Below are 57,671 nucleotides of genomic sequence, written 5' to 3'. Positions count from 1 at the left end.
GACATATAACACCTGCCACAAGGAATAATTAAGCTGATGCGGCAATAACAGGGTATTGACTTCATCGCTGAACAGACGTGCGCAGCGTAATAAAGCGGTACGAAATTTTAAGGGAGAGCTTGGCATAAAAAAAATAGTTAACCAGGGTAACTAAAACAAAGTCAATGTACGCCTGTTCGGAATTTTTTTCAAGTAGGGAAGCCTGCGAAGGATTCAAAAAAACAGATGATAAAAGATGAGGGGGCAACGTGTATTGCTATAGATTTGTTAAGCAGTGTTAAGGTCAATCAACTGAACTACAAAAATTCCTCTCATCCAGTCCTGTCTATCCAGCTGATAAACCGCAAGAATAAAAAATCAGCGCTTCTATCTTCCAAAAAAACTCATCAGTTGCAGAAATTACTCGCTTAAAGATTCTTGATCAAAAGCCTACACAAGGCCTATACAACTTCGTCCTATGCTGAAGTGCGATGAGAAAAATTCAAAACGCTATATTTAAAACTCTACACCCTGAGCGCAGCTCGACCTTTTGAAAGGTGGCATGATGACCCTCGGTTTTACCGCGCTGGAACTGGCCCGGATTCAGTTTGCCTTTACAGTTTCATTTCATATCATTTTTCCGGCCATTTCCATTGGTCTGGCCAGTTTTCTGGCGATTCTGGAATGGCGCTGGTTACGCAGTCGTAATCCGATTTATCAGGACCTGTTTAAATTCTGGGTCAAGATTTTTGCGGTCGCCTTTGCCATGGGGGTGGTTTCTGGCATTGTCATGAGCTATCAGTTTGGCACCAACTGGAGTGAATTTTCCCGTATCGCCGGCAGTGTCACCGGACCATTATTGGCCTATGAAGTGCTCACCGCTTTCTTTTTGGAAGCGGGTTTTCTCGGCATCATGCTGTTTGGTTGGGGACGGGTAGGACCCAAAGCACATTTTTTCTCGACTTTAATGGTCGCAATTGGCACCTGTATTTCCATGTTCTGGATTTTATCAGCCAATAGCTGGATGCAAACTCCGCAAGGTTTCAGCATCGAAAATGGCATTCTGGTGCCACAGGACTGGTGGGCCATTGTCTTTAATCCGTCATTCCTGTATCGGCTGGCGCATATGGCCATTGCTGCCTTTTTGGTCTCTGCTTTGCTGGTGGCTGCCACGGCCGCTTGGCATTTACTTAAAGGCCGTCGGGATGCATTGGTAAAAACCTCGTTTTCAATGGCCTTGTGGCTGATGCTGATCTTAACTCCCTTACAGGTGCTGGTGGGCGATTTACATGGCTTGAATACCCTGCAACATCAACCAGCCAAACTGGCAGCGATGGAAGGGCATTGGGATACCAATCATGAGAAAGGCATGCCGCTGTATCTGTTTGGTATTCCCGATATGCAGGCCGAAGAAACCAAATATGCACTGGCGATTCCCAATTTAGGCAGCGTAATTCTGACCCATTCGCTAGATGGCACCGTCACTGGCTTAAAAGAATTTGCCCCGGAAGATCGGCCCAATTCGACCATTGTGTTCTGGAGTTTCCGGATTATGGTCGGCTTAGGCGTGTTGATGCTAATTTTGGCGCTGTGGGGATTGTGGCTACGTAAACGGCAGCGTTTATATGAACATCGTCGTTTTCAGCGTTTTGCCCTATGGATGGGACCCTCTGGTTTTATTGCCTTATTGGCCGGCTGGTTTACCACAGAAGTCGGCCGCCAGCCGTGGGTGGTCTATGGGGTGTTACGCACCGAAGATGCCTTATCGCCAGTATCTGCAGAGCAGGTTGGCCTGAGTTTGATGATTTTTGTACTGGTGTATTTTGTGGTGTTTGGGATGGGCATTTATTACATGCTCAGACTGATGCACAAAGGGCCGGAACTGATTCATTCAGCGCCATCATCAGCCTCTGATGCTGAGCTTACTCAAGCCTCCAGACGGCCGTTAAGCAGTGTCACCGAGCGGCTTAACCCGCCCGCCGAGCGCCCCAAACAGGAGCATGAGCCATGATAGATTTATCTTTGCTGTGGATCGGGATTATTGCCTTCGCGGTGCTGATGTATGTGGTGTTAGATGGCTTTGATTTGGGTATCGGGATTTTATTTCCATTTTTTCCCGAACAGGCAGAGCGGGATGTGATGATGAATACCGTCGCGCCAATTTGGGATGGCAATGAAACCTGGATGGTGCTGGGAGGCGCTAGCCTGTTTGCTGCTTTTCCCTTGGCCTATGCCACGGTGCTTTCAGCCCTGTATTTACCGGTCATTTTAATGGTGATTGCCTTAATTTTTCGCGGTGTTGCCTTTGAGTTCCGTTTTAAGGCCAACAGCAGCAAACATTGGTGGGATAAAGCCTTTATTGGTGGCTCTGTTTTGAGCAGCTTTTTACAAGGTGTGATTTTGGGCGCTTATATTCAGGGTATTCGTACCGAGCAGGGGGTATATGCGGGCCATGGCTTGGACTGGTTAACGCCGTTTAGCCTGTTTACCGGTGTAGGCGTGGTGATGCTATACGCCACTCTGGGCTGTGGCTGGCTCATTTTTAAAACCGATCAGGCACTACAGCAGCGCATGTACCGTTTAATGCCGAAGATGCTGATCGGCCTATTGATTGTTTTAGCAGCCGTCAGTATTTATACCCCGATAACCCAGCCGCACATTGCCGAGCGCTGGTTTAATCTGCCGCAGTTACTGTATTTCTCTCCGGTGCCAATACTGGTACTGACCTTTACTTATCTGGCTTTAAAAGCCTGCCGGCAGCGGCAACAGTTTCGGCCGTTTTTGTATACGCTGGCCTTGGTATTTCTGGCCTATAGCGGCTTTTTAATCAGTTTATGGCCTTATATTATTCCGCCCTCGGTCAGCTTCTGGCAGGCGGCTGCGCCGGAAAGCAGTCAGCGTTTTACCCTCATTGGCGCGCTAGTTTTAATTCCGATTATTCTAGGTTATAGCGCGATGTCCTATTGGATTTTTCGCCATAAAGTCCGGGTGGGGGATGATGGCTATCATTAAAGAAAATCGACATGAAGCACATCATTATAGGTCAGTTATTCCCTTAGTCATCAAGGAGCCGCAATGAAACGTACACAGCTGCTGTGGTTTATTGGTCTCTGGCTGGCCGGCTTTGTGGCTTTGGCGCTGATTGCCGGGGCTTTTCGTTTGCTGGTGCAATGGGCTTATTAAGCTGAATCATCTTCGGACTTTAAAAATCCGCCTGAGCATTTTATTTACGGTTCTGTTTGCGATAGACACTTGGCCGCACCGGGCGGCTACTTTTCCAGAGGCCTTTTTTCCGTGCTCTGGCCTGAGTCTGTAAGGCACGCATATGCGCCAGCTGCTTGCGATCACGAATATAATCTTCATAGACCCAGGCGGCGCCACGTTTGACCAGTTCTTCATTGACATTTTTACGGTAGCGATAAATCACCCCGACATGGCGGCCATAGCGATCAATATCGGTAATTTTGACTCGCACCACCTTCTGATGCAGCATGGTTTTCACCAGACGCCGGGTTTCCGGACCATAACTTTGACTCGATTCTGGCGCATCAATATAGGCAAAGCGGATGCGGGTTTCTGAACGTCTTAAATTAAAACGGTACAGGGTGAGGGTATCGCCATCGCTGACCGCAGTGACCCGCGCCCAATAGGTTTTGCCTTTTTTAAAAGGTCGAAACAGTTGCTGCACAAAGCGGGAAATCTTACCCAACAGCATAAACGCAACAAGACAGCATCCAGCGGCCAATGCCAGCAGCCAGAAAGGGGAGAGTTCAGTCAACATAGACGCTTTCAATTCAGCTGAACAGACCAGCCAGCTGTAAACCGTGAAAAATAAAAGTGCTAGTGTAAAAGAAATGGCGCAATTCGCCGGTCGATTAAATCGCCAATTAGCTAGTTTTTAACAAATCAGCTACGCTGCAACGCCTGATCTGGCAAGGGCTTGAGCGATGTTTGAAATTTAATGAAGATAAAGCGCCTTGAATTTGAGTGATCTAAATAGCCTAAGTAAATTTTCTGACCTCATTTAAAATAGCCTAAGCATAATTAAGATTAATCTACTGAAATAGCCTAAGCAAAAATTTTAGAAATCTCCGCTCTTAAAAATGCATGACGTGCATTCTCCTGCATCTCCTTATACCAGAACATCCCCAAATCAATTTGCGGCAGGTCGACAGGCGATTCAAAAATATGCAGCTTCGGGTCAATATGTAAATGTCGCAAAATACTTTCCGGAATAGTCAGTATCGCGGTGTCATGCTGCGCCAGAATTTGCAGGGCAGTGGAATAATGCTGACAGCGTAATAACAGGGTTCGAGACAGCTGATTGCGCTTTAAATAAATATCTTCCAGCAGCAGACCACTACGGCGTGAAGAAACACCAATATGCGGCGCAGACAAATATAATTCTTTATCTATGGATGAACGCTGGCTACAAACCACGAAACGGTCTTGGACCAGCGCCTGAAACTGGATTTTATCGCCCAGCTTGTGTTCCAGATCAATCACAAAATCAATTTGCTGGGTGGCCAGATCATTAATCATGGTTTTACGGTCCAGCTTGCTGCTTAAAAACTGAATCTCCAAGTTCAGCTGCTGAAAGTGCTGCACCAGTTTGGGAAAAATAATCGGTTCAATTTCATCATGTATGGCAATTTTCAGGGTATGTACCATCGCCGGTTCAAACTGCTGTTTTTGCCGGGCAATATGCTGAATAGACAGCAGCGCAGTTTTAATAGTCGGATAAATCTGCTCGGCAAACGGCGTTGGTAACATCTGATGGCCGGTGCGAATAAACAGATCATCCTGTAACTGTAACCTAAGCCTTTGTAAAGCGTGACTGGTCGCCGACTGGCTGATACATAAGAGCTGCGCCGCTTTGGAAATATTTTTTTGTTCAAAAATCGCAATAAACAGCGGGTATAAATTAATATCAATACGATGAAAAGTACCCAGATCCATTGGGCTATTATTATGAATATTGTGCATAGTGCTTAATTCAATAAAATCATTTCATGCATAATAATTTTTAGGTTAAGGTGTTGTAAAGCCAATATAACAACAGATTGAGGAAGCTACAGTCATGTTTGAATTGTCAGCACGCGCACAGGATTATCTCGAAAGAACCCAACAGTTTATTCAAACAGAAATTGAACCAATTGAAGCCGACTTTTGGCAGCAGGTGCATGAACTGAATCAGGGCGGTGACTGGACGCAATGGCAGTGGCCGGCTCAATTAGAAAGTTTAAAAGCCAAGGCCAAAGCCGCGGGACTGTGGAATATGTTTTTGCCTTGTCCTGAATTAGGACAGGGCCTGTCAGTGCAGGAATATGCACATATTGCCGAACTGTCTGGCCGTAGCCTGATTGCCCCGACCGTATTTAACTGTAACGCGCCAGATAGCGGCAACATGGAAGTGTTATGGCGTTATGGTTCAGAACAGCAAAAACAGCAATGGCTGATGCCGCTGCTTGAAGGCAAAATCCGCTCGGTGTTTTGTATGACTGAACCGGCAGTCGCCTCTTCTGATGCGACCAATATGCAGGCCACGGCGGTGGTAGATGGTAATGAGATTGTCCTGAACGGGCGTAAATGGTGGTCATCGGGTCTGGGCGATCCGAATGCCAAAATCATTATTTTTATGGCGCATACCCCGGACGAAAGCAAAGACCGTCATCATCAACATTCGATGGTGCTGGTCCCGGTCGATACTGCAGGGGTGAAAATTGAACGTATGTTACCGGTGTTTGGCGATTATGATGCGCCGCATGGCCATGGTGAAGTCAGCTTTGACAATGTCCGCGTGCCAGTGGCCAATTTTATTGGCGGTGCCGGCCAAGGTTTTGAAATTGCCCAGGGCCGTTTAGGACCCGGCCGTATTCATCACTGTATGCGTTGTATCGGTGCGGCAGAAAAATCACTGGAACTGATGATTGACCGCGGCATGAACCGGACTGCCTTTGGCAAGGAAATCCTGAAACTCGGTGGCAATTTGGAGCGTGTGGCCGAAGCGCGTGTGGCAATTGATCAGGCACGCCTGTTAACACTTTATGCTGCCTATAAAATGGATACTTTAGGCAATATGGCCGCCTTAACAGAAATTTCTGCCATTAAAGTAGTGGCGCCAAGCGTGCTGGAAAAAGTGGTGGATATGGCCATGCAAATCCACGGCGGTGCCGGGCTGTCCCGCGATACGCCATTGACCGGTTTCTTTGCCCAGGCACGTGCCTTACGTTTGGCCGATGGTCCCGATGAAGTGCATAAAGGCATGATTGCCAAACTGGAACTGGCCAAACGCGGTTACAGTACCCGTCGTAAAAAATAAGTGGCAAAACACCAGAAACAGTGTGGGTCTTTACAGCTGAAAATGCTCTAATAGGGCAAGACCTAAAAAAGTGAAAAATCAGGAAAATAACATGTCAGTGATTGATGTTGGCGGTCAGGTTCGTGAAGGCGAGGAACTGGATATTCAGGCAGTAAGCCAATGGTTAAAGGCACAAGGGGTTGATGTTCAGGAACCCGTGGAAGTGACCCAATATTCAGGTGGTGCCTCTAACTGGACCTATCGTCTGAACTATCGTAATGCCGATTTAATTTTACGTCGCCCACCCAAAGGCACCAAAGCCAAATCTGCGCATGACATGGCGCGTGAATATCATGTACAAAAAAATCTGGCGCCGTTTTATCCGGTGTTACCACAGATGGTGGCGCTGTGTCAGGATGAATCGGTGATTGGCTGTGATTTTTATATCATGCAGCGCGTGGAAGGCATTATCCCGCGGGCCAAACTGCCGCCAGAACTGAACTTTGATGAAAACCAGGTTCAGGAACTGTGCATTAATGTGATTGATAAATTAATCGAGCTGCATCAGGTGCCGTATCAGGGCACTGAACTGGAAAAACTCGGTAAAGGTGAGGGCTATTGCCGTCGTCAGGTGGAAGGCTGGGACAGCCGTTATGAAAAAGCCAAAACCCTGAATGTGCCGTCATTTAAATATGTACGTAAATGGCTGCACGAGAATATTCCGGCAGATTCCACCACCTGCATTATTCACAATGACTGGCGTTTTGATAATGTGATTTTAAATCCGCAGCATCCAACCGAAGTGATTGGCGTGCTGGACTGGGAAATGGCAACTCTGGGCGATCCGCTGATGGATCTTGGTTCCGCTTTGGCCTACTGGGTAGAAGAAACCGATAACCAGATTTTTAAAGCCACCCGCCGTCAGCCGACCCATTTAAAAGGCATGTTCACCCGTAAACAGGTGGTCGATTACTATCTGGAAAAAACCGGCCTGCAACCGGAAAACTGGACCTTCTATGAAGTGTTCGGGATTTTCCGTCTGGCGGTGATCGCCCAGCAGATTTACTACCGTTATTATCATAAACAGACCAATAATCCGGCCTTTAAAGATTTCTGGATTGTGATTCATGCCTTGCACATCCGCGCCTTAAAACTGATTGGGCTGCAAAAAATTGAAGCCAATGAGCTGGCACAAAAATACATGGCCAAATTTAAGGAGCTGCTGCCGAAATGACGACCATTTATTTAATCCGTCATGGCCAGGCTTCTTTTGGTGCAGAAAGCTATGACCAGCTTTCGCCGAATGGGGAATTGCAGGCCAAACTGCTGGGGCAGTATTTTGACAACATCTTAAAAGAAGAACCCTATGTGGTGGCCGGCTCCATGCAGCGCCATCAGCAGACTGCACAGATCGCTCTGGCCGAATGTTTCCCTGAAGCTCATCTGGTCACCAATCCGGACTGGAACGAGTTTAACCATCAACAAGTATTTGCCCAATACGAACCGCGTTTTAATGAACCGCATTTATTAAAGGCCGATGTAGCCAAAGAGCTTAATCCGCGGGCGTATCTGGCAAAAATTTTTGAAGGTGCCATTGAACGCTGGACTGGCGGTGAATATCACCATGAATATGAAGAATCCTGGCCGCATTTCAAGGCCCGGGTCGAAACCGCCTTGCAAAACCTGTGTGATGAACTGGCCCAAACCAAACCGCGTTACGCGATTGTGTTTACTTCGGGCGGCGTCATTTCGGTTGTTGCTGGAAAAATTCTGGAACTGAATCCTAACCGGACTTTTGCACTGAACTGGGCCATCGCCAATACCAGCATGACCACTTTGCGTCTGGTTGGTAATGAGCCACAACTGTTAAGTCTGAATGAACATCATTTTATAAAAGCACAACATCCAGAATTATTAACCTGGATTTAATCAAGGAATAGACAGATGACCAAAACAATTTTAATTACCGGCGCAAGTTCCGGTATTGGTGCCGGTATGGCCCGCGAATTTGCGCAAAAAGGCTATAACCTGGCCATTTGTGCACGTCGTATGGAACGTCTGGAAAGCTTAAAACAGGAACTGGAAAGCAAGTACGGCGTGAGCGTGGCCGCAAAAACTTTAGATGTGACCAATTATGATCAGGTATTTGAGGTATTTCGTGCCTTTAAAGAAGAACTCGGCACAATTGACCGGATTATTGTCAATGCCGGGGTGGGTGAAGGCCGCCGGATCGGTAAGGGCAACTTTGCGATTAACCGCGCCACGGTTGAAACCAACTTTATTTCAGCGCTGGCACAATGTGAAGCTGCGGTAGAAATTTTCCGTGCTCAAAATTCTGGCCATCTGGTGATGATTTCTTCCATGAGTGCAATGCGTGGTATGCCAAAACATCTGACGGCGTATGGTGCCAGTAAAGCCGGCGTGGCACATCTGGCCGAAGGCATCCGTGCCGAGCTGATTGATACGCCAATTAAAGTTACCACCATTTTCCCGGGGTATATCCGTACCGAAATTAACGAAGGCGCGAAAAAATTACCATTTGAAGTGGATGAGCAAACTGGTTCACGCTTACTGGCTGCAGAAATTGAAAAAGCACCGGTAAAAGCCTATGTGCCGAAATGGCCATGGTTGCCACTGGGCTTGGCCATGAAAGTCTTACCATTAAAACTGGTCAATAAACTCGGTTAATCCACATGTATATCAAGTGAAAAGTTCCATTTGGCGCTTTTCACTTTTTATTTTAAATGTTTGTTTTAAATATTTGAAAATTTAAAAATATTTCATAGAAAGATAAAAATAGAGGGCTTATTTTGGTTAAAATAGGCCCGATTTTTTTGAAGATGATCGACAATGCGATGTTTCTGAAGCTTGCAACCTTGGGTTTAATTCCCGCCCTGATTATTCAAGGCCGCCGGGTCAAGAAAAATACCTTAAGACTGGCAGAGCCAGAAGGGGAACGTGAAGGCACGAGCGGTCAGGGACAGGCCTTATCTATTTTGATTCTGGGTGATTCAGCCGCTGCCGGCGTTGGCGTTAGCCATCAGGAAGATGCCTTGCTCGGCGCGATTCTGGCCGGACTCACTTCCGAATTTCAGGTCAGCTGGAAACTGCATGCCAAAACAGGCAATACCACGGGGCAGGTCATTCAAAGCGTTCAGCAGCTGGACACTGAAAAGTTTGATGTAGTGGTCACCTCGGTCGGGGTGAATGATGTCACCAAATTGATACCAGCCGATATCTGGATTCAAAAGCAGGCGCAGTTGTATCAGCTGATTGCAGCTAAATTTCAGCCACAACTCATCCTTGCAGCAGGTGTACCACCGATGCAGCTTTTCCCGGCTTTACCGAACCCGCTGGCATGGCTGTTTGGCCAATATGCCAAGCAGATGAACCGTGAACTGCATAAATTTATTCAAAAACAGCCAAACATGGACTGGATTGAATATGACATTGCGCAATATCAGCAGATGCAACTGGAAATGGCCGAAGATGGCTTTCATCCGAGTAAAGAAATTTATCAAATATGGGGCAAAGAAGTAACACTCAAAATTAAACAACGGCTTAAGATGAATAAAGTGAATTGAGTTTGCCACCTTATGATTGATGATCTTGAAATTGAAACCCATCCCTTTGAGCCTTTTTTACCATCCAATGCCAAATTACTGATGATGGGCAGTTTTCCACCGCCCAAAAACCGCTGGAAAATGGAATTTTATTATCCGAATTATCAGAATGATATGTGGCGGATTTTTGGTATCTGCTTTTTTCAGGATAAAAACTATTTTTTAGACCTGCCGAATAAAAACTTTCAGCTTGAACTGATTCAAAACTTTTTAAAAGATACCGGTATTGCACTGTTTGATACCGCCTACCGGATTAGCCGTTTAAAGGGCAATGCTTCAGATAAATTTCTGCATATTCACACCCCGACCGATTTAAATCGGCTGCTCCAGCAAATGCCGCTGTGCCAGTACATTATGACCACGGGCGATAAAGCCACTGATACCTTGATGGAATCAATGCCGGAAGGCACGCCGAAACCGGTAATTGGCCAATCTTCACAGGCAATCTTTGCTGGTCGAGAGCTGCATTTATACCGTATGCCGTCTTCATCTCGCGCCTATCCCTTAGCGGTGGAGAAAAAGGCTGAACTTTATTGCGGTCTGTTTAAGGATGTCGGCCTGCTTTAAAAAAGAGAGGATGTCTTTGGCATCATTGATGGATATTCTACCCATCTAAACGCATGAATATGCACCTCCCGAACCTGGGTGAAATCCGACCAGATCAGCTTGCTGCCGCGTGTCCATTTTAACGGCGCAATTCTGCGGTGTACCTGATGCATTTCCCCGGCAGTGGCCGGGCGTAACTCACCAATTTCAGCATATAAACGCACACCCGGATAAGTGCGAAATTGACCTGACATCATTGATTTTAGCCAGAACCCGCGGCTACTGTTTACGGCCTGAATACAGGCCTGCGCATTATGTTTGAGATGCTGTTGCAGCGTGGCAGAGTAGGTATCAAAAAAGAAACCGGTGGGAGAGCTGTCGTTTAAAAATAAGGTTCCAATCGGGGTGATATTCGGGATACCTTCTGGACTCACACTGGCGATGGAGCAGTGCATACTGGCGCGCTGCGCCTGCGCAACCACTTGTCGTATTTGCCCCCAGGTTTGAGCATCCATATTCTTGTTCATTTTTATACTCATTTTATAGTTAAAACCAGCATAATAAAGACCAGAACTATTGTTATGCGTGAAAGCGCAACTGCATATTCATCATAAATTGGATTTAAAAATAGAACGAGAGGAAATCTGACGAGCACAGCTCAGAAAAGAGCGAAAAACTTCGCTCTTTTTTCATGTTTCAGCAGTAAAAGCAGAATAAAAGGACTTAAGCTCCGTATTCCACATAATCCCATAAATTCAGGCGGGCTTTAATTTCCTTGCGGATTTGCGGCAACATCGGTAATAAAGTGCCATCAATCCATAAGCTGAGGGCTTGGGCTGAGAGCGGTTGCTGTGCATCATCCACCAGTTGTGCACCTTTGACCATCACCAAGGTTTCCTGTTCAGCCGCAGTTTCTACACCCTTAAACAACACCTGCAATTCAAAACCGGTGTCCTGAATCAGCCATTCCAGTTCCAGCTGAATATTCTCATTCGATTGCAACACTACCTGACCTTCAAGCTGCTCCGAGTCGGACAGGCAATCATGTTCGACCCGCACTTTGGCCAGAAACCACTCTTGCTGGCCCAATTCATTCAGGGTTTTAGTCGGGCTGAGAATATCACTTAATTTAAATTGACGGCTTAAATCAAAAAATTGCATGAGGAGAGATCTAAAAAAGAAGAAAAATAAAGCGTGAATTTTAAAGTAATGTAGCAGAAGAGTAAAACCTTCTGGCGATAAATACGAAGTGAGAGATCACACAATCTCTCCGGGTATCGGGTTTGCTGCAAACCCATAGAGCAACTCGTATTCAATTATCTTGGTCAATGTATATTTACTGTAATGTGGATGTCATTACATCATCCACTCGATTGGGACATGGGTCATTAAATTCATCACAAAACGCTGGAAACTGGTGGTTTCCGGATCAACCTTGTGCTGAATCACTGAACCATCTTTTTGATAATCCAGCCAGATAATATGTCCTTTCTCATCCAACCTTAGTTCATAGGCAATTTGCGGCAGGTACTGATTCAATGAATCTGAAATTTCATCCTGAAGCTCATCAGATTCCAAGACCAGCCCAACTTCAGTATTTAAAAAGGCCGAGCGCGGATCAAAATTAAAAGAGCCAATAAACACCTTGCCATCAATATCAAAGAATTTGGCATGCAGGCTGGAAGCACTGCGGCCTTTGGCCGGAATCACGTTACCGGTAATAATTTCATACCAGGTGCGTTCTTCGCGCTGAATATAACGCTTGAATTCATACAGTCGAATACCACTGGCCAACAGCTGCGGCCGGTATTGCTGATAGAAGGCATGCACAATCGGTACATCATTGGCCATATACGAGTTGGTCAAAACCCGGATATCAATGCCTTTTTCTGCCAGACGGCTCATATAATCCGTACCGCGTTGAGTCGGAATAAAATAGGCAGATACTAGTTCCAGATGCTGATCGGGCGTGCCCATAATTTGGATCATCTGATGGTAAATCATCTCTTCATCTTTGGCTTTGCCCTGGATTTTTTCTGGCGGGTCGGCCACAAAATGCGCTTTGGCCCAATGATAGGAACGCTGTTTTAAATACTGCGCCACCTGCTGTTCGGCAAAACTGATCCGGCGTTGCACTTCCTGTTCATCCAGTTGCTGGCTGGCATATTTTTCCCGCAGCAAGGTCAAGCTATTACGATGGTATTTATTGCTGTTCTGGTCCATCAGCTGGACCAGATTAAAACTCAGTTCATGGTTCCAGAAAGCACGGAAATTATCGTTGGCTTTTTTGACCGCATTACCGGCAAAGAGAATATCTACATCGGTAAACTGAAAGTCATCACTGGCATCAAAATATTCCCGGCTGATATTGCGGCCACCGGTCACGGCAATCGCGCCATCGGCAATAATCAGTTTGTTGTGCATGCGGTGATTCACTGCCTGCATCCGGAAGGCATAATCCAGTGCCCGAAAATGACGGAATTTATAAGGATTAAACAGGCGAATTTTAAAGTTCGGATGATGGCTGAGTGCCAGCAAGGTATCGTCCAGTTGGGTGCCATTCTGGTCATCAATCAGTAACCGGACCTGTACCCCGCGGTCGGCGGCTTTGAGTAATTCGGCCAGCACTAAATGACCAATTTCGTCATCGGTCCAGATGTAATATTGCAGGTCTAAATGATGTTTGGCGTTATGAATTAAATGTAAACGTGAAGCAATACTGATAAATCCGTCATACAGCGGTAAATAGGCGGTTTGTCCGCGTTGTAGTTGTGCCTGTGCCTCTGGTCGCGGCATCCAGTGTTCAAAATCTGGTTCAATTGGCGCATCCTGCGCAGCATAGTTCTGTTCAAGCGAATTACAACCGGTACATGCCAGAATCAGACAGCACAACCAGATCATGTTGTAATATTTTAATGGCATCATTTTTATGAAGTAGATTTTTACTGATTCATATAGATTATCATGATGTTATAGGTTGAATCTGTTGATAAAAAGCGGTTACTGTAAGACATCTGTTAAAGACGTATCAAAAGGATGATCAATTTCATGAAATCAAGAGCTGCGGTCGCATTTGGTCCGGGTCAACCCCTTGAAATTGTAGAAATAGACGTGGCTCCGCCAAAAGCTGGAGAAGTCTTGGTTAAAATTAGTCATACCGGTGTATGTCATACGGATGCCTTTACCTTGTCAGGTGATGATCCTGAAGGGGTGTTTCCAGCCGTGTTGGGTCATGAAGGCGCGGGTGTGGTGGTGGAAGTCGGTGAAGGTGTGACCAGCCTTAAACCGGGTGATCATGTGATTCCACTGTATACCGCGGAATGTGGTGAATGTCTGTTCTGTCAATCGGGCAAAACCAACCTGTGCGTGGCGGTGCGTGCTACCCAAGGTAAAGGTTTGATGCCAGATGGTACCACCCGTTTTTCGTATAATGGTCAGCCCATTTATCATTACATGGGCTGTTCAACTTTCAGTGAATATACTGTGGTGGCCGAAGTGTCACTGGCCAAAATTAACCCGGAAGCCAACCATGAACAGGTGTGCTTGTTGGGCTGTGGTGTAACCACCGGTATTGGCGCGGTGCATAACACTGCCAAAGTGCAGGAAGGTGACAGCGTTGCCGTGTTTGGTTTAGGCGGGATTGGTCTGGCCGTGGTGCAAGGTGCGCGTCAGGCCAAAGCCGGCCGTATTATTGCAATTGATACCAACCCGGAAAAATTTGAACTGGCCAAACAGTTTGGTGCGACTGACTGCATTAACCCGAATGATTATGAGCGCCCAATTCAGGAAGTGATTGTTGAAATGACCGGTTGGGGTGTTGATCATTCCTTTGAATGTATCGGCAATGTCAACGTCATGCGTTCCGCGCTGGAATGTGCCCATCGTGGCTGGGGCCAATCGGTGATTATTGGTGTGGCTGGTGCCGGTAAAGAAATCTCGACCCGCCCATTCCAATTGGTGACGGGCCGTAAATGGATGGGCACTGCATTTGGTGGCGTTAAAGGCCGTTCACAATTACCAGGCATGGTCGAGCAGGCCATGAAAGGTGATATTCAGCTGGAGCCTTTTGTTACCCATACCATGCCGTTAGAACAGATTAATGAAGCATTTGACTTAATGCATGAAGGTAAATCAATTCGTAGTGTAATTCATTTCGAGTCGTAATGACCTTATCTAAAAACACCGGGCTTAGACCCGGTGTTTTTTTGTATCTGTACTCACAGAAACCATCACAACTGATATCTTTTTTCTATCAAAACTGCCCAGTCTCGCTACAAAGTAGAACTAGGCTGCATGCTTAAAGTCAGGAATATGCACAGAAAATTGTATATTTTTAAGCTATTTTAATTACAAAAAGAATATACAAAAACTGGGTATTTTTATTTACCGTGGGTTAAAAATAGTTTTTATTGCTCTTATAATACATATCTGTATAGAAGTGTGATCTTATTGGCACTATAACATGGAAAATGCGATATGAGTCATATTAATCTGCTTGAGGTATTAAAAGACAAGTCCAAACAGGTCACGCCTAAACTTGAGAAATCTCCTTTTCAGAAAGACTTTATTCGCGCCATTGAAATGATGCCACAACTGATTTGGGTTAGTTCAGCCGGACATCATCTATATAATTCTAATTTTAAACAGTATCTTGCTTCAGATGAGCAAAGCCTGACTGCTCAAAGCTGGCTGAATGCCATTCACCCGGAAGATGCCGAGCATCTGTGTTTTTTATGGGAAAGTGCGCAAAAAAGTGGTCAGAGTTTTGAAAAAGAATGCCGGATTCGGGATCGCCAGCAGCGCTATCACTGGTTTTTGTTAATTGCCCGAAATTCGCAGCAGCTCGAGGGTTGTGACCAGTGGATGATCAGCTGTACCAATATTCATGACAGTGCGGTGAAATATCGGGAAACCGAAGATACCTTACGTGCCCACACCCATATGCTGGATGTCAGTGTTGACTGTATCAAGATTGTCAAACCGGATGGCTCACTGTCGCATATGAACCGTTCAGGTTGCCAGGCCTTGCTAGGCAAAGAGCGGGAAAAGAACTTCGGCATGAAATGGCTTGACCTGTTACCACCCGAAGCTCGTGAAAAAGGTCAGCAGGCCATTCGTGAGGCGATTAAAGGCAAAAATTCCCATTTCCCGGGTATGAGCATTAATCAGGATGAAGTGAAATACTGGGACAATATGCTGACCCCAGTGCTGAACGAACACGGCGAAACCACCAGTATTTTATGTGTGTCGCGTGATGTGACCTTGCAAAAAATTGCCGAAGATAAATTAAGACTCAGCAGTGAAGTCGATGATCTGACCAAGCTGATTAACCGCCGAACTTTCCGGAAAAAAACCAAACAGGCAATTCAGGTCGCCAAAGAAACCCGCACATTGGTCGGGGTCATGCTGATTGACCTGGATCATTTTAAAAATATTAACGATACCCTGGGCCATCAGGCCGGCGATCATTTATTAAAAGTATTGTCCAAACGCTTTCAAAAATATATTTCAGAACAGGTCAGTATTGCGCGCCTGGGTGGTGATGAGTTTGCCGTGGTGGTGCATTCGGTTGAAAATGAACAGCAGCTGATTGAACTGGCCAAGAAGTTTGCCAAACTGCTGGATGCACCCATTACCTATAGCGGCCGGGTCATTAACTGCGGCATGAGCATTGGCTGTTCGATGTATCCCAAAGATGCCAGAGAAATTCCCGAACTGATGAAATGTGCCGATACCGCGCTGAATGACCTGAAAGCCGGTGGCCGAGGTGGCATCCGCATGTTTGATCATTCTATGCTGGCGGCGGTCCAGAGCAAGGTAGAGCAGTTGCAGACTGCACGCATGATTATTCGTGAACAGCGGATTGTACCGTTTTATCAGCCGAAAGTGTGTATTGAAACCGGTGAGCTGATTGGCTTTGAGGCTTTATTACGCTGGCAGGATGCACAGCAGCGTTACCGTTATCCGAAAGAGCTGCTAGAAGCCTTTAGCGATTATGAGCTGACCACAAAAATCAGCGAATTGATGCAGCAGGCCATTTTTAGTGATTTGCAAAGCTGGATCAAACAGGGCTTACAGACGGTGCCGGTGTCAATTAATGCCTCGCCGGTGGAATTGATGCGCGATAACTACGCAGAAGTGCTGTTAAAACGGATGCAGCATTATCAGATTCCGGCACAATTAATTGAAATTGAAATTACCGAGCAATCACTGGCCGAGCGTGGCTCTGAATGTGTGATTCGTACCATCCATAAACTGAAACAGGCCGGTATTCGCATTTCGCTGGATGATTTTGGCACCGGGCATTCTTCCTTAACCCATTTACGTGATTATCCGGTGGATAGCCTGAAAATTGACTGTGATTTCGTCAACCGCATCAATAGGGATAAATCAATTCAGGCCATTGTCGAAGCGATTATCAAGTTAGGGCCGGTTTTGTCCTTGGATATTATTGCCGAAGGCATTGAAACCAAGGAGCAGTTTGAAACCCTGAAACAGTTTGGCTGCCATTTTGGTCAGGGCTATTTATTTAGCAATGCTGTCAATCAGCTTGAAGCCAAGCAGATGTTAAAAGCCGCTTCATAATCTTCAAATTTCTACGATATAAAAATATAAAAACGGGCACATGGCCCGTTTTTATTTGCGAGGGAACAGAGGTTTAAGCAGTGAGAGCAGTATCACTATGCTGTAATACCTGTGCCATGGCATGTGCCACTGCATCGACATTGTTCTGGTTTAGTCCTGCCACACACATCCGGCCACTACGCACCAGATAAATACCAAACTCCTGCTTGAGCTGATCGACTTGGGCTGCACTCAAGCCAGTATAGCTGAACATGCCGCGCTGCCGGGTCAGATAGTCAAAAGATTGCCCCGGTAAGGCAAGTTCGAGCTGCTGTTTTAAACGCTCACGCATCTGTTGAATGCGCTCACGCATTTCGGTCAGTTCGTCCTGCCAGCTTTGGTACAGCGTCGGCGTGTGTAACACATGCTGAATCAGCATCGCGCCGGTAGTCGGCGGGCTGGAATAAATCCGGCGTACGGTGGCTTTCAGCTGGCCTAACACGCTTTGGGCGGTGGTGGCATCATCACAGACCGCACTTAAGCTGCCAATCCGTTCGCCATATAAAGAGAAAATTTTGGAAAATGAATGGCTGACCAGAAAATTCAGGCCGGCCCTGTCCATCGCCCGGATGGCATAAGCATCTGCGTGAAAATCTTCGGCGAAGCCCTGATAGGCCATATCCAAGAGCGGAATCAGCTGCTTCTGCGCCAGTAGCTCAATCAGCTGATCCCACTGCGCTGGCAACAAGTCGGCACCGGTCGGGTTATGACAGCAGGGATGCAGCAGGACAATACTTTGCGCCGGCAGCTGTTGCAGGCAATCCAGCATGGCAGCAAAGTCCACCTGACCGCTATGCGGATCAAAATACGGATATTCATGGCAACGAATGCCGGCGCCCTGGAAAATCGCAATATGGTTATCCCAAGTCGGGCGGCTGACCCATAATTCAGAGGCCGGGAAATAGCGTTTTAAGAAATCTGCCGCCACTTTTAGCGCGCCCGAACCACCCAGCGTTTGTAAGGTCACTACACGACCGGCCTGACAAGCCGGACTATCTTCGCCAAAAATTAGCGCTTGGACGGCGCTGTTATAAGCCGGTATGCCTTGCATCGGCAGGTACAGTTTGACCTTCTGCTGCTCGGCATTTAGGTCCTGATAAGCCTGCTGGATGGCACGCAACTGCGGAACCTGCTGGGCCTCGTTATAATACAGCCCGATACTGAGATTAACTTTATGCGGACGCGGATCATGCTGGAATTCTTCCATCAGGGACAGAATCGGATCGCCGGCATAGGTATCGACATGTTGAAACATACAATCTTCCTGAATTAATAGCTTTTGGCTTTGATGAGCGCAGGATCGCGCGCCAGTTTTTTCTGTTTAAGGTAATAGGCCAGCGATAACAGGCCAATCCAGACCGGCAGCAGGCCAACCGCAATACGCATTGATGGGGTCTGGCTCATAATCACCAAGATACCGAGCATAAAGGCGATACACAGGTAATTGGTAAACGGATAGGCAATACTTGGGAACAGGGTTTGCTGTTGCTGCGCCAGCATCTGACGTTTAAATTTCAGATGGGTATAGGAAATCACCACCCAGTTAATCACAATGGCTGCCACCACCAGCATCATCAACAGGCTGAATGCCGTTTCGGGGAACAGGTAATTCAGTAGCACACAGAGCAGGGTGAAAAAGGCTGAAACCATCACCGCATTCACCGGAATACCGCGTGAATTGATTTTGCTTAAAAACTTCGGCGCATTGCCTTGTTCCGCAAGACCTAAAAGCATACGGCTGGTACAGTAGTTGGTGCTGTTATAGACCGACACCGCCGCAGTCAAGATCACGAAATTCAATACTGTGGCAACGCCTTGACTGCCTAAGGAGTCAAACATCATCACGAACGGGCTGCCGCCTTGTGCCATCTGGTTCCATGGATATAAGGCCAGAATAATCAGCAGGGTTAAAATGTAGAATAATAAAACCCGGTATACGATCTGATTGACCGCTTTCGGTAAGGTCTTTTTCGGGTTGTCAGTTTCTGCTGCGGCAATACCGACCAGCTCAATACCGCCAAAGGCAAACATGATCATGGCCATTGCCATCACCAGGCCCATCACACCATTGGGGAAAAAGCCGCCAAGTTCCCATAAATTGCTTAAATGCGCCTGCGGACCGCCGTTACCGGACGCCAGCAGATAGCTACCAAACGCAATCATGGCCACAATCGCCAGCACTTTAATAATCGCCAGCCAGAATTCCATTTCGCCAAACAGTTTGACATGCAGCAGGTTAATCACATTAATAAAAATAAAGAAGCCCAGTGCTGAGACCCAGGTCGGAATCTCCGGCCACCAGTAATGGATATACAGGCCAATGGCACTCAGTTCGGCCATACACACCAGCACATTCAGTACCCAGTAATTCCAGCCCGACATAAAGCCGGCAAACTTGCCCCAGTATTTATAGGCAAAATGACTAAAAGAACCACTGACCGGTTCTTCGACAATCATTTCACCCAGTTGACGCATCATTAAAAATGCAATCAGGCCAGCAATGGCATAACCCAGAATGACCGACGGGCCGGCCAGTTTAATGGTCTGGGAGATGCCGAGGAATAATCCGGTGCCAATTGAGCCACCGAGGGCAATGAGCTGGATATGCCGGTTGCTCAAGCCCTTATGTAGTTTGCCATCATGTTGTTGCATCTTTTATCATCCATGTAAAATCGACATCACTGTGTTGTTATTGTTTTGGCGCAGGTGATGTGATTGCTGAAATTTAAACATGCGTCGCCCCTGACACATGCCAAATCGCATGTGCAAGAGCGGCGTTGTCGGGATTTAGAACACCTGAAAATCAGGCAGAGACGTCAAGCACGCCACGTTTAATCTGGTCGCGCTCAATCGATTCGAACAGGGCTTTGAAGTTTCCTTCGCCAAAGCCATCATCTGCTTTACGTTGAATAAATTCGAAGAACACCGGGCCAATCATATTTTCCGAGAAAATCTGTAGCAGCAGGCGCTTTTCACCATCTTTGGTATTGCCATCCAGTAAAATGCCACGCTGTTGCAGCTCTGCAGTCGGTTCGCCATGTTCCGGTAAACGTTCTGCCAGCATTTCATAATAGGTTGCCGGTGGTGGGGTCATAAACTTGGCGCCCAAGGCCTTGAGCTTGTCCCAGGTCGCCAGTAAGTCATCGGTTGAGAAGGCAATATGCTGAATGCCTTCGCCGTTAAATTCCGACAGGAACTCGGCAATTTGTCCGTTACCTTTGTCCGAGTCTTCATTCAGTGGAATACGGATTTTGCCATCTGGTGCAGTCAGCGCTTTTGAGGTCAGGCCGGTGTATTCACCTTTAATATCAAAGTAGCGGATTTCCTGAAAATTAAAGATTTTTTCATAGAAATTGGCCCAGTACTGCATCCGGCCTTTGTAGACATTATGGGTTAAATGGTCAATTTCTTTTAAACCGGTACCCACCGGGCGCGGATCAACACCTTCAAAGAACTCGAAATCCTGCTGATAGATATCGCAGTCGACCAGAAAGATTGGTGAGCCACCAATGCCTTTAATCGCTGGAATATTCAGTTCCATAGGACCAATCACGTTTTTGATTGGTTCGGCACCGAGTTCGAGCGCTTTCTGATAGGCACGGGTTGCATTTTTGGTCTTAAAGCCCATGGCACAGGCCGATGGACCATGTTCATTAAAGAAATACGATGCATAGGATTCTGGCTGATAGTTCAGAATGATATTGATGTCGCCCTGACGCCATAAGTAGACATTTTTGGATTTGTGCTTAGCCACTTGGGTAAAACCGAGCGTTTGAAAAACTGAATCCAGAGCGCCATTTTCCGAGACAAACTCAATAAATTCAAATCCGCATAGCTCTAAAGGGTTAGCTAAGTTGTGCATGTTCCATCCTCATGTATGGTGAGCAATCCAATTGCTTCACTTGTTGTTTTTGCAGGAATTTCCTGAAATCAGGGAGTTCCAGATGAAAATATCTTAGCAAGAGTTAATCTTTGTTCAATGCGTAATATGATTACGCATTTCGTAACTTATAGCTCAAATCAGGCTTAATGATAAATTAAAGTAATGATATTTATAAAATATTGTTTTGTGTTTTATTGGTGAATAGGAAGAAATATAATTGTAACTTTTTGTAAAAAATGGTGGGTGGGCTATGATTTTTAATGAATTAGTTAATAATTTTAAAAGGTTTTTAATGGTGGTGTTTTGACTGTAAATATCCAATAGAAGGTAATTTTAATGCGGATAATTTTTTATCCAAAAGTAATTTGAGTCTTTCGACGTGATTTAACCCGGAAGATAGGAGATCAATTGGAGGAAAGCTGTGTTTTGCTAAATGTGAAAGGAAATCCGGAAGAATGCTAAAAAACATCCAGAAAACTATTGTCAAAGCTGGAAATAGCGCGTATTTTATTTTTCAGACACATACTTTTTTGAAGAAATAAAGATGTTAAAGCAACCTGTAATCTCAAACGCATACTATTACTTCTGGCAGTTTAGATAATTGCCTGAACGCGTTCGGGCAAAATAAGGTTGCCCACCAGTTGATACCTGATCGGCAACCCTGATCAGGTTTTTTTATATCTTGAATTTAATCAATCTTTTGGAGATTCTCATGCGTACATTTAACTATTCATACTTTAGCAACTTTTATTGGTTTTACTTTAGTCAAGCTATGACCAACCTGACCTGTATTAGACCCATATCGCTCAAATAAAAGTTCGGACTGTCAAACCACAGTCCAAAGGAAGAATCAATGAACGCTTTAAATACTGCATTACAACAATCTTCAGCCAAAGAAACAATTTTAAGCTTACCTTATCAGCTCAAGGCACAATTGCCGCTTTCTGGCGCGCTGGCACAGCAAATTGCCGAGCAGCGTCAAACCATTCAGAATATTCTTAACGGTATCGATTCACGTTTGCTGGTGATTACCGGCCCATGCTCCATCCATGATCCTGCGGCAGCACTGGAATACGCACAAAAATTACAACAACTGCAAAGCCAGGTGGCAGACCAGATTTTCCTGGTAATGCGCGCCTATATCGAAAAACCGCGCACCACGGTTGGCTGGAAAGGCTTCTTATACGATCCAGAATTAAACGGTTCATCCAATATGCAATTGGGACTGGAAAAGTCACGTGAACTGTACTTGCAAATTATTGAAATGGGGCTGCCTATTGCCTCGGAAATTCTAAGCCCGATGGCAACGGCCTACTTTGACGATTTACTGGCCTGGGGTGCGATTGGCGCGCGTACCAGTGAATCTCAGATTCACCGTGAAATTTCTAGCCACATGCCGTACAGCATTGGCTTCAAAAATGGTACCGATGGTTCGGTACAAATTGCTTTAGACGCAATTCAATCGGCTTCACATCCGCATCAGTTCTTAGGCATGAGCCAGCAAGGTTTACCGTGTATTTTAGAATCACAGGGCAACCCGAAAGCACATCTGATTTTACGTGGCGCCAATGCTGGCCCGAACTACCAGCTGGCTGAAATTGAAAAAATCAAAGCCAAAGTCAAAGGCGAGATGCCAGCGCTGGTGATTGATTGCAGTCATGGCAACAGCAGTAAAAATCCGTTATTACAACCAGAGGTGTTAAAAACCATTGTGGCAGAGCGTGCACAGACTCAGGTTCGCGGTGTCATGCTGGAAAGTCATCTGGTCGATGGACAACAGAAAATCTCGGATCAGATGACCTATGGCCAGTCCGTGACCGATGGCTGTTTAGGCTGGAACAAGACTGAACAGTTATTGTTTCAGGTCGCACAAGAACTGGTCTTACGACCGTTAAAACGTAGTGCTTAAACTGCAATTGTATTGAATGAATAGCCCCTGAACCTCAGGGGCTTATTTTTTATCAGCACCTTAAAATTAAAATAGAAAAGTTTGATGAAATTGGCAGATTATCTTGAATTTTTTGAATAAGTTGAAATTTTTATTGATTGTGAAATCAGGATGATTGATGCAATATCGACAACATGCTCAGCGCTGCCAATCGGTTGAATACCGGCGCGTTGGGGCCAAAAATGATGACAGAACAGATAGTGAATAATTGATGATGTACAGTGCAGAATTACTCGAAGATGCGCGTAAGTTTATGTTTCATATGCTCAGCAAAGTGGTTGAGTTTGGGGGATCAGATTTATTTATTACCGCGGATTTTCCACCGAGCATTAAACATCAGGGCATGATGAAAGCGCTGGGACAACAGGCGCTGACTGCAGAAAAAACCAAGCTGTTTGCCTACAGCCTCATGAATGAAAAACAGCGTAGCGAGTTTGAAACTGATCTGGAATGCAACTTTGCCATTAGTGTGCCGGAGGTATCGCGTTTTCGGGTCAATGTGTTTCAACAGCAGCTGCATGTCGGGATGGTGATTCGAACCATTAGCGCGGAAATTCTAAACTTTAGCCAGCTGAAACTGCCGGAATCGCTGAAGCATATTATTATGGAAAAGCGTGGTCTAGTGCTGGTGGTGGGGGGAACCGGTTCAGGTAAATCGACCTCTTTGGCGGCGATGATTGATCATCGTAATGAAAATTCAGCCGGGCATATTATTACCGTGGAAGACCCGGTGGAATATGTGCACAAGCATAAGAAGTCAATGATTACCCATCGCGAAGTCGGGGTCGACAGCCATTCCTGGCACAATGCGCTGAAAAATACCTTGCGTCAGGCACCGGATGTAATTTTAATTGGCGAGATTCGTGATACCGAAACCATGGAACACGCGATTGCCTTTGCCGAAACCGGGCATTTATGTTTGGGCACCTTGCATGCCAATAACGCCAACCAGACGCTGGACAGGATTATCAACTTTTTCCCGGAAGAACGCCGTAACCAGCTGCTGATGGATCTGTCATCCAATATGAAGGCCATTATTTCCCAGCGTCTGGTGCGTACCGAAGATGGTAAAGGGCGCCGTGCGGCAGTCGAGATTATGCTGAATACGCCGCTGATTTCTGAACTGATTTTAAAAGGCCAGTTCCATGAGTTAAAGTCGATTATGGGCAAATCGCGTGAACTGGGCATGCAGACGTTTGATCAGGCTTTATTTGATCTGTATAACGAAGGTGCAATTTCCTATGAAGAAGCAATTCGTAATGCCGACTCGATGAATGAATTGCGCTTACAGATCAAGCTGAAAAGTAACCGGCCAAGCGAAGCTTCGGCAGCTATGAGCTTTAGCATGCTGGAAGAACCAAAACCGGAAGATGAAGATACGGAATCTGCTCCTCAACAGAGTGCTTAAGCTGCAATTTATCTAGTATCGCTTTAAAAAAACGCCCAAATTGGGCGTTTTTTTTAATTTAGGCCGTGGCTGGGTGATTAACCACAAACTTATAAAAGACCAGACTCGACAACACCACCCCGGCACAGACCAGATAGGTGATGCTATAGCCTTGCCAGCTAATCAGTAAGCCGACCAGTAGCGAACCGAGGGCAATCCCAATATCGTAGCAGGTGAAGAAAGTTGAGGTGGCATGGCCAATCCGCGATTTAGGCGCGCGCTGAATCGCCAAGGTTTGTAAACATGGTTGCAAGGTGCCGAATCCCATCCCAATAAAGATCGCAGAGACCATAAAACTGACCACACCCTGCATCTGGCTGAGCAATGCCAGACCTGCGGCAAACATTAAGATTGAAGGATAAATCACATAGCGCGGACCATAACGGTCATAAATTTTCCCGGTAATCGGGCGCAGGCTCATCATGGAAATGGCGAACACAATAAAGAACATACTGGCATAACTGAGCAGGTCTTTTTCTTCGGCATAGGTGGAAATAAAAGACATGATGCTGGCATAGGAAAAGGCCACCAGCATCGCCATCACTGAAACTGTTAAAGCCTTTTTCTCCATAAAGTCATGCAGCGATAGCTTACGGCGAACAGTTGCAGCAGTATCGGTTTTTTCTGGCTCACGCAGCGGAATCATAAAACAGAAGGCAAAGCCCAGGCTGATAATCACCGCCAATACAGTCGCAATAATGCTATAGGACCAAGTCTGGATTAAGGAAATGCCCAGCAAAGGTCCGAGGACAATCCCTAAATTCAACGACATAACAAAATAACCCATGCCTTCACCTTTACGCTGCTCCGGAATAAAGTCATTGGCAATTGGTACGGTAACGGTGGTTAAAATACTGAACCAGATACCATGAATAAAACGGATGATCAGCAGCAGGGTCAGGTTGTCAGCAAAAATATAGGCAAAAGACAGCAGGCAGAACATGCTTTCGGACAGGAATAAGGTCTTTTTACGGCCCAGCTTTTCAATAATCAACCCGCTAAATGGCCGAACCAGAATAGAAGATACCATAAACAGGGTCATGGCCAGACCGGCCTGTGCCAGTGAACCGTTCAGCTCATTCAGGATATAAATTGGCAAAATGGTGGTCTGGGCAAAATAGAAAATAAACAGAAACAGGTTATTGGAAAAACACAGAAGAAAAGGTTTGTTCCATAAAGGCTGTGACGCGGTATTTGACATATTAAACCTTTGTGCTGGGATCAATAGGGCATTTGTTGTTGTGCTGATCTGCCGCTATTGGTACATGGGAGAGACAAGGCCTATCTTAAATTATTTTATGGTAAAAATATAGTATTGCTATAATTTATGTAAATTTTAATGTTATTTAATAAATTTAATTAATAAAATTATCTTATTGTGATAATTATATTTATTTAATAGGGTTTTGAGCTAAAAAAATCAGCCCGTAGGCTGATCTTCTTGTAAGATTATTTTTTATAAGCCGGCTTCATATTCGCTGCTTGAAAGCAGTTTTTCGACATCGGCCAGGTTGTCTGGCTTGATTTTATAAATCCAGCCTTTGCCATACGGCTCATCATTCACAAAATCCGGGTCATCTTCCAGCGCAGGGTTAATTTCAACCACTGTGCCGGATACTGGTGCGTGAATATCAGACGCAGTTTTCACAGATTCCACCACGCCGGCCTGTTCACCCGCGGTCACTTGCTGGCCCACTTCAGGTGCTTCGACATAGACCAGATCGCCCAGTGCATCTTGAGCATGATCAGAAATACCTGTAACAACAAGATCACCTTCAATGCGTACCCATTCGTGTGTACGTGCATATTTCAGTTCTGAAGGGTGATTCATGATGACTCCTTAACTATTTAAATCATTTTTGGCATGTTTATACATGCTTTTGCAGAAAAACAAAAGTTTTATAAATACGGATCTTTACGCCAGTTGCTTGGACTGCGGCCACTCCAGCGCTTAAAGGCGCGGCTAAAATTGGCGACATCGCTATAACCCAGTTCATCGGCAATCTGTTCCAGGGTGTAATCGGTACGTGACAGCAGCGAGGTGGCATGCCGGTAACGGACTTCATCAACCAGGGTAGAAAAAGAGGTGCCTTCGGCTGCCAGCTGGCGTTTCAGGGTGCGATCTGACATATGCAGCTGGTCGGCGACATGCTCGATACTTAAATAATGCTGTTCGGAATTGGTCAGAATATCGCGCACGCGCATTGACAGGCGGCGCCGTTCACCCAAGGCAGAAAGTTCGGCTTCGCACTGGTTAATGGCAATCTGGCTGGCAATAGGATCGGCATGAATCATTTTCAGCCCCAAATACTGCTTGTCAAAACTCAAGATCAGATAGGGCTGGTCAAAACGGAAACTGTGATTCGGGAATTTGGCTGCATATTTTTCAAAGCCCAGCGGTTCCGGAAAATCAAAATCGACTTCACCAGAAAGATGCTCCATGCCGGTAATGGCTTTGGCCATGGTGATCATGCCAATAATCAGTGCAATCGCAATTTCGGTTCTGAGCGGTTCCAGATCAATTTCACCTTGCAGCTGCAGGGTGGCTTTTTCACCAAAGGTAGAGAAAAACAGCTGTAAAAAGGGCATCCGCAGCTGAATAAAGCGGTTGGCCAGCATTAAAGCATCACTAATATCATTGGCAGTCATAATCGCATAGCCGATAAAGCCATGAATCGAGATGCGCATTTGCGTGCCTAAATGATAGCCCAGCGTCGATTCACCGGTGAGATACAGCGCATGTTTGACCATGTCATTGGCCATGCTGGTCGGAATCCGAAAGTCAGGATCGGCCAGTTGTTCAGTGGTCAGATGGAAGGGAGCAAAAAAGGTTTCAGCGTTATATCCCCAACGGGAAACAACATCCAGAATAAGTAAGCCATAAACACCAGGAACACCCTGATCCTGACGCGGTAAAAGTGTTTTCATGCACGGTCCATTGCACTAATGAGTATTATTTTTTAAATTTGCTTGCCTATATTGGCATGAAAAAAACCGGAAAACTAGAAAAATTGTTTGACAAAATGACTGCTTAGGCCACCTGTGCATCCCGCCGGAACACCACAATTTTGGTGGTCGAAATCAGTAAAACTTCACCATGCTGGTTTAAGGCCTGTGTCACATAACTGACCAGACCACGGTCCAGCTTGGTTTTTGATGGACTGATGGCGGTAATTTCAACATCAACATGAATCAGGTCACCCGGACGGGTCGGACGCGGCCAGCGCAGACTGGATTCTGAACCAATCAGGCCATGTGCCACCGGAAAACATTCGGTCCATAAACGCATGGTTACCGCGGCAGTATGCCAGCCACTGGCGGCAATGCCTTGAAATACCGGATGCTGCGCGGCTTGCTGCACATCGGTATGGAAAATTTGTGGGTCATACAGGTGGGCAAACTGCTGAATTTCTTCTAAAGTCATTTCGTAGTCACGACTGACAAAGTGATCACCCACCTTCAAATCTTCCAGATACAACATATCAGGTTCCTTGTTTTTGCTTTAATTGTTGTTGCTCAATCAGAAAGCCACCAGTTTGGCGTTGCCACAGCTGAGCGTAAATTCCGTTCAGTGCCACCAGTTCATCATGCGTGCCTTGTTCGGCAATCTGACCCTGATCCAGCACAATCAGGCGATCCATCTGCGCAATGGTCGATAAACGGTGAGCAATCGCAATAACGGTTTTACCTTGCATCAGTTCATCCAGACTGGACTGAATTGCGGCTTCAACTTCAGAATCCAGCGCACTGGTGGCTTCATCCAGAATTAAAATGGGCGCATCTTTTAAGAATACCCGGGCAATCGCAATCCGCTGACGTTGTCCGCCCGACAGTTTCACGCCGCGTTCACCCACATAGGCTTCATAACCGCGTTTGCCACGTAAATCGGTCAGCTGCGGAATAAATTCTTCAGCCTTGGCTTTGGCCACTGCAGCATACATCTCTTCATCGCTGGCATCAGGGCGGCCATATTTAATATTTTCAGCCACGGTACGATGCAGCAGCGACGTGTCCTGTGTTACCAGCGCGATATTCTTACGCAGGCTGTCCTGGGTGACATCGACAATATCCTGACCATCAATCAGAATCCGGCCCTGATTAATCTGATAAAAATGCAGTAACAGCTGGATGAGGGTCGATTTCCCGGCACCGGAACGTCCGACAATCCCGATTTTTTCACCCGGACGGATGGTCAGGTTAAACTGCTCAATTACGTTTTTGTCATTATAGGCAAAGCTGACATTTTCAAATTTGATTTCACCTTGCGCGACATTCAAGGTTTTGGCATCCGGTTTATCTTCAATTGTGATCGGGCGGCCGAGGGTTTTCATCCCGTCTTGAATGGTACCGACATTTTCAAACAGCGCCGAGGTTTGCCACATCATAAATTCAGCAATGCTGTTCAGCTTGAGAATCATGGCGGTGGTGGCGGCAATAATGCCGAGTTCTGCCTGGCCATTCATCCATAACCACAGCGCCGTACCCAGCACACCGACATACAGCACAACCGTCAGCAGGTTAATGCTGATTTCATACTGTGCGCCCAAACGCATCTGCTTATAGACCGTGACCATAAATTCCTGCATGGATTCTTTGGCATACTGGCTTTCGCGGCCGGCATGGGCAAACAGTTTCACGGTCTGGATGTTGGTATAGGCATCGGTCACGCGGCCGGTCATGACGGCGCGGGCATCAGCCTGGCTATTGGAGATTCTGCTTAAACGTGGAATAAAATAACTGGCTGCGGCAATAAACAGGCCCAGCCATACCAGCAACGGGATAATCAGCATAGGTGAAATGGCGCCTAACACCACGCTGATGGTAATAAAGTAAATCACCACATAGGCCAGCATATCGCCCAGAATAATCCAGAATTCTCGTACCGCCAGCGCTGTTTGCATGACTTTGGCCGATAGCCGCCCGGCAAAATCATTATGGAAAAAATCCAGACTTTGACGCAGCAGTAAGTTGTGAAAACGCCAGCGCAGGCGCATCGGGAAATTACTATATAAAATCTGATGTTTGATAATGGATTGCAAACTAGCAAAGAAAATATTGGCCAGCAGGATAAAAGTCAGAATAGTCAGATTGGTTTGATGTTCGGCCAGAAAGGTATCTGGCTGACTTTGACTGAGCCAGTTCACCAGCTCGCCAATTTTGGCATAGAGCAGGGCTTCAAAACTTGCCGCACCTGCGGTACACAGCACCAATAGCAATAAGTACGGACGAACACCGCGCGCGGCCTGCCAGACAAAAGGAAAAAAACGGGTAGGTAGTGGTTTATTTAAACCTTTGGTGGGGTATGGATTAACCAGGCTCTCGAACCACTTAAACATACACAATGTCCTTTTGAGCAAGCAGATTGATGATCATCATTGGTATCGGCCATGCGGCTTGTACAGACGAAGAGCATGTTCTATTCAATGCGCTACTGATCACGATTACCGCTTGCGAGATAAACAACAGATTTATTGCCAAGAATACCCAGTTTAAAAGAAAAGTAAAACTTTTCAGGGCGGTGCTGCTTTAAAATCAGGCAGATAAATAAGGCTTTGCAGTTGAAAGAAACCTCATATTTTTTTGCGAGCTTCGATCAGAAAATATCTGCCTGAAACTTACAGAATTTCAATCTCGACTACATCAATATCGGTTGGTTTATAACGGTGTGTATCCACTTCACCGACCACCCGGACTTTTTTACCCGGATTCAGCAATTGCGCCGGTGTCGCCAGATCATGATCAATTTCGACATGGATGATGCCGGTCTGATCCTGAAGCTGGTACATTTCATCTTTAATATGTTTATGAATAGTGCCATACACCGTAACTGGTGTTTCATCTGCGGCTTTCAGTGCCTGCGCAGTGGTCATAATATTTTTTGCTGCTTGCGCAATAATTTTCTGGTCATCATCCGCAAAGGCAGGAGCTGAAAGTGCAAGCAGAACACTGGCGAAGATTAACGGCATTTTAATTTTCATGCAGGATGTACCTCTTTCTTTTATAAGCTTAATTTCAGTATACGTAAAAACAGCGTGCTGCAATGCTGTGTCATTGTAAACATCAGCGGGCAGTGTTTAGGTAAGAAAGAACAGGGAAATGAGTCTGATACATTCGAAAGGGAAGATGAAAAAGAAAACCCACCAAGCGGTGGGTTCTCATGTGTTTAGTTTCAGTCTAAAAACTTAAGATGCTTTAAACGACTCTTTAAAATCGGTTCCAGATGGCGCCTGATACACCTGTAAACCAAACTCCGGAATAATTGCCAGTAAATGATCCATAATATCTGACTGGATATTTTCATACTCTTTCCAGACCGTGGTATTGGTAAAAGCATAAATCTCCAGTGGTAAGCCTTCGCTGGTCGGTTGTAGCTGACGTACCATCAGGGACTGGTTTTTGCTAATGCCCGGATGCTGCTGAAGATAAAACTCAACATAGGCACGGAATGTCCCCAGATTGGTCAGACGACGATGATTGTACTGAGCATGGTTGTTTAGCTGCTGGTTAAACTTCTCCAGTTCTTCCGCTTTGGTATTTAAATACTGATCCAGCAAAATAAACTCTTTCAGCTTGGCCTGTTCCTCAGCGCTCATGAAATGCACGCTGCTCTGATCAATATGAATCGAACGTTTAATCCGGCGTGCACCGGCTTCCTGCATACCGCGCCAGTTTTTAAAGGTGTCAGTAATTAATTTGTTGGTCGGAATGGTGGTAATGGTCTTGTCAAAGTTCTGTACTGTGACGGTATGTAATGACATATCAATGACATCACCATCGGCATTTAAAGATGGCATTTCAATCCAGTCCCCTAAACGCACCATGTCATAAGAGGCAATCTGTACCGAAGCCACCAGCGATAAAATCGTATTCTGGAACACCAGCATCAGCACCGCAGCCATGGCACCAAAACCGGCCAGCAAGGTGAATACATCTTTTTTCAGGAAAGTGCCCAGAATCATCAGACCGCAGACAATAAAGATAATCAGCTTGACCAGCTGCAAATAGCCCTTAATCGGTTTATTGCGTGACTTGGGATTGCGCTGGTAAATCAGGTTAAAGATATTCAGCAATTCGCCAATGGCCAGGGCAATGGTCAGGAAGATAAAAGCCTGCGCACCCATCTGTACAAAGGTGATGGCTTTATCGGAAAAATGTGGAACGGTGGTAATCCCGTTCATGATTACAATCGCCGGCACAATATTGGCAATACGGCGGATGACGCTGTGTTCGGCAATAATTTCGTTGTGGGCAAAAGAAAGTTTGGAAATAAGCTTGCGAATGCCGCGTACCACCACCTGCTTGGCAATAAAATTGGCAATAATCGCCAATAAAATCACAATACTGAGAGATGACAGCATTTCTAGCCATGGGTATTGATCTATCCAGTCTTGCAGATTCTGGATGACGTCAAACTGTTCCAAGTGATCCTCGCTTAATTCATTTTAAAAATGTGATAGAGTTTAAAGGTTTATGTTTAAATTTATAACCTCTAATAAAATTTTTATACATATCCTGTGCATCTGCTTACGTTTAATCGGCTCTGAATCACATGAAACGGCCCATAAAAAAACCGGCCCAAGCCGGTTTTCTTTGTAGTGCTTACCACATCAGGTCATCAGGAATGACATAAGCAGCATACGGATCCTCTTCATCGGTGGTATCCGCGTTGCTTTGTGAATTATTCACCAGAATAAAGCCTTCCATTTTCTGGTTAATACGCTCTGCCAACGCTTTTGGCAAGAAGGCATAACCGTCATTTTCCTTGGCAATCACCAGACTGCCGGCCACCAGTGCATTATAAATCTGCTGGTTGATGTAGACTTTTTTAATGGTGCCATCAATAAACTGATACACGCTGTCGCCATCGGTGTCGCGGATTTTATGCTGGTTGATCATTTGCATGATGGCGGCTTTTAGCTCTTTTTCCTGCAAGGCGGCTTTTTTCTCTTGTTCCAGCGCCTGATCACGGGCCATTTTCTGCTGTTTGTCCTGCTCGATTTTGGCTTTGACTTCAGCATCTTTACTCACACCTGTGCGCTGCTCATGTACTACCTGTTTAGACAGTTTTTTAGCCTTTTTATTATCGACTAAACCTGCTTTGAGTAACTGTGCCTGTAATGCATTTTTGACCATGAGAAAATGTCCGAACTATTTCTGAAAATGTCGATAACGAAAATAAATCACCCAGTACACCAGACTTAAGCTAAAGCTTAAAGCCACCGGCACCAGGAAAGAGTTTAATTGTAATAAAGGATAAACCGCTGTCGCAACCAGACCGCCAATAAAGAAGCCAATTAAAATCAGCAGGTGCAAAATCACCCGGCGTTTGCCAACATGCAGGCCACGCACGCGATAGCCCAAGGCCAGACCCAAATCGGTCAATACCCCGGATAAATGCGTGGTCCGGATGATGGTGCCTTTGTAATAGCTGATCATGGCGTTTTGAACGCCCATCGCTACACAGGCCCAGAGCAATGCATAACGCGGGAAATACGGCAGTAAAATCCAGCACAGCAGAATAAAAATAGCCACTAAACTCAGCGGCAGCCCATAACGGCGTCCGAGGAGAAAGTGGCTATTTCCCAAGATAAGTCCACTATAAAATGAACCAATCACATAACAGACAACGACCAGAAACAGATAAATTACCTGTGACCATTGCCAGTCCAAAAGTGCCATTGCCAGCATGCTGACATTACCGGTCATGTGGGAAACGGACTGGTGCAACACAGTCACCAGTCCTAGAACATTAATGATTCCGGCATTAACAGAAAGAAAAAATGCACCCAGCTGAACCCAGAGCGGTAATTTTTGAAATGGCATAATTCATTGATTAATCAACAGACGTAGTGCATATATTAACGCAAACTACGATCAACTGCGGCAGTAAATAATACATCGGTAGATGAGTTCAGTGCAGTTTCAGTTGAATCCTGCAACACGCTAATCACCATACCAATGGCCACCACTTGCATGGCGATGTCCGATGAAATTCCGAACAGGCCACATGCCACCGGAATCAGCAGCAATGAACCACCGGCCACACCTGATGCACCACAAGCCGAAACTGTTGCGACCACGGATAAAATCAGCATGGTGCTAAAGTCAACCTGAATGCCTAAAGTATTTACCGCCGCCAGTGACAGCACAGTAATGGTTACAGAAGCACCAGCCATGTTAATCGCAGCACCCAATGGAATGGCGACACTGGCAGTCGATTCCTGTACCCCTAAACGTTTGGCCAAATCCAGGTTCACCGGAATGTTAGCGGCAGAGCTGCGGGTAAAGAAGGCGGTAATACCACTTTCACGTAAACATTTGAATACCAGTGGATACGGATTTGAACGGGTGACAAAGCCCACCATCATCGGGTTAATCACCAGCGCCACAAAAATCATGGTACCAATCAGCACAGTTAATAATTGCGCATAGCTAACCAAGGTACTCATACCAGATTCGGCAAAAGTCACCGCCACCAGACCAAAAATACCAAACGGCGCAAAGTTAATGACCAGACGGATTACTTTATTCACAGCATCTGCAGCATCGGTCAGGAAGGCTTTGGTATTGTCTGTTGCATGACGGAAGGCCACACCTAAAGCCACAGCCCAGGCCAGAATACCAATAAAGTTGGCTTCACTAATTGCTGTTACCGGGTTAGCCACAAAACTTAAGAGCAGATTCTTTAAAATCTCAGCCAGACTGCCCGGTGGTTGCATGTCGGTATTGGCCGGAATATCCAGGAACAGCGTGCTTGGGAACAGGCTGCTGGCAATTACTGCAGCCAGGGCAGCCAGGAACATACCTGCGGCATACATCAGCATAATCGGGCGGATATGCGCACTATGGCCAACTTTGAAATTGGCAATAGAGGATAACACCAGGACAAACACCAGAATCGGTGCCACGGATTTAAGCGCTTTAATGAATAAATCGCCGAGCAGGCTTAAGTAGGGCGCAAATTGTGGAAAAGCCACCGCAACTATCACACCTAAAATGATAGCGATCAGAATTCGAGTGACTAAGCTCAAGCGCAGATATGCTGAGAACATAGGAAGGCCTTGTCTGAATTACGGACAATATAGGGAAAAATTAGCGATGTATTTTATACCGAAAATTTAAATAGCTTACAAAAAAAATTCATATAAAAATCAAATGGCTGTTTTTAAATAGAATATTCGAAAAATTAAGCTATGCAAAAGTCATGATTTTTTCATGTTTTTATGCTTATGCCTGCTTTTTAGGGCGAATAATTGCCTGAAAAGCAGGCAGTTCCGGCATTTTAGGTGATGTCCGGACTCAGCTCGCGAATGGCCTGATAATGGGTCAGGAAAATTTTACCGCTTAAATGATTCAGTAATTTAGAGCGTTGCAGTTTGTCCATGACCGGGCCTTTAACTTCGGAAAAATGCAGCTGGATATTCAGTTTTCTCAGTTCATTGTCCAGATCTTCCAGCATTTCCAGCGCACTTAAATCAATGGCACTAATACTGGAACCGTTAATTACCACATGCTCCAGTTCCGGTTTCTGGCTGACCGCATTAATCAGGAAACCTTTTAAGGTATTGGAATTTAAAAAGGTCAGGTCTTCATCAATCCGGATTGAGAGCACTTTGGCCGAGGTGATGACCTGATGACGCTGGATATTACGGAAATGCTGGGTGCCTTCGACCAGTCCAATTTCGGCAATATGCGGCCGGCTAATACGCCACAGCAGCAGAATAAAGGTCGAAACAATCCCGATAATCAGCCCGGTAGAAATATCAATAAATAACACGCCGAAAAAGGTAATCCACATCGCCAGACCATCGGCCTTGGAATAACGCCAGGTGTCGATAAACGGTTTTAGCTCGACCAGTTTCCAGATTGACACAATAATGGTCGCTGCCAGTACAGTCAGTGGCAGATCACGGAAAAAGCCGGTGAAATACAGGCTGACCAGCACAATAAATAAAGATGACAGCACGCCAGCCATGGAGGTTTTGGCACCGGCATCAGCATTGACCACGGTACGTGAGAGGCTGCCGGTCACCGGAAAGGCTGAACTGAGGCCGGCCCCAATATTGGCTGCACCCAGGGCAATGAGTTCCTGATTGCTATTCAGCTGGCTACGCTGCTGCAAGGCGGTGGCTTGGGCAATGGATAATGACTCCACAAAGCTGATCATGGCAATCATCGCGGCGCCGGGTAACAGTTGCAGTACCAGCTCCAGATTCCAGAACGGCATCGACAGCGCCGGGAAACCGGAAGGAATTTCACCGACAGTTTTAATGCCGACCTGTTGCAGATTAAAAAAATAGACCAAGGCAATGGAGACCACCACCAGCACCAGCGGTAAAGATTTAATGATAAATCCACTGGCCCCGAGGCGCTGTTTGACTGCTTCCAGATTAAAAAACTTCGGCATGAAGACCAAAAACAGAATGGATGCAATACCAAAGATCAGGCTTTCCCAATGCATCAGGCCGATATATTCAAAGACACTCAGCACAAATTCCGGAATATTGTTGGCTTGTAGCGGCACATTAAACAGAAACTTTAACTGGCCCAGTGCAATCAGCAGTGCCGAAGCAATAATAAAGCTTTTAATAACCGGATGGCTGATCAGCTGGATCAGGAAGCCAAAGCGCAGCATACCGAGCAGAAGGGAAATGACCCCAACCATCAGCGCCAGCAGACAGGCGGCTTGAATATACACCGGAGAGCCGACTTCAAATAAGGGATTTAAAGTGGCAAAGGTCATCATGGAGATGATGGCTACCGGGCCAATCGAAAGCGTAGGACTGCTGCCGAAAAAGGCATAGATGATCATCGGCAGTACACTGGCATACAGTCCCATCACCGGTGGAAGACCAGCCAGCATGGCATAAGCCATACCTTGCGGCACCAGCATCGCAATGACAATTAGCGAGGCCAGCAGGTCAGATTTCAGGGTCACGGTATTATAATGTTTTAACCATTGCCAGGCGGGTAAACGATCGAGCAGGCGTGACTTAAAATCTGACATATAAAAATCTAAATCATAAATTTAGATATATTATGCATAAAAAATGCTAAGAAATCTGCCTATGCAAAATTTATTAAAGTGGTGTAGCAGGACAATACAGTCGATAGAGCGTGCTGAGTACTTCAACCAGTTTCGGATCTTTAATGGTGTAATAAATCTGTTTACCGTCTCGGCGGGTGTTCACCACATCACTTTTACGCAACATCATCAGCTGTTGCGACAGGGTCGGCTGGCGAATTTGAGTAATTTCCTCAATTTGCGATACATTCAACTCTTGTTGGGAAAGATGGCAAAGAATCAATAGACGGTCGGTATTGGCAAGCGATTTTAAAATCGTTACGACAGTTTCAGCAGAATCACGCATTACGTCTATTTCAAGACCATCACTCATAGTTAATTTCTCTAAAACACGTTGCTGCTAGTATAGAGCGAGTCGGGGCAAAGCGCTGAATAAAAGCGCCAAAACCCCATTGTTTTTTGTGAATAAATATATCAAATTAACTGATAAGATCGTGTGATTAGTATCACAATAATATCTGAGAATCTGATACTTTATTTTTTACTATACTCTTTAAACTGTTTGATTTCTTTCTCAGAGAACAGCAGCTTATCTGCAATCTGCTGTTGCAGCTCAGGGGCATACCAGCCCAGATAATCTGATATTTCTGTATCAAATTGTGGTTTCAGTTGTAACTGCTGACCTTGCATCTCCAGCAGTCCAAGCTGTTGTAAACTGCCCATAAAGCTCTTTAACGTGGCACTGTCGAAGTAATAACCGCTGTTTAAATTGCCTGACTCTGCCAGCCGTTTAAATACGGTTTTGGCCATTTTTTCCAGCGCTTTTAAATCTAACTGATAGGGCTCGGCATATTCCTGCAATAACTGGCTAATCAGCACAAAGTTGTTCAGGCTGCTGCGTGCCAGCGTTGCCAGACTATGCATTGGATGTGTTGCTTGGAGTTCAAGCAGCTGAATGTTCTCCGACACGTCAATCCAGCCCAGTTGCTGCATGCTGCCAAGAATACGGTCAATCTGCGCAGGAAGTTCTGTGGCTGACCATTTTAAAAACAGTTCCGATTTCAGGAATGGATATAAGCGGCTGACATGCTGCTTAAGCTGCGCTGTGGTGATCGCCGGCATATCCTGCACGAGCAGGGCAATCAGCGCCGGTAAGCTTAAGCAGTGCAGAATATTATTACTAAAGTAGCTGAGTAAAATACGCTGACTTTCGGCCACACGAATCCAGGTCTGGTTATCCTGCTGATAATGCTCGACCTGTTTCAGCTTCAGCGCATATTGAATAATTTCTGGTGCCGACAGCTGGGTGATAATCATGCGATCATCATAATGGGTGGCTTTAAGCAGCTCACGATACTGTTCAATCTGGCGCAGTAAATCATCCTGGCTTAAGGCATGTTGCGGTGCATTCAGCAAGATGGTGGAAATCAGCGAAATCGGGTTAATCACCACCGCTTTATTGATATTTTCCAGAATTTCCCGTGCTGCCTGATCAACCGTGTTGATGACTGGACGTGGCAATTCATCATGAATTGAAAGCTGGATCTGATCGGCCTGATTCTGTTGCAGAATATTGTCCAGAAACACCGGTTCGCCGAAGTTGACATAGACCTGGCCAAATACTTTTTCAATTTTCCGCGCCGAGTTCAAAATGCCCCATAACGATTCAGCTTCTTTGGGCTTGCCATTCAGCTCATTTAAATAAGAGGTACCTTCCATCAGCTTTTCATAGCCAAAATAGGTCGGAATAAAGGCAATCGGTTTGGTGGCACCGCGTAAATGGCTTTGCACCGTCATCGACAGCATGCCTTTTTTCGGTGGCAGCAATAAGCCGGTACGGGAACGGCCACCTTCAATAAAATATTCCAGCGGGGTATTGCGTGACAGCAGGCTGTGCAGATATTCCTTAAATACCGATGTATATAGTGCATTACCACTAAAGGTACGGCGAATAAAATAGGCACCGCCACCACGTAAAATTTGCCCAACCACCGGTAAATTCAGGTTAATGCCGGCAGCAATATGCGGCACCATCAGGCCACGGTTAAAAATCACATAGGACAGCAGCAGATAGTCAATATGACTGCGATGACACGGCGTATAGACAATTTCATAGTCTTTGGCCAGTTCACGCACGGTATCGAAATGATGCACTTCAATCCCGTCATAGAGCTGGGTCCAGAGTTTGGTCAGTGCCAGCTCGGCAAAGCGTAAAGTCGAATAGGAAAAGTCCGATACAATTTCGGTCAGATAGCTTTTGGCACGGTTTTCTGCCTCAAACATGCTGACTTTTTTATCAATACTTTCTTTACGAATCGCCTGTTGCACCGCCTCGGTTTTCATTAGTTTATTGATCAGGTTGCGGCGGTCGGACAGGTCAGGGCCTAAAATGGCTTCTTTATATTGGTTAAAGTTCTGGTCCAGGGTTTGCACCACAAAATGCGCCGGAGAAAAGTTCGGGCGCTCGGTCTGCGCGGTTTCCAGCAAAGCTCTTAACGATACCGGCTTGTGAAATTCAATATAGTTTTCACGGCCATATAAGGAAATATTCAGGGTTTGTTTCAGCTTGTTCGGTTTGGCCCAGGCATCGGCAAACAGGGCTTTAAACCAGGAATCTTCATATTCCGGCGCACGCCCCCAGAGCACAGTTACCGGTACTAGCTGCACATCCTGATCCGGATGCTGCTGCAAGGCCTCAATTAGACGAATCAGGCGGGCTGAATAATGATAGCTGTCATGCGGATGATCCTGCTCATTCAGTGCCAGCATCGAGTTATCTTCATTGTACTGGCCTAAAATCAGTGGTGAAAACACCGAAGGCAGGCCACGCGCTTGCGCTTCTTTATCAATCAGTACGGTATTACTTAAAGAGGCATCTTGCAGTACATAGCAGATACGGGTATGTAGCTGATTCTGCGCCAGATTCTGTTCCAGTTCGCTGGTGCTGCCCAGGACTTGCGGGGTCACAATCTTATCTAGAATTTTTTGCGTCAGGTTACGATAAATTCGGCTGTAACTCTTGTTAGACATTGCATTCCCTAAATATTTTCATGGGCCGGATGGGCTGTTTTTACAGTAGAACCTGAGGCCGGTGGGCTGACACGGTCGTCAGTCAAGATCAAAATTGAACTAAGTTTACAGCGATTTATAGGCTGGACTGAATAGATTTCATGGGGTGATCACCTAATTTAACGAAAAACTGGCCGTATTTGTGTGAAACTTATTCAGTTTTTATTGTAACCAATCTTAGAGAAATCGAATTTTAAAATTTAAAGAAGCCTGTATGATAGAAGGTGAGGTAAATGAAAAAAGACTTAAGGAAAACATGATGACAACAGATACAGCTTTTACCGCCCCGGACAATTTGGGGATTGCGGTTTATGCCAACAATGCCGAAGCCATTGGCAATACGCCACTAGTGCGCATTAATCGTGTCATTGGCGGGGGAGCCAATGTATTTGCCAAAGTGGAAAGCCGTAATCCGGCATTTTCCGTCAAGTGCCGGATTGGTGCGGCAATGGTGGCCGATGCAGAACAGCGTGGCGCGCTTAAAGCTGGCATGCATATTGTTGAGCCAACCAGCGGCAACACCGGTATTGCGCTGGCTTTTGTAGCAGCAGCCAAAGGTTATCCGATTACTTTAACCATGCCGGCCAGCATGAGTATTGAACGCCGTAAAGTATTAAAAGCGCTGGGCGCCAATCTGGTATTGACCGAACCAGCCAAAGGCATGAAAGGCGCGATTGAAGAAGCTGAGCGTTTGGTGGCGGAGCAACCGGATGTCTACTTCATGCCGCAGCAGTTTGAAAACCCGGCCAACCCGGACATTCATGAAAAAACCACCGGGGTAGAAATCTGGCAAGCCACAGGCGGTCAGGTCGATATTCTGGTTGCCGGCGTGGGCACGGGCGGTACGCTTACCGGTATTTCGCGTTATTTCGAAAAAGTGCAGAACCAGCCGTTGTATTCGGTGGCGGTTGAGCCGGCAGAATCGGCCATTATTGGTCAGGCCAAACGTGGTGAAGCGATTAGCCCGGCACCACACAAAATTCAGGGTATTGGCGCCAACTTTATTCCTAAAAACCTCGATTTAGACCTGGTTGATGAAGTCATTGCCATTCCAAGCCAGGAAGCAATTGATTTTGCGCGTAAGACAGCAACGCAGGAAGGCATTCTGGTTGGAATTTCCAGTGGTGCCGCAATGGCGGCTGCGGCACAGCTGGCTGCACGTCCGGAAAATGCCGGTAAAAATATTGTGGTGATTTTGCCAGATGGTGGCGAGCGCTATTTATCTTCAGTGCTGTTTGAAGATATTTCTGCCGACTAAGTCTGTCGACTGCAAAAATAGCCATAAAAAAGCTCGCCATCGTTGCGGGCTTTTTTATTCGGCGTGACCTGAGGGTAGCGGATAAATACAGCGTTGACTGACCGCAGCACTCTCCACCTCGGGCACATCCAGCGCATCCCATTTCAACATTTGTTCGGTGAGCCAGACAAAATCCTGCGCTTGCGGCTGGGCTGACGATTCATCCACCAAACTGCGAATAATATTCTGAATAAAATAATAGCGTTCGACATGGACCTGTGCGGAACAAGGAAACTGGATGATGCCGGCCTCATTTAGCATTTGCCAGACTGCTTGTACATCTTCCAGCTGTTGCAATTCGGCTTGCGCGCGCTGAATGGCAGAGGTCATGGCATTTAAGGTATTCGGATGCTGGGCGGCCCATTCTGCGGTTACCGCCAGCACTTTATCGGCCACTTGCGGAATAACCTGCTGACCCGAGAGCAATATTTTAGAATAGCCCTGTAATTCGGCCTGGGTATTCCAGGGTTCGCCAACACAAAAGCCATCAATCTGCTGCTGGGAAATCGCTTCGACCATATATGGCGGTGGCAGCGTACTGAGCTGAATATTTTTCGCCAGGATCGGGTCGGCCAAGGCCAGCCATTCTCTTAAACAGTAATGATGAATCGAGGTGTGAAACACATGCGCCAGTTGCATCGGGCGTTGCTGATGGGCATTTATCAGTTTTGTGGCGATGTGTGCGGCATCATCTTCCGACTGGATGCCCAGTTCAAAACACAGCGATTGACTCAGGCTGATGTAAGCCTGATTGGTACTTAGCACCAGCGGCGTTTGCAGCGGAATCCCCAGTTGGTCGGTGCCGAGCGCCGCCGCCGGTAACATGGCCGACAGGCAATGCGCGGCATCCATAAAACCAAAGGCCAGCCTGTCTCTTAAACTGGCCCAGGACGGTTCTTTTAGCAGTTCGACATTGAGGCCGGCATCGGCAAAAAAGCCACGCTGTTTGGCCCATAAAATGGCGACGCAGTCGAGCAAAGGAATATAGCCAATCTGAAGTTCGGTTTTTTCTAAGTTATGCATGGCTAATCCTTAAATTGGTTTTGCAGGAGTTGCTGGGCATCGAGCAGGCGCCGTGCCATTTCACCAATGGTCATCCGGTGGCTCATGGCATTTTTGCGTAGCAGGCCAAAGGCATCTTCTTCGCTTAAGGCATGCATCTGCATCAGCAAGACCTTGGCTTTTTCGACATCTTTACGGTCGGCCAGTTTGCCTTTGGTTTCTTCCAAGTCGTGCAGCAGTTTTTTGTGCTTTTTAAACTGCTCGATGGAAATTTCCAGAATGCTGTCCAGCTTGGCCGGATCAATCCCATCGACAATATAAGCCGTAACACCGGCATCAATGGCATTTTTGATGGTGTCTTTGTGGCTGTTTTTGGTGAACAGCACGGTTGGTAAATCAAACTGGCTGACGCAGCTTTCAATAATGTCCCGATGTGGATGGTCCATATCCAGCAGAATTACATCGGCATGCAATTGCTGTAAATGGAACATATTGGAATGATTGATAATTAAACAGGCAACCACCTCAAATTCATGCTGAATCAAGGAGGCTTTGATGAACTCTGCGCGCTCGAGATCATCATCAATTAACGCGATTTTCAGTTTTGGCATGCAACTCTCAATAGAGTCTGTACAACGAGTGCTTTTAATAATGCAAAGATGGTGCCAAACCCGAATTTATTGAAATAAAACCTTTAAAATCAAAAATTAAATCTGAACTTAACAGGAAGATGCACTTGCATGAAACAAAACGCACCAAGATAAGGCAGCGAGCTTTAAAAAATACAACAGGAGCCTGCCAGAACCGTGAAATCGGGATGCCACTCGCATCTGAATACCTTCACCCAGAATAGATAACCCTCAAAACCCAATAAGAAACAGCAAGCTAATGGGCTTTTCTAAAAAGTTGGCACACTATCTGCATTATTCCAGCTGAGTCAAAGAAGACTCCCAAAATTTGAAAGACGGCCAACGACGTCCGCTCTGTTCGAATCTGTTATGCAGCTATCCGTATAGCAGGTTAACCCACACGTTCAGTTCAGGTAGGAGATGGTCATGTCTTCAAATTTGCAAGCGAATAAAGCGACAAAAATAAGTCTATTTAACTTTAAAACTTCAGCGATGAGAGCCTTCCATATGAGTTGGCTCGCATTTTTTGTCTGTTTCTTTGCCTGGTTTGCCTGCGCACCATTAATGCCAGTCATTGCCGGCGAGTTCAACCTAACCAAAGATCAGATCGCCAATATCAATATTGCCGCGGTGGCCATCACCATTCTGGTCCGTTTAATTGTCGGGCCGCTGTGTGATAAATACGGCCCGCGCAAAACCTATACCGCCTTGCTAATTATCGGCAGTATTCCGGTGTTTGGGGTGGCAGCTTCCAACAGTTATGAATCCTTCCTGTTTTTCCGTTTGCTGATTGGCGCCATTGGTGCCAGCTTCGTGATTACCCAATATCACACCAGCATCATGTTTGCACCGAATGTGGTGGGAACCGCCAATGCCACTACGGCAGGCTGGGGCAATGCCGGCGGTGGTGCGACCCAGGCACTGATGCCTTTGCTGTTATCTGCCTTGGTGATGTTTGGAGTCGAGCAGGCCATGGGTTGGCGTATTGCTTTGCTGGTACCGGGCATCATGATGATTATTGTCGGCATCCTGTACTGGAAACTGACTCAGGACTGTACCCAAGGCAACTTTAAAGAATTACGCGAACAGGGCATTCAGGTCGGCAGCGACAAAAAAGGCGGTATGGCGATTCTGCTGCATGCTGCACGTAACTACCGCGTCTGGATTTTATTTGGTGCCTATGCTGCCTGTTTCGGGATTGAAATCTTTATTCACAACATTGTGGCGATGTATTACGTCGAACACTTCAGCTTTGGCCTGAAAGAAGCCGGTATGGCGGCGGGCATCTTCGGTTTGCTGGCCCTGTTTGCCCGTGCATTGGGCGGCATTGTCTCTGACAAGGTAGCACTAAAAAGCGGTCTGGATGGGCGTACCAAAGTGCTGTTTGCCATGATTTTAATGGAAGGCTTGTTCCTGATTCTGTTCTCGCAAATGAACAGCGCCATGCTGGCCATTTTAGTCATGACCATTTTTGCCCTGTTTACTCACATGGCTTGCGGCGCGACCTATGCACTGGTGCCATTTATTGACCGCGATGCACTGGGCGGCGTGGCCGGCATTATTGGGGCTGGTGGGAACGTCGGCGCAGTCGCCGCAGGCTTCCTGTTAAAAGGCGTACTGGATATTCAGACCTGCCTGATGGTTCTGGGCGGACTGGTGGTAATTGCCGCAAGTTTTGTCCTGATGATTCGCTTCTCGGTGGAGCACAAAGAAAAAGAACAACGCCTGTTCGAACAGGCCATTGTTGAACGCAATAACGCAGCCTAAGCCAACACAGAATATTATTGAGGAGAACTGTATGAAACTTGTCATGATTGGCCACGGTATGGTCGGCCACAAATTTATTGAATCGGTTTTGGAAACTGCGGGCGATGAAGTTGAAATCACCATTTTGGCAGAAGAACCGCGTTTGGCTTATGATCGCGTACATTTAACTGAATACTTCACCGGCAAGTCTGCCAAAGACCTAAGTCTATGCCGCAGTGACTTCGCCGATGCCTATGGCATTGATCTGCGCCTCAATACCAAAGCCACGGATATTGACCCGGTACATAAACTGGTCACCACCAATCAGGGTGATGTGATTGCCTATGACAAACTGGTACTGGCGACGGGCTCTTATGCCTTTGTGCCACCCATTCCGGGCAATGACCGTGAAAACTGCTTTGTTTACCGTACCATTGAAGATCTGGATGCAATTAAAGCCGCCAGCCTGAACGCCAAATCTGGTATCGTGATTGGTGGCGGTTTACTCGGTCTGGAAGCGGCCAAAGCCTTAAAAGACTTAAACCTGGAAACCCATGTGGTCGAGTTTGCGCCGCGTCTGATGGCGGTGCAGGTCGATGACCTGGGCGGTAAGGTATTGCGCAGCAAAATTGAAGATCTGGGCGTAAAAGTCCATACCCAGAAAGCTACTACATCAATTGAAGATGGCGCGTCGGCCAAGCATGTGATGAAGTTTGGTGATGGTGCTGAACTGGAAACCGATATCATCCTGTTTTCTGCCGGGATTCGTCCACGTGATGAACTGGCGCGCCAAAGCGGACTCAGCATTGGCGAGCGCGGCGGGATTGTGATTAATGATTACTGTCAGACTTCCAATCCGGATATTTATGCGATTGGGGAATGTGCGCTGTGGCAAAACAAGATTTACGGTCTGGTCGCACCGGGCTATGACATGGCTCGAATTGCCGCCAAGCATGTGATGCAGCAAAACCCGAACTGCTTTGCTGGCGCCGACATGAGCACTAAATTAAAGCTGATGGGTGTGGATGTGGCATCTATTGGTGATGCACATGCCATGACTCCAAATTCACTCAGCTATTTTTATGCCGATGAAGATGCGCTGATCTACAAGAAAATTGTGGTTAATGCGGAAAAAAACCGATTGCTGGGTGCGGTGCTGGTTGGCTGTGCCAAAGAATATAACGATCTACTGCAAATGATGCTGAATGGTCTGGCAGTTCCAGAACAGCCAGAAAGCCTGATCATGCCGGGCTTTGCCGAGTCAGGTGCCAAAGCCGGTGGCAGCGGTGTCGATTTGCTGCCAGACAGCGCCACCATCTGTTCCTGTAATAACGTGTCTAAAGCCGATATCTGCCAGGCGATTGAAGCCGGTTCAACTTCACTCGGTGCACTGAAGAAATGTACCCAGGCCGCAACTGCTTGTGGGGGCTGTGCACCTTTAGTGACTCAGGTATTAAAAGCCGAATTGCAGCGTCAAGGGGTGACGGTCAATAACCATCTTTGTGAACACTTTGCCTATTCGCGTCAGGAACTGTATCACCTGGTGCGTGTGAACGAGATCAAGACTTTTGAAGATTTAATCCAGCAACATGGTCACGGTCTGGGCTGTGATATCTGTAAACCAACTGTGGCCAATATTCTGGCCTCCTGCTGGAATGACTTTGTGCTAAAACCAAGTCATGCCGGCCTGCAAGATAGCAATGACTACTATCTGGGCAATATCCAGAAAGATGGTTCTTATTCGGTGGTCCCACGAATGGCCGGTGGTGAAGTGACTCCAGATGGCCTGATTGCCATTGGCCAGATTGCCAAGGAATACGGCCTGTACACCAAACTGACCGGTGGTCAGCGCGTGGATATGTTTGGGGCGCAGGTACATCAGTTACCGGAAATCTGGCAAAAACTGATTGATGCCGGTTTTGAATCGGGTCATGCCTACGGCAAGTCACTGCGTACCGTGAAATCTTGCGTGGGTAGCACCTGGTGCCGTTATGGCGTGGATGATTCAGTTGGCTTGGCGATTTTCCTGGAAAACCGTTACAAAGGCCTGCGTTCTCCGCACAAACTGAAAATGGCCGTATCGGGCTGTACCCGTGAATGTGCCGAAGCACAAAGTAAAGACGTGGGCGTGATTGCCACTGAAAAAGGCTGGAACCTGTATGTTTGCGGTAACGGTGGCATGAAACCGCGTCATGCCGAGCTGCTGGCTTCCGATCTGGATACCAGTACCTTAATCAAATACATCGACCGCTTCTTTATGTTCTACATTCAAACCGCAGACCGTTTACAACGTACTTCGGTTTGGCGCGACAACCTGGAGGGCGGGCTGGATTATCTGAAAGACGTGATTGTGCACGATTCCTTAGGTCTGGCCGAAGAACTAGAACGCCGCATGCAGCATGTGGTGGGTACTTATCAGGATGAATGGCGTACTGCGATTGAAGATCCGGAAGTACGTAAACGCTTTAAAACCTTTATCAATGCCAAAGCCGAGCAGCAGCACGATCCGCACATCCAGTTTGCCACCGAACGTGGGCAGATTCGCCCGAAAACGGCGGCCGAGCGTGATGAAAGCCGGATTCCGGTGATGCAGGCATAACCTTCAAGATCAAGACGCATCTTCTAAAGCAAATCCGCCAGAAAAACCAAATGGGATATGCAGCAGAAGATGCCAAAGCACAGGATAACGATGATGACAATTTTAAAAGATATGAATGAATTGGATTGGGTAGAGGTCTGTCATCTGGAGGAGATTACACCACATACCGGCGTGGCAGCCTTGGTGGAAGGCCAGCAGATTGCAATTTTCCGTGTGGGGCAGGAACAGCGTGTTTATGCCCTGAGTAATCAGGACCCGTTTAGCGGCGCCAATGTGATGTCGCGCGGCATTCTTGGCGATTTGCAAGGTGAGCGTGTGGTGGCATCACCAATCTATAAACAGCATTTCAGTCTGGCCACCGGCCGCTGTCTGGAAGATAAAGACCAGAAATTACTGGTGTTTCCAAGCAAAATTGAACAGGGCCGGGTTTTTGTCAGTCCGACCGCACAAAAAACCTATATCACCAATAATGGCGTGCAACAGGAAAAAATGAAGCTAGTGCTGGTGGGTAATGGTCTGGCGGGCATGCGCTGTCTGGAAGATTTGCTGGATATGGCACCTGATCGTTACGAGATTACCGTGATTGGCGAAGAACCGTGGGGCAACTACAACCGGATTATGCTGTCCCCGGTCTTGGCCGGTGATAAAACGGTGGACGATATCATGCTGCATCCGCATGCCTGGTATGCCGAAAAAGGTATTCAGCTGATTGCCGGTGATGCTGCGGTGAAAATTGATCGTCCACGCAAGCAGGTCTTCACCCAGTCGGGGCAAGTGGTGAATTATGACCGGCTGATTTTAGCCACTGGCTCGCAGCCGTTTATTCCACCAATTCCGGGCACAGAGCTGGACGGTGTGCTTAGCTTCCGCGATATCTATGATGTGAACCGGATGCTGGAATATTGCGAACAGAAACGAAATGCTGTGGTTATTGGTGGTGGTTTACTTGGACTTGAAGCGGCCTATGGTTTGAAACAGCGTGGCATGAACGTTACCGTACTGCATCTAATGGACCGTATTATGGATCGTCAGCTGGATAGCAAAGCCAGCTTAATGTTGAAAAACAGTATTGAAGAAAAAGGTATTCGTATCCTGACCGAAGCCAATACCGAAATGCTGCTTGGTGAAAATGGCCATGTCACACAAGTCCGGCTAAAAGATGGCACGCTGCTCGATGCCGATCTGGTGGTGTTTGCGGTAGGAATCCGTCCGAATATTGCACTGGCGCAAAGTGCCGGCCTGCGCTGTCAGCGTGGGGTGCTGGTCAATGACACCATGCAAAGTTATGACCCGAGTATTTACGCAGTCGGTGAGTGTATCGAACACCGTGGCCAAACTTTTGGTCTGGTAGAGCCGCTGTGGGGACAGGCCTTTATTTGTGCCTCGCATCTGGCAGAACACGGTAGCTTGACCTTTAAGGCACCTACTGTTCCGACCCAGCTCAAAGTCAGTGGTTGTGATGTGTTCTCGGCCGGTAATTTTGAACCGGAAGATGATTTTGAAGACATTGTCCTGAATGATGAAAAACGTCAGATTTATAAACGCATCATCATCCAGAAAGACAAAGTCATTGGTGCAGTACTGTTTGGCGATACTGAGGATGGTGCCTGGTATGCCGAGTTGATTGCAGATCAAACCCCAATTGCAACGATTCGTAATAAGCTGCTTTTTGGTCGGGATTTTGCATTAAAGAAAGCAGGCTAATTAGTTCTCTGTAATTAGTACTTCATTAGGGCCGTCACAGCCTCACCTGAAGCGCTGAAGCGACTGTTTACGTGTAGGCATTCCCTTACTTTTGAAAGATCAAAAGTAACAAAAATCTTAGATTCCCATACATTACGTCCTGTAATGATGGGAATCGGTGGCATCCATGCCACCTCACGATAGTGAATGTTTACACAAATTTCGTATTTCAAATAAAGCCAAGATAAAAATCGGAATTACGTGAATTTAGATGATTAAGGAGCACAGCAGCAATGAATAGTATCCCAGTGGTGGAACTGCATAGCTCCACAGAATTAAAAACGATGACTACGCAAACCACCTGTCCTTATTGTGGGGTTGGTTGTGGGGTGAAGGCTCATGTCAGCCATTCACCACAAGGCGTGCAGGTGAAAGTCGAAGGCGACGTACAGCATCCGGCCAACTTTGGCAAACTGTGTATTAAAGGCAGCAATCTGGCCGATACCTTGGGGCTAGAGACACGGGTATTAACCCCAATGCTGGGCCGTAAGGACAACCGTCAGCCAACAGACTGGCAGACTGCCACCACCGAAATTGCGCAAAAATTCCAGCATTGTATTGAGCAATATGGCCCGGAAAGTATTGCTTTTTATGTTTCGGGGCAATTGCTGACCGAAGACTATTATGTGGTCAATAAATTTGTCAAAGGTTATTTGGGCACGGCTAATATTGATACCAACTCGCGGCTGTGTATGTCTTCTGCGGTGGCGGCGCATAAACGGGCCTTTGGCGAAGATCTGGTGCCTGCCAGCTATACAGATTTTGAACAGACCGAGATGGTGGTGCTGGTCGGTTCCAATACCGCCTGGTGCCATCCGGTTCTGTATCAGCGCATGATGCAGGCCAAAGAACAGCGCAATCTGTTTGTGGTGGTGGTCGACCCACGCTTTACCGCGACCTGTGAAGCGGCCGATTTACATTTGCCGATTATGCTCGGGCAAGATGTGGCGCTGTTTAACGGCTTGCTGCAGTACTTACAGCAAAACGGTCATCAGGACCACAATTTTACCGCTGCCTATACCGAAGGCTTGCAGCAGGCGTTAGAAGCCAGCGCCGCGGAGCAGCAGCTGGAAAATGTGGCAGCGCGTACCGGGATTTCTGCCGAGAAATTACAGCTGTTTTTTGAAAAGTTTGCCCAGACTGACAAAGTCATGACCTTGTTTTCGATGGGGGTCAATCAGTCTTCACAAGGGGTGAATAAAGCCAACAGTATTATCAATTGCCATCTGTTAACAGGCAAAATTGGCAAGCCGGGCGCAGCACCGTTTTCCATGACCGGACAACCGAATGCCATGGGTGGCCGTGAAGTGGGGGGACTGGCCAATATGCTGGCGGCACATCTGGATCTGGATCAGCCGGCCCATCAGCAGCTGATACAGCAGTTCTGGGACAGCCCCAAAATTGCCTCTCAAGCCGGGTTAAAAGCGGTCGATCTGTTTGAAGCGGTAGAAGCCGGGAAAATCAAGGCACTGTGGATTATGGCCACCAATCCGGTGGTGAGTTTACCCAATGCCGATCAGGTCAAACGCGCCTTGGCGCAATGTGATTTTGTGGTGGTGTCGGATATCTGTCAGGATACCGATAGCACTGCCTATGCCGATGTTTTATTACCAGCTTTGGGCTGGGGCGAAAAAGAAGGCAGTGTTACCAATTCCGAACGGCGCATTTCCAGACAGCGTGCCTTTTTGCCCGTACCGGGTCAGGCCAAGGCTGACTGGTGGGCGATCAGTCAGGTGGCCAAGGCCATGGGCTTTCGCGGTTTCGATTATCAGCATGTGCATGAGATTTTTCTGGAACATGCGGCTTTATCGGCCTGTGAAAATGGTCCGGTGACACAGCGTCAGGACTATCCGCTATTTCGCTACTTTAATTTAAGCGGTCTGAGCCTGAGCCAGCTAAGCCTGCAACAGTATGAACAGCTGCAGCCGTTGCAATGGCCAGTATTAACGCCTCAGCAGAATCCACCGGTGGAACAGCTGTTTACCCAGGGACAGTTTAGTTTTCCAAATGGCAAAGCCCGTTTTATTGCCACTCAGGCCATCGACCCGGTACATGGCGCTTGTGAAGATTATCCTCTCATTCTGAATACTGGCCGGATTCGTGACCAGTGGCACACCATGAGCCGTACCGGTTTATCGGCCAATTTAAGCACTCACAAAGCCGAGCCCTATTGTGAAATTCACCCCAATGATGCACTGAAATATGGCCTGAAAGATGGGGAACTGGTGGAGCTGAAATCCCGCTGGGGCAGCTGTGTATTGCGGGTTGAAGTCTCGACTGGTATTCGTCGTGGTCAGCTGTTTGCGCCTATTCACTGGAATGATCAGGTCGCTTCCGATGCGCGAATTGGAAAAGTGGTCAATCCGGTGGTGGATGTCATTTCTGGCGAACCGGAATTTAAACATACCCCGGTCAGCATCCAGCCATTTTATACCGACTGGCAGGGCGTGCTGTATATTCGCCATGGGCATGAAGCGGCAGTTCAGATTACTTTGGCGCAGGTAGCGTGGTGGAGCAAGATTCAGACCGCCAAAGCGGTTCGTTATGAACTGGCCGACCGGAAAAAATTTAAACATACCGCCGCACAGATTAAACAGCTGCTACAACTGGAAGATAGCTGCTTTGAATGGCTGCAGCTGGAAGATCCATCGGCATTCATCAGCCATAGTGTGGTGTTACAGGACGGGATTTTAATCGCCAGTCTGTATATTGCGCCCAACGCTTTATTGCCCGATCGGGACTGGGTCGCCAGCCTGTTTAAACGTGAGCGTTTAAGTGCCACGCATCGTAAAGCCTTGCTGGCCGGACAGGCCATGTCGGTACAGAACAATGAAGGACCGCTGGTATGTAGCTGCTTTAAAGTCGGCAAAAACCGCATCATCCAGACCATTCGGGAGCAGCAGTTAAGCCATGAAAAACAGGTCACGGCCTGTTTAAAAGCTGGCGGCAATTGCGGTTCATGTTTACCGGAAATTCGTGGCCTGATTAAAGCCTGTCAGATGGAGGAAATGCCATGAATCGCAACTATGCCACCATTCAGATGGATTATCCTGCCACGGATCTGGTCATTCTGGCGGGCGGACAAGCCCGCCGCATGAATGGCATGAACAAGCTGCTGCAAAAGTTTGATGATGACATCCAGCTGCTCAAAATCCAGCGGCGCTTTAAAACAGAAATTCAGCAATTGTGGATCAATAGCCATCGTGATCGTTCCATTTATGCCAGATTGCTGCCGCATCTGCATTGTTATCATGATGATGAAGGCGGTTTTCTAGGCCCGTTGATGGGCATGAAAAGCGCCTGGGGCCATGTACAGGCCGACTATGTGCTGTTTATTCCCTGTGATGTGACCTATATTCCGCCCGATGTGCTGCCACGGTTGCATCAGCGTCTGGCCAGACAGCCGCAGGCCGACGTGGCCTATGTGATGATGAACGGGCAGGCGCTGTATCCATTTTGTCTGATGAAACGCAGCAGTTTGCCCACACTTCGCGCGCATCTTGCACAACATCAGCGCAGTTTAAAGCATTGTTTCGCAGAAATGCATGCTCAGGTGGCAAAATTTAAAAATCGTGCGCTATTTTTTCACAGTATTAACTCGCTGGATGAACTGCAACAGTATCGTCAGCTGAAATTTCTTTAAAAATCATCTCATTTCTTCGCTTCTAGCGTGTGCTGGGCAGAATTTAAACACTCTCTTTATCAAAAGCCCAAAGTTGGAACATTAATTGCAAATTCAAGCCTAAAGCGCGGCATGTGATCCGTGCAAACCTATTGCCCATTGCACAGCCATGAAGCAATTGCCCAGAGGATAACAGGCGTGATCAATCCCCAGATTCCCGTGAAACCCGCATATTTTCAGGATCAGTTTGGCCGGAGCAAACGCAAGCTGCGGATTTCTGTGACCGATCGTTGCAATTTTAAATGTGTCTACTGCATGCCTGAACATCCTGAATGGATGAAGAAACATCAGCTGCTGAGTTTTGAGGCCTTGCTGCAGTTTTGCCAGTTGATGGTTGAGCAGGGTATTCAGCATATCCGCATTACCGGCGGCGAACCGCTGATGCGCCAGGGTGTGGTGCATTTTATCCGGGATTTACAGCCCTTACGCCAATTGGGCTTGGCGCGAATTTCCATGACCACAAATGGCCATTATTTAAGCCGCTATGCGCAGGAATTAAAACAGGCTGGTCTGGATGATTTAAATATCAGCCTCGACAGTTTAGATCCGCAGCAGTTTTTTACGCTAACCCAAAAACAGTTACAGCCGGTACTCGACGGGATTCAGGCCGCGCAGCAGGCGCATTTGCCCATCAAACTGAATAGCGTGCTCATTAAAGGCATTAATGACGACCAGATGGTGCCACTTTTGCAGTGGAGCAAAGCCCGGCAGATTGCGCTACGTTTTATTGAATTTATGCCGCTGGATGGTGATGGTCACTGGAGCGCCGCGCATGTAGTCACCGAGCAGGAAATTTTGCAGCGCTTAAGCCAGCATTTTCCGGTCGAAGCCATCCACAGCCAAGGCACGAATCCGGCACGGGAATATCGGGTCGATGGCCATCCGGTGGGGATTATTTCCACCATCAGCCATGCCTTTTGCGGCCAGTGTGACCGGTTGCGTTTAAGCGCCCAGGGTGAACTGTATAACTGTCTGTTTGCCGAACAGCCTGTACCCTTAAAAGCATTGATTGAACAGCTGCAGACTCACATGGCGCCCGCGGCACGTGAGCAGTTACTGCAGCAATTACAAAGCTATATCTGGCAGAAAAAATCCGGCTTTCATGCTATTCATTCTCAAGCCACAACCACTGCCGGGAGCGCCCGGAAAATCAGCATGTATATGATTGGAGGTTAAGTATGCACGATATCCTGATTCAGATTGAAGCCTTTGGCGCTGTAAAACAGGCGCTGCCAGAAACCATTCAGATGCAGTGTCTGCCCGGTACCGCCATTGCGGACTTGTTGCTGCAGTTAAACCACAGTTATCCGGCGGCGGCAGCTCTGGTCGAGCGGTGTGCCTGCGCGATTGGTGAAGATATTGTGCCACGCCAGCAGACTTTGCAGCACAGTACCACGCTGGTGCTGTTGTCACCGGTGGCAGGAGGTTAAACGATGCAACATCTAAAACAGTTTGCCCGGATTCAGGATATGCCACTCAGCCAGTCCAGCTTCGATGAGATTCAGCACTTTCCCGAATGTGGCGGTATTGGCATTTTTGTGGGCACAGTCCGCAATCATCATGAAGGTAAGGCAGTGCAGTCGCTGAAATATACCGCCTATGCACCGGTGGCAGAAAAAATGATCCGGCAGATTGAGCAGGAAATTCAGCAGCAATATGGCGTGTCTTATGTGCGGGTCATCCACCGGATTGGGGATTTAGCCATTGGTGAAACCGCAATTATTGCCATGGCGTATGCGCCGCATCGCCGTGAAGCCTTTCAGGCCTGTGAGGTGGCGGTGGAGCGGGTCAAACATGAAGTCCCGGTCTGGAAAGAAGAATTTTATTGCGATGGCAGCAGCCAGTATGTCGAAGGCTGCTGTATTCGTAAAGATCATCCGCCAGTGGAAGCGAATACGCATACCGAGTGCTGCAATCACCCCCATGCAGGCGAAAACGCCTATCAATGGCCGCTTTAAATTTGATGTTAAGCCTAATTTTTTAAATCAATAATTCCGGAATAAAGTCATGAAAAATGTAGGCATGAAAGCCGAAACCTATCGTACTGCGGTGGCCAGTGCCATTTTATATGCGCCGCCGCACTGTATCGAGCTGCTGCGTCAGGGCAATACCGAAAAAGGCGATGCGCTGAAAACTGCGCGTATTGCCGGTATTCTGGCAGCCAAACGTACCGATGAGCTGATTCCGCTGTGCCATCCTTTACCCATTTACCGGGCCGATGTGGATTATGAACTGCATGAACAGTATGTCGAGATTATTGCCACGGTAGAAACTATTGGTCCGACCGGTGTCGAGATGGAAGCCTTAACCGCAGCCAGTCTGGCCGGACTGACCTTATACGACATGCTGAAACCGCATTGTGAACCGGAAGATTTGTGTCTGGATCAATGCAAATTACAGCAGAAAAAAGGCGGTAAATCCCATTTTAGCCGGGTCTTGGCGCAGCCGATGCCAGCCTCGGTGATTGTGCTGTCCGATACCGTCGCCGCGGGTAAAAAACCGGATACCGCCGGCCAGAATATTCTGGAAATATTGGCAGAGGCCAATTTCCAGCAGGTTCAGTATCAGGTGATTCCGGATAGCCCGGAACAGCTGCTGGCTTTAATTGAACAGCAGAAAAATCAGTATCCGCTGATTTTAACCGTTGGCGGCACTGGTCTTGGCCCGAAAGATTTAACCGTAGAAACCCTGGCTCCGCTATTAGAACGGGAAATTCCGGGGCTGATGGAAGCCTCGCGCAGTTTTGGCCAGAAACGCACGCCGTATGCGGCTTTAAGCCGTGGAGTGGCTGGCTATATTGAAAATAGTCTGGTGATGACTTTACCGGGCAGCCGTCAAGGCGCGAAGGAATCCTTGCTGGCGGTATTACCGGCCTTGGTGCATGTCTTTGATGTGCAGAAAAATATTCCACATGCAGGAGGCTATCAATAATGTCAGGCTGTGGTGCAGAAAGCGGGCTGATCAGTCTGGATCAGGCGTTGGACAAGATAATTGCGGCAACGCCCTGTCTGGAGGTGGAAACCCTGCAACTACAACAGGGCCTGCATCGCTATTTAGCTGAAGATATTTATGCGGGGATTGATCTGCCTTTATTTTCCCAAAGTGCAGTCGATGGTTATGCCCTGTGTAGCGATGGAGAGATAGCGCCAGGCGCGCAGTTCCAGCTGGTCGGTGAAATCCGGGCAGGTCAATCAGCCGATGTGACGCTGCAGCGTGGACAGGCGATGCGTATTTTTACCGGCGCGCCCATTCCTGCCGGTACCACCACGGTGGCACGTCAGGAAATTGTGCAGCGGATGTCTAGCCATCTGATTCAGCTAGAGGCTGCGCTCAAGCTGCATGCCGATATCCGGGATGTGGGCGAAGAAATTAGCCAAGGTCAGTTACTGGCATCAGCCGGACAATATTTAAATATCGGCGCAATTGCGGCTTTAAGCATGGCCGGTATTGATCAGGTGCAGGTCTATCAGCAGCCTAAAGTTGCCGTGCTGATTACCGGGGATGAAGTCGCGCAGTCGGCTGCAGATCTGCAAGCAGGAAAAATTTTTGATGCCAATGCGCCTTTAATTGCAGCCTGGTGTCAGGCACGGCATCAACCTGTGCATATTGTGCATGTGGAAGATAATGAAATTGCCTTAATCCGATACTTTCAGCAACTTCAGGAGGAGTATGATGTCATCATCAGCACTGGCGGAATTTCGGTTGGTGATTATGATTTTATCCGTCCGGTGGCTTTAAATGTAGGCTTTGAGCAGGTGTTCTGGAAAGTGAAACAGAAGCCGGGGAAACCGGTTTTTTTCGCCAGATACCGAAAATCGGCTAACAAATTTTGTCACTTATTGGCATTGCCGGGCAATCCTGCGGCGGTATATGTTGGAATCTCGATCTATACGCAAACTTTATTAGAAGTATTACAAGGGCAAAGTCAGCCGCCCGCGTGGTGGACAGGGCAAATACAACATGACTTAAAGCCCGATGCGAGAGAAAGGATTTTAAGAATGGCCGCCTGTTTTGAAGATGGGGTATTGAAACTGCACAGTTTAGCCAAGCAGCAGTCGCATATGCTCAGTAATCTGATGTATGCCAACTGTCTGGTGCGTGTGCCGGCCCATCAGCCGATTCAAAAAGGCCAATGCTTAAAGGGAATATTCATACAGCATTGAGGGAGTGCGTTTTGAAGACCATCCAACTGGGTTTAATCTGTGTCGCCTTGTGCTTAAGCACATTCAGTCGAGCCAATTCCGTTCAGGTGTATGCAGCTGCAAGTCTGGGCCCGGCATTGACGGATGTGATTCGGCATTATCAGCTGCAACATCCAGAAACCAAGATTGTACCGGTTTTTGGCACTTCATCGACCCTGGCCAAACATATTGTCCGCGGTGCAAAAGTCGATCTTTATTTTCCGGCCGATCAGGACTGGATGACCTATCTGGTGAAACGCAACAAGGTCAGAGCCAGTCAGGTCAAACCAATTATTTATAACCAGCTGGTGGCAATTGCCCTGAAAGATGCGCGGATTCCGTTTCGGGCGCATCCTACCTTTAATTTTCCTCAGGCCTTTACGGGCCGGCTGTGTACCGGACAGGTCGATTCGGTGGCGGTTGGAAAATATGCCAAACATAGTCTGACCAAGCTGGGCTGGTATAAACGGCTGGAAAAACGCATTATTGGCGCGTCGGATGCCCGGGCTGCTTTGGCCTTTGTCGAGCGCGGTGCCTGTCAGGTCGGCATTGTTTATCGCAGCGATGCCGTCAGTAGCGATAAAGTAAAAGTGCTGGGTGCGTTTCCGGTACAGACCCATCCGGACATTGTCTATACCGCGGCTTTAACCAAACAGGGTGAAAAGAATCGTCAGGCGGTCAAGTTCCGGCGCTATCTGGGTAGCGTCGCGGCTCACAAGATTTTTGTTCAACATGGTTTTCGTCCCTAGGTTGCTGCTTTGATGCTCAGTCCCGAAGAACTAAGTGGTTTATATCTGTCTGCTAAAGTGGCCAGTGTCGCGACCTTGTTTTGCCTGCCATTTGCAATTTGTCTGGGCTGGATGCTGGCACGCTATGAATTTCGCAGCAAGTTTTTGCTTGAAGCCATGTTACAACTGCCGATGGTTTTACCACCGGTAGTGCTGGGCTATGTATTGCTGGTGCTGTTTAGCCCGCAAGGCTGGATTGGACAGGTTTTGGCCCACTGGGGCATTGAGCTGGCGTTTAACTGGAAAGGCGCAGTACTGGCTGCCATGCTGGTGGCGTTTCCCTTGCTGGTTCAACCGATTCGTTTGTCTTATGAACTACTCGGAGCTAAAGCAACCGAGTTTCCGAAGTGCAACCTAAGTTGCACACATCTCTTTTGACGCTTCATTGGTACTGCGAAAAAGGGCTTTAACACCCTTAGTCGTCTTACGAACACCTCTGCGCCCACTAGATGACAAATGATTGTCATCCAACAGCGTTCCACTGTCTAAAATTAAATTAATCGCCCTGTTCTTAATAACAACTGATGCATTGTGATCTGCATTGTCAATGTGTCCACAA

Annotated in this window: 50 protein-coding genes and 2 pseudogenes (1 of these 52 running past the window's edge); 27 read left to right on the top strand and 25 right to left on the bottom strand. The window is 47.1% G+C overall.

The genetic code is table 11. From position 1 onward, the window contains the following. On the bottom strand, positions 1–126 hold the start of the coding sequence (locus FTT68_RS09395) for a MarR family winged helix-turn-helix transcriptional regulator (protein ID WP_005178228.1). The gene continues 318 nt to the left of window position 1, outside the view; 126 of the gene's 444 nt are visible here — the first part of the coding sequence; its start codon is at positions 124–126; the stop codon falls past the left edge of the window. A 418-nt stretch (positions 127–544) separates the two neighbouring features. Here FTT68_RS09395 and FTT68_RS09390 point away from each other — a divergent pair, with 418 nt between their 5' ends. From FTT68_RS09390 to FTT68_RS09380, 3 genes are all read left to right on the top strand, one after another. Next, positions 545–1,990 carry a cytochrome ubiquinol oxidase subunit I gene (locus FTT68_RS09390; protein WP_180057242.1) on the top strand — a complete coding sequence of 482 codons (1,446 nt, stop codon included), beginning with the start codon at positions 545–547 and terminating at the stop codon, positions 1,988–1,990. Beyond that, the gene (gene cydB / locus FTT68_RS09385; RefSeq protein ID WP_005178221.1) at positions 1,987–2,991 is read left to right on the top strand and encodes a cytochrome d ubiquinol oxidase subunit II; all 1,005 of its coding nucleotides are present in this window, start codon (positions 1,987–1,989) and stop codon (positions 2,989–2,991) included. The genes FTT68_RS09390 and cydB overlap by 4 nt, the downstream gene beginning before the upstream one ends. Before the next feature lie 63 nt (positions 2,992–3,054). After that, positions 3,055–3,162 (top strand): hypothetical protein, encoded by a 108-nt coding sequence (locus tag FTT68_RS09380; protein WP_005178219.1) that lies wholly within the window; start codon positions 3,055–3,057, stop codon positions 3,160–3,162. A gap of 40 nt (positions 3,163–3,202) precedes the next feature. Here the strand turns inward: FTT68_RS09380 and FTT68_RS09375 are convergent, their stop codons facing one another. After that, positions 3,203–3,760, bottom strand: coding sequence for a thermonuclease family protein (locus FTT68_RS09375; protein ID WP_005178218.1), 558 nt, complete (start codon positions 3,758–3,760; stop codon positions 3,203–3,205). A 287-nt stretch (positions 3,761–4,047) separates the two neighbouring features. Then, positions 4,048–4,965 (bottom strand): LysR family transcriptional regulator, encoded by a 918-nt coding sequence (locus tag FTT68_RS09370; protein WP_005178217.1) that lies wholly within the window; start codon positions 4,963–4,965, stop codon positions 4,048–4,050. A 94-nt stretch (positions 4,966–5,059) separates the two neighbouring features. On the opposite strand from FTT68_RS09370, the gene FTT68_RS09365 reads away from it, so the two are divergent. The 6 genes from FTT68_RS09365 to FTT68_RS09340 all read left to right on the top strand — a co-directional run bounded on the left by FTT68_RS09365 (position 5,060) and on the right by FTT68_RS09340 (position 10,470). Next, positions 5,060–6,301 carry an acyl-CoA dehydrogenase family protein gene (locus tag FTT68_RS09365; RefSeq protein WP_180057244.1) on the top strand — a complete coding sequence of 414 codons (1,242 nt, stop codon included), beginning with the start codon at positions 5,060–5,062 and terminating at the stop codon, positions 6,299–6,301. 91 nt (positions 6,302–6,392) lie between these two features. Then, the gene (locus FTT68_RS09360; RefSeq protein WP_171431878.1) at positions 6,393–7,514 is read left to right on the top strand and encodes a phosphotransferase family protein; all 1,122 of its coding nucleotides are present in this window, start codon (positions 6,393–6,395) and stop codon (positions 7,512–7,514) included. Then, a complete protein-coding gene (locus tag FTT68_RS09355) occupies positions 7,511–8,209 on the top strand; it encodes a histidine phosphatase family protein (protein WP_016658073.1) in 699 nt (232 codons plus the stop codon). Before FTT68_RS09360 ends, FTT68_RS09355 begins: the two co-directional genes overlap by 4 nt. 15 nt (positions 8,210–8,224) lie before the next feature. Beyond that, the gene (locus tag FTT68_RS09350) at positions 8,225–8,968 is read left to right on the top strand and encodes an SDR family oxidoreductase (protein ID WP_016658074.1); all 744 of its coding nucleotides are present in this window, start codon (positions 8,225–8,227) and stop codon (positions 8,966–8,968) included. A gap of 167 nt (positions 8,969–9,135) precedes the next feature. Continuing rightward, on the top strand, positions 9,136–9,864 hold the full coding sequence (locus FTT68_RS09345; protein WP_163170129.1) for an SGNH/GDSL hydrolase family protein: 729 nt from the start codon (positions 9,136–9,138) through the stop codon (positions 9,862–9,864). Positions 9,865–9,879: 15 nt separating this feature from the next. Continuing rightward, positions 9,880–10,470: a uracil-DNA glycosylase family protein gene (locus FTT68_RS09340; RefSeq protein WP_171065083.1), complete on the top strand. Its 591-nt coding sequence runs from the start codon at positions 9,880–9,882 to the stop codon at positions 10,468–10,470. On the opposite strand, the gene FTT68_RS09335 is transcribed toward FTT68_RS09340, so the two are convergent. The 3 genes from FTT68_RS09335 to FTT68_RS09325 form a co-directional block, all read right to left on the bottom strand. Next, a complete protein-coding gene (locus FTT68_RS09335; protein WP_160243117.1) occupies positions 10,467–10,976 on the bottom strand; it encodes a pyridoxamine 5'-phosphate oxidase family protein in 510 nt (169 codons plus the stop codon). The genes FTT68_RS09340 and FTT68_RS09335 overlap by 4 nt on opposite strands. Before the next feature lie 196 nt (positions 10,977–11,172). Continuing rightward, the gene (locus FTT68_RS09330; protein ID WP_005178205.1) at positions 11,173–11,610 is read right to left on the bottom strand and encodes a hypothetical protein; all 438 of its coding nucleotides are present in this window, start codon (positions 11,608–11,610) and stop codon (positions 11,173–11,175) included. A gap of 195 nt (positions 11,611–11,805) precedes the next feature. Next, on the bottom strand, positions 11,806–13,374 hold the full coding sequence (locus FTT68_RS09325; protein WP_180057246.1) for a phospholipase D family protein: 1,569 nt from the start codon (positions 13,372–13,374) through the stop codon (positions 11,806–11,808). 123 nt (positions 13,375–13,497) lie between these two features. Between FTT68_RS09325 and FTT68_RS09320 the strand changes: the two genes are divergently transcribed. Together FTT68_RS09320 and FTT68_RS09315 are read left to right on the top strand one after the other, a co-directional pair. After that, on the top strand, positions 13,498–14,613 hold the full coding sequence (locus FTT68_RS09320) for an S-(hydroxymethyl)glutathione dehydrogenase/class III alcohol dehydrogenase (protein WP_016658079.1): 1,116 nt from the start codon (positions 13,498–13,500) through the stop codon (positions 14,611–14,613). Between the two features lie 312 nt (positions 14,614–14,925). Continuing rightward, positions 14,926–17,034 carry a GGDEF domain-containing phosphodiesterase gene (locus tag FTT68_RS09315; RefSeq protein ID WP_180057248.1) on the top strand — a complete coding sequence of 703 codons (2,109 nt, stop codon included), beginning with the start codon at positions 14,926–14,928 and terminating at the stop codon, positions 17,032–17,034. A gap of 73 nt (positions 17,035–17,107) precedes the next feature. Here FTT68_RS09315 and FTT68_RS09310 read toward each other — a convergent pair whose 3' ends face one another. The 3 genes from FTT68_RS09310 to hppD form a co-directional block, all read right to left on the bottom strand. Beyond that, positions 17,108–18,328, bottom strand: coding sequence for an amino acid aminotransferase (locus tag FTT68_RS09310; protein ID WP_180057250.1), 1,221 nt, complete (start codon positions 18,326–18,328; stop codon positions 17,108–17,110). A gap of 14 nt (positions 18,329–18,342) precedes the next feature. Continuing rightward, positions 18,343–19,725 (bottom strand): amino acid permease, encoded by a 1,383-nt coding sequence (locus FTT68_RS09305; RefSeq protein ID WP_005178192.1) that lies wholly within the window; start codon positions 19,723–19,725, stop codon positions 18,343–18,345. Positions 19,726–19,876: 151 nt separating this feature from the next. Then, positions 19,877–20,935: a 4-hydroxyphenylpyruvate dioxygenase gene (gene hppD, locus FTT68_RS09300; protein WP_016658083.1), complete on the bottom strand. Its 1,059-nt coding sequence runs from the start codon at positions 20,933–20,935 to the stop codon at positions 19,877–19,879. An 874-nt stretch (positions 20,936–21,809) separates the two neighbouring features. Between hppD and FTT68_RS09295 the strand changes: the two genes are divergently transcribed. Both FTT68_RS09295 and FTT68_RS09290 read left to right on the top strand, forming a co-directional pair. Then, the gene (locus FTT68_RS09295) at positions 21,810–22,865 is read left to right on the top strand and encodes a 3-deoxy-7-phosphoheptulonate synthase (protein ID WP_016658084.1); all 1,056 of its coding nucleotides are present in this window, start codon (positions 21,810–21,812) and stop codon (positions 22,863–22,865) included. Between the two features lie 253 nt (positions 22,866–23,118). Continuing rightward, the gene (locus tag FTT68_RS09290) at positions 23,119–24,312 is read left to right on the top strand and encodes a PilT/PilU family type 4a pilus ATPase (protein ID WP_180057278.1); all 1,194 of its coding nucleotides are present in this window, start codon (positions 23,119–23,121) and stop codon (positions 24,310–24,312) included. A 58-nt stretch (positions 24,313–24,370) separates the two neighbouring features. On the opposite strand, the gene FTT68_RS09285 is transcribed toward FTT68_RS09290, so the two are convergent. The 5 genes from FTT68_RS09285 to FTT68_RS09265 all read right to left on the bottom strand — a co-directional run bounded on the left by FTT68_RS09285 (position 24,371) and on the right by FTT68_RS09265 (position 29,687). Then, positions 24,371–25,552 (bottom strand): MFS transporter, encoded by a 1,182-nt coding sequence (locus FTT68_RS09285; protein WP_180057252.1) that lies wholly within the window; start codon positions 25,550–25,552, stop codon positions 24,371–24,373. Positions 25,553–25,807: 255 nt separating this feature from the next. Beyond that, positions 25,808–26,182, bottom strand: coding sequence for a glycine cleavage system protein GcvH (gene gcvH / locus FTT68_RS09280; RefSeq protein ID WP_005178176.1), 375 nt, complete (start codon positions 26,180–26,182; stop codon positions 25,808–25,810). A gap of 68 nt (positions 26,183–26,250) precedes the next feature. Then, the gene (locus tag FTT68_RS09275) at positions 26,251–27,279 is read right to left on the bottom strand and encodes an AraC family transcriptional regulator (protein ID WP_005178175.1); all 1,029 of its coding nucleotides are present in this window, start codon (positions 27,277–27,279) and stop codon (positions 26,251–26,253) included. A 103-nt stretch (positions 27,280–27,382) separates the two neighbouring features. Then, positions 27,383–27,832, bottom strand: coding sequence for a MaoC family dehydratase (locus FTT68_RS09270; protein WP_016658087.1), 450 nt, complete (start codon positions 27,830–27,832; stop codon positions 27,383–27,385). A gap of 1 nt (position 27,833) precedes the next feature. After that, on the bottom strand, positions 27,834–29,687 hold the full coding sequence (locus FTT68_RS09265) for an ABC transporter ATP-binding protein (RefSeq protein WP_005178171.1): 1,854 nt from the start codon (positions 29,685–29,687) through the stop codon (positions 27,834–27,836). A gap of 29 nt (positions 29,688–29,716) precedes the next feature. Here FTT68_RS09265 and FTT68_RS09260 point away from each other — a divergent pair, with 29 nt between their 5' ends. After that, positions 29,717–29,881: a hypothetical protein gene (locus FTT68_RS09260; RefSeq protein ID WP_155757083.1), complete on the top strand. Its 165-nt coding sequence runs from the start codon at positions 29,717–29,719 to the stop codon at positions 29,879–29,881. Positions 29,882–29,966: 85 nt separating this feature from the next. Here FTT68_RS09260 and FTT68_RS09255 read toward each other — a convergent pair whose 3' ends face one another. The 8 genes from FTT68_RS09255 to plsB form a co-directional block, all read right to left on the bottom strand. Beyond that, positions 29,967–30,329: a NirD/YgiW/YdeI family stress tolerance protein gene (locus FTT68_RS09255; protein WP_075166578.1), complete on the bottom strand. Its 363-nt coding sequence runs from the start codon at positions 30,327–30,329 to the stop codon at positions 29,967–29,969. Positions 30,330–30,533: 204 nt separating this feature from the next. After that, on the bottom strand, positions 30,534–31,772 hold the full coding sequence (locus tag FTT68_RS09250; protein WP_180057259.1) for a mechanosensitive ion channel family protein: 1,239 nt from the start codon (positions 31,770–31,772) through the stop codon (positions 30,534–30,536). Between the two features lie 178 nt (positions 31,773–31,950). After that, positions 31,951–32,484, bottom strand: a complete 534-nt coding sequence (locus FTT68_RS09245; protein ID WP_180057261.1) for a DUF2058 domain-containing protein — start codon at positions 32,482–32,484, stop codon at positions 31,951–31,953. Positions 32,485–32,499: 15 nt separating this feature from the next. Then, a complete protein-coding gene (locus FTT68_RS09240; RefSeq protein WP_005178167.1) occupies positions 32,500–33,174 on the bottom strand; it encodes a YoaK family protein in 675 nt (224 codons plus the stop codon). 35 nt (positions 33,175–33,209) lie between these two features. Next, positions 33,210–34,403 (bottom strand): serine/threonine transporter SstT, encoded by a 1,194-nt coding sequence (gene sstT / locus FTT68_RS09235; protein WP_180048401.1) that lies wholly within the window; start codon positions 34,401–34,403, stop codon positions 33,210–33,212. Positions 34,404–34,633: 230 nt separating this feature from the next. Beyond that, the gene (locus tag FTT68_RS09230; protein ID WP_104471368.1) at positions 34,634–36,358 is read right to left on the bottom strand and encodes a SulP family inorganic anion transporter; all 1,725 of its coding nucleotides are present in this window, start codon (positions 36,356–36,358) and stop codon (positions 34,634–34,636) included. A gap of 73 nt (positions 36,359–36,431) precedes the next feature. After that, on the bottom strand, positions 36,432–36,749 hold the full coding sequence (locus tag FTT68_RS09225; RefSeq protein ID WP_005178157.1) for a helix-turn-helix transcriptional regulator: 318 nt from the start codon (positions 36,747–36,749) through the stop codon (positions 36,432–36,434). A 161-nt stretch (positions 36,750–36,910) separates the two neighbouring features. Then, positions 36,911–39,406: a glycerol-3-phosphate 1-O-acyltransferase PlsB gene (plsB, locus tag FTT68_RS09220; RefSeq protein ID WP_180057263.1), complete on the bottom strand. Its 2,496-nt coding sequence runs from the start codon at positions 39,404–39,406 to the stop codon at positions 36,911–36,913. A gap of 298 nt (positions 39,407–39,704) precedes the next feature. Here plsB and cysK point away from each other — a divergent pair, with 298 nt between their 5' ends. Continuing rightward, positions 39,705–40,703: a cysteine synthase A gene (cysK, locus tag FTT68_RS09215; RefSeq protein WP_016658093.1), complete on the top strand. Its 999-nt coding sequence runs from the start codon at positions 39,705–39,707 to the stop codon at positions 40,701–40,703. A 54-nt stretch (positions 40,704–40,757) separates the two neighbouring features. Here the strand turns inward: cysK and FTT68_RS09210 are convergent, their stop codons facing one another. Both FTT68_RS09210 and FTT68_RS09205 read right to left on the bottom strand, forming a co-directional pair. After that, the gene (locus tag FTT68_RS09210; RefSeq protein ID WP_180057265.1) at positions 40,758–41,765 is read right to left on the bottom strand and encodes an ABC transporter substrate-binding protein; all 1,008 of its coding nucleotides are present in this window, start codon (positions 41,763–41,765) and stop codon (positions 40,758–40,760) included. 2 nt (positions 41,766–41,767) lie between these two features. Beyond that, positions 41,768–42,355 carry an ANTAR domain-containing response regulator gene (locus tag FTT68_RS09205; protein WP_005178149.1) on the bottom strand — a complete coding sequence of 196 codons (588 nt, stop codon included), beginning with the start codon at positions 42,353–42,355 and terminating at the stop codon, positions 41,768–41,770. Positions 42,356–42,799: 444 nt separating this feature from the next. Here FTT68_RS09205 and FTT68_RS09200 point away from each other — a divergent pair, with 444 nt between their 5' ends. The 12 genes and pseudogenes from FTT68_RS09200 to modB all read left to right on the top strand — a co-directional run. Further along, positions 42,800–44,140: an MFS transporter gene (locus FTT68_RS09200; RefSeq protein WP_005178146.1), complete on the top strand. Its 1,341-nt coding sequence runs from the start codon at positions 42,800–42,802 to the stop codon at positions 44,138–44,140. A 31-nt stretch (positions 44,141–44,171) separates the two neighbouring features. Next, complete coding sequence (nirB, locus tag FTT68_RS09195) at positions 44,172–46,718, top strand: nitrite reductase large subunit NirB (protein WP_206862801.1); 2,547 nt, start codon at positions 44,172–44,174, stop codon at positions 46,716–46,718. Between the two features lie 93 nt (positions 46,719–46,811). Next, positions 46,812–48,422, top strand: a complete 1,611-nt coding sequence (gene nirD, locus FTT68_RS09190) for a nitrite reductase small subunit NirD (protein WP_180057267.1) — start codon at positions 46,812–46,814, stop codon at positions 48,420–48,422. 272 nt (positions 48,423–48,694) lie between these two features. After that, positions 48,695–51,478: a nitrate reductase gene (locus FTT68_RS09185; protein WP_180057269.1), complete on the top strand. Its 2,784-nt coding sequence runs from the start codon at positions 48,695–48,697 to the stop codon at positions 51,476–51,478. Continuing rightward, the gene (locus FTT68_RS09180; protein WP_127799927.1) at positions 51,475–52,104 is read left to right on the top strand and encodes a molybdenum cofactor guanylyltransferase; all 630 of its coding nucleotides are present in this window, start codon (positions 51,475–51,477) and stop codon (positions 52,102–52,104) included. The genes FTT68_RS09185 and FTT68_RS09180 overlap by 4 nt, the downstream gene beginning before the upstream one ends. A gap of 177 nt (positions 52,105–52,281) precedes the next feature. Further along, complete coding sequence (moaA, locus tag FTT68_RS09175; RefSeq protein WP_180057271.1) at positions 52,282–53,319, top strand: GTP 3',8-cyclase MoaA; 1,038 nt, start codon at positions 52,282–52,284, stop codon at positions 53,317–53,319. Positions 53,320–53,321: 2 nt separating this feature from the next. Beyond that, positions 53,322–53,573: a MoaD/ThiS family protein gene (locus FTT68_RS09170; protein WP_075166591.1), complete on the top strand. Its 252-nt coding sequence runs from the start codon at positions 53,322–53,324 to the stop codon at positions 53,571–53,573. Between the two features lie 3 nt (positions 53,574–53,576). Beyond that, positions 53,577–54,101, top strand: coding sequence for a molybdenum cofactor biosynthesis protein MoaE (locus FTT68_RS09165; protein WP_160243143.1), 525 nt, complete (start codon positions 53,577–53,579; stop codon positions 54,099–54,101). Positions 54,102–54,150: 49 nt separating this feature from the next. Next, positions 54,151–55,074 (top strand): bifunctional molybdenum cofactor biosynthesis protein MoaC/MoaB, encoded by a 924-nt coding sequence (moaCB, locus tag FTT68_RS09160; protein WP_180057272.1) that lies wholly within the window; start codon positions 54,151–54,153, stop codon positions 55,072–55,074. Beyond that, the gene (locus FTT68_RS09155; RefSeq protein ID WP_180057274.1) at positions 55,074–56,306 is read left to right on the top strand and encodes a molybdopterin molybdotransferase MoeA; all 1,233 of its coding nucleotides are present in this window, start codon (positions 55,074–55,076) and stop codon (positions 56,304–56,306) included. The genes moaCB and FTT68_RS09155 overlap by 1 nt, the downstream gene beginning before the upstream one ends. 11 nt (positions 56,307–56,317) lie before the next feature. Then, positions 56,318–57,073: a molybdate ABC transporter substrate-binding protein gene (gene modA, locus FTT68_RS09150; protein WP_180036366.1), complete on the top strand. Its 756-nt coding sequence runs from the start codon at positions 56,318–56,320 to the stop codon at positions 57,071–57,073. A gap of 12 nt (positions 57,074–57,085) precedes the next feature. After that, a pseudogene (gene modB / locus FTT68_RS09145) lies at positions 57,086–57,433 on the top strand (molybdate ABC transporter permease subunit); the annotation flags it as partial. Between the two features lie 33 nt (positions 57,434–57,466). Here the strand turns inward: modB and FTT68_RS13975 are convergent. Next, positions 57,467–57,671 (bottom strand): annotated as a pseudogene (locus FTT68_RS13975) (RNA-guided endonuclease TnpB family protein); the annotation flags it as partial.

Origin of the sequence: Acinetobacter sp. Q85-2 (genome assembly GCF_013420555.1) — a bacterium.
GTDB classification, from domain to species: Bacteria; Pseudomonadota; Gammaproteobacteria; order Pseudomonadales; family Moraxellaceae; genus Acinetobacter; species Acinetobacter indicus.
The sequence above is the reverse complement of the archived record's forward strand: the minus strand, read 5'-3'. Positions and strand labels throughout refer to the sequence as shown.

Bases quoted from the DNA above. Each gene is read 5' to 3' on its own strand.
- plsB (WP_180057263.1), bottom strand. From the start codon at position 39,406: ATGTCTAACAAGAGTTACAGCCGAATTTATCGTAACCTGACGCAAAAA.
- FTT68_RS09375 (WP_005178218.1), bottom strand. From the start codon at position 3,760: ATGTTGACTGAACTCTCCCCTTTCTGGCTGCTGGCATTGGCCGCTGGA.
- FTT68_RS09285 (WP_180057252.1), bottom strand. From the start codon at position 25,552: ATGTCAAATACCGCGTCACAGCCTTTATGGAACAAACCTTTTCTTCTG.
- FTT68_RS09180 (WP_127799927.1), top strand. From the start codon at position 51,475: ATGAATCGCAACTATGCCACCATTCAGATGGATTATCCTGCCACGGAT.
- FTT68_RS09360 (WP_171431878.1), top strand. From the start codon at position 6,393: ATGTCAGTGATTGATGTTGGCGGTCAGGTTCGTGAAGGCGAGGAACTG.
- FTT68_RS09310 (WP_180057250.1), bottom strand. From the start codon at position 18,328: ATGTTTCAACATGTCGATACCTATGCCGGCGATCCGATTCTGTCCCTG.
- FTT68_RS09260 (WP_155757083.1), top strand. From the start codon at position 29,717: ATGATCATCATTGGTATCGGCCATGCGGCTTGTACAGACGAAGAGCAT.
- FTT68_RS09230 (WP_104471368.1), bottom strand. From the start codon at position 36,358: ATGTCAGATTTTAAGTCACGCCTGCTCGATCGTTTACCCGCCTGGCAA.
- FTT68_RS09335 (WP_160243117.1), bottom strand. From the start codon at position 10,976: ATGAACAAGAATATGGATGCTCAAACCTGGGGGCAAATACGACAAGTG.
- nirB (WP_206862801.1), top strand. From the start codon at position 44,172: ATGAAACTTGTCATGATTGGCCACGGTATGGTCGGCCACAAATTTATT.
- FTT68_RS09295 (WP_016658084.1), top strand. From the start codon at position 21,810: ATGAACGCTTTAAATACTGCATTACAACAATCTTCAGCCAAAGAAACA.
- FTT68_RS09275 (WP_005178175.1), bottom strand. From the start codon at position 27,279: ATGAAAACACTTTTACCGCGTCAGGATCAGGGTGTTCCTGGTGTTTAT.
- FTT68_RS09290 (WP_180057278.1), top strand. From the start codon at position 23,119: ATGTACAGTGCAGAATTACTCGAAGATGCGCGTAAGTTTATGTTTCAT.
- cysK (WP_016658093.1), top strand. From the start codon at position 39,705: ATGACAACAGATACAGCTTTTACCGCCCCGGACAATTTGGGGATTGCG.
- FTT68_RS09305 (WP_005178192.1), bottom strand. From the start codon at position 19,725: ATGCAACAACATGATGGCAAACTACATAAGGGCTTGAGCAACCGGCAT.
- FTT68_RS09355 (WP_016658073.1), top strand. From the start codon at position 7,511: ATGACGACCATTTATTTAATCCGTCATGGCCAGGCTTCTTTTGGTGCA.
- FTT68_RS09390 (WP_180057242.1), top strand. From the start codon at position 545: ATGACCCTCGGTTTTACCGCGCTGGAACTGGCCCGGATTCAGTTTGCC.
- FTT68_RS09330 (WP_005178205.1), bottom strand. From the start codon at position 11,610: ATGCAATTTTTTGATTTAAGCCGTCAATTTAAATTAAGTGATATTCTC.
- FTT68_RS09350 (WP_016658074.1), top strand. From the start codon at position 8,225: ATGACCAAAACAATTTTAATTACCGGCGCAAGTTCCGGTATTGGTGCC.
- moaCB (WP_180057272.1), top strand. From the start codon at position 54,151: ATGAAAAATGTAGGCATGAAAGCCGAAACCTATCGTACTGCGGTGGCC.
- FTT68_RS09205 (WP_005178149.1), bottom strand. From the start codon at position 42,355: ATGCCAAAACTGAAAATCGCGTTAATTGATGATGATCTCGAGCGCGCA.
- FTT68_RS09255 (WP_075166578.1), bottom strand. From the start codon at position 30,329: ATGAAAATTAAAATGCCGTTAATCTTCGCCAGTGTTCTGCTTGCACTT.
- gcvH (WP_005178176.1), bottom strand. From the start codon at position 26,182: ATGAATCACCCTTCAGAACTGAAATATGCACGTACACACGAATGGGTA.
- FTT68_RS09320 (WP_016658079.1), top strand. From the start codon at position 13,498: ATGAAATCAAGAGCTGCGGTCGCATTTGGTCCGGGTCAACCCCTTGAA.
- FTT68_RS09170 (WP_075166591.1), top strand. From the start codon at position 53,322: ATGCACGATATCCTGATTCAGATTGAAGCCTTTGGCGCTGTAAAACAG.
- FTT68_RS09365 (WP_180057244.1), top strand. From the start codon at position 5,060: ATGTTTGAATTGTCAGCACGCGCACAGGATTATCTCGAAAGAACCCAA.
- FTT68_RS09210 (WP_180057265.1), bottom strand. From the start codon at position 41,765: ATGCATAACTTAGAAAAAACCGAACTTCAGATTGGCTATATTCCTTTG.
- FTT68_RS09315 (WP_180057248.1), top strand. From the start codon at position 14,926: ATGAGTCATATTAATCTGCTTGAGGTATTAAAAGACAAGTCCAAACAG.
- cydB (WP_005178221.1), top strand. From the start codon at position 1,987: ATGATAGATTTATCTTTGCTGTGGATCGGGATTATTGCCTTCGCGGTG.
- FTT68_RS09165 (WP_160243143.1), top strand. From the start codon at position 53,577: ATGCAACATCTAAAACAGTTTGCCCGGATTCAGGATATGCCACTCAGC.
- nirD (WP_180057267.1), top strand. From the start codon at position 46,812: ATGACAATTTTAAAAGATATGAATGAATTGGATTGGGTAGAGGTCTGT.
- FTT68_RS09225 (WP_005178157.1), bottom strand. From the start codon at position 36,749: ATGAGTGATGGTCTTGAAATAGACGTAATGCGTGATTCTGCTGAAACT.
- FTT68_RS09240 (WP_005178167.1), bottom strand. From the start codon at position 33,174: ATGCCATTTCAAAAATTACCGCTCTGGGTTCAGCTGGGTGCATTTTTT.
- hppD (WP_016658083.1), bottom strand. From the start codon at position 20,935: ATGCACAACTTAGCTAACCCTTTAGAGCTATGCGGATTTGAATTTATT.
- sstT (WP_180048401.1), bottom strand. From the start codon at position 34,403: ATGTTCTCAGCATATCTGCGCTTGAGCTTAGTCACTCGAATTCTGATC.
- FTT68_RS09245 (WP_180057261.1), bottom strand. From the start codon at position 32,484: ATGGTCAAAAATGCATTACAGGCACAGTTACTCAAAGCAGGTTTAGTC.
- FTT68_RS09345 (WP_163170129.1), top strand. From the start codon at position 9,136: ATGTTTCTGAAGCTTGCAACCTTGGGTTTAATTCCCGCCCTGATTATT.
- FTT68_RS09265 (WP_005178171.1), bottom strand. From the start codon at position 29,687: ATGTTTAAGTGGTTCGAGAGCCTGGTTAATCCATACCCCACCAAAGGT.
- FTT68_RS09370 (WP_005178217.1), bottom strand. From the start codon at position 4,965: ATGCACAATATTCATAATAATAGCCCAATGGATCTGGGTACTTTTCAT.
- FTT68_RS09155 (WP_180057274.1), top strand. From the start codon at position 55,074: ATGTCAGGCTGTGGTGCAGAAAGCGGGCTGATCAGTCTGGATCAGGCG.
- FTT68_RS09200 (WP_005178146.1), top strand. From the start codon at position 42,800: ATGTCTTCAAATTTGCAAGCGAATAAAGCGACAAAAATAAGTCTATTT.
- FTT68_RS09380 (WP_005178219.1), top strand. From the start codon at position 3,055: ATGAAACGTACACAGCTGCTGTGGTTTATTGGTCTCTGGCTGGCCGGC.
- FTT68_RS09185 (WP_180057269.1), top strand. From the start codon at position 48,695: ATGAATAGTATCCCAGTGGTGGAACTGCATAGCTCCACAGAATTAAAA.
- FTT68_RS09270 (WP_016658087.1), bottom strand. From the start codon at position 27,832: ATGTTGTATCTGGAAGATTTGAAGGTGGGTGATCACTTTGTCAGTCGT.
- FTT68_RS09325 (WP_180057246.1), bottom strand. From the start codon at position 13,374: ATGATGCCATTAAAATATTACAACATGATCTGGTTGTGCTGTCTGATT.